Origin of the sequence: Chryseobacterium sp. sg2396, from assembly GCF_042610505.1 — a bacterium.
GTDB lineage: Bacteria > Bacteroidota > Bacteroidia > Flavobacteriales > Weeksellaceae > Chryseobacterium.
The window spans coordinates 1-57,671 of sequence record NZ_JBHGAQ010000016.1 but is presented as its reverse complement, the minus strand read 5'-3'; the positions used below and the strand labels follow the sequence as shown (position 1 = coordinate 57,671).

At 41.0% G+C, this 57,671-nt stretch carries 55 protein-coding genes; 26 read left to right on the top strand and 29 right to left on the bottom strand.

What is annotated here, in order from left to right:
• Nucleotides 1–212: 212 nt before the first annotated feature.
• The 4 genes from ACED20_RS16225 to ruvX form a co-directional block, all read right to left on the bottom strand.
• Nucleotides 213–698, bottom strand: coding sequence for a recombinase family protein (locus ACED20_RS16225; protein ID WP_345767214.1), 486 nt, complete (start codon nt 696–698; stop codon nt 213–215).
• 307 nt (nt 699–1,005) lie between these two features.
• The gene (locus ACED20_RS16220; protein WP_294201033.1) at nt 1,006–1,569 is read right to left on the bottom strand and encodes a DUF5606 domain-containing protein; all 564 of its coding nucleotides are present in this window, start codon (nt 1,567–1,569) and stop codon (nt 1,006–1,008) included.
• 95 nt (nt 1,570–1,664) lie between these two features.
• Nucleotides 1,665–2,237, bottom strand: coding sequence for a peptide deformylase (def, locus tag ACED20_RS16215; RefSeq protein WP_294201035.1), 573 nt, complete (start codon nt 2,235–2,237; stop codon nt 1,665–1,667).
• Nucleotides 2,234–2,650, bottom strand: a complete 417-nt coding sequence (gene ruvX, locus ACED20_RS16210) for a Holliday junction resolvase RuvX (RefSeq protein WP_345767213.1) — start codon at nt 2,648–2,650, stop codon at nt 2,234–2,236. The genes def and ruvX overlap by 4 nt, the downstream gene beginning before the upstream one ends.
• 229 nt (nt 2,651–2,879) lie before the next feature.
• On the opposite strand from ruvX, the gene ACED20_RS16205 reads away from it, so the two are divergent.
• Nucleotides 2,880–3,356 (top strand): histidine phosphatase family protein, encoded by a 477-nt coding sequence (locus ACED20_RS16205; RefSeq protein WP_294201037.1) that lies wholly within the window; start codon nt 2,880–2,882, stop codon nt 3,354–3,356.
• A 191-nt stretch (nt 3,357–3,547) separates the two neighbouring features.
• Here ACED20_RS16205 and ACED20_RS16200 read toward each other — a convergent pair whose 3' ends face one another.
• On the bottom strand, nt 3,548–5,092 hold the full coding sequence (locus ACED20_RS16200) for a serine hydrolase (protein WP_345767212.1): 1,545 nt from the start codon (nt 5,090–5,092) through the stop codon (nt 3,548–3,550).
• Between the two features lie 80 nt (nt 5,093–5,172).
• On the opposite strand from ACED20_RS16200, the gene ACED20_RS16195 reads away from it, so the two are divergent.
• The 5 genes from ACED20_RS16195 (at nt 5,173) to ACED20_RS16175 (ending at nt 8,118) form a co-directional block, all read left to right on the top strand.
• Nucleotides 5,173–5,628, top strand: a complete 456-nt coding sequence (locus ACED20_RS16195; protein WP_345767211.1) for a hypothetical protein — start codon at nt 5,173–5,175, stop codon at nt 5,626–5,628.
• 60 nt (nt 5,629–5,688) lie between these two features.
• Nucleotides 5,689–6,186: a metallophosphoesterase gene (locus tag ACED20_RS16190; protein ID WP_294201041.1), complete on the top strand. Its 498-nt coding sequence runs from the start codon at nt 5,689–5,691 to the stop codon at nt 6,184–6,186.
• A 53-nt stretch (nt 6,187–6,239) separates the two neighbouring features.
• Complete coding sequence (locus ACED20_RS16185) at nt 6,240–6,734, top strand: Smr/MutS family protein (RefSeq protein WP_345767210.1); 495 nt, start codon at nt 6,240–6,242, stop codon at nt 6,732–6,734.
• A gap of 18 nt (nt 6,735–6,752) precedes the next feature.
• Nucleotides 6,753–7,469: a DUF3822 family protein gene (locus ACED20_RS16180; protein ID WP_294222346.1), complete on the top strand. Its 717-nt coding sequence runs from the start codon at nt 6,753–6,755 to the stop codon at nt 7,467–7,469.
• A gap of 64 nt (nt 7,470–7,533) precedes the next feature.
• Nucleotides 7,534–8,118 (top strand): RsmD family RNA methyltransferase, encoded by a 585-nt coding sequence (locus ACED20_RS16175; protein ID WP_294222343.1) that lies wholly within the window; start codon nt 7,534–7,536, stop codon nt 8,116–8,118.
• Here the strand turns inward: ACED20_RS16175 and ACED20_RS16170 are convergent, their stop codons facing one another.
• Nucleotides 8,119–8,472, bottom strand: coding sequence for a helix-turn-helix domain-containing protein (locus ACED20_RS16170; protein WP_294222341.1), 354 nt, complete (start codon nt 8,470–8,472; stop codon nt 8,119–8,121).
• A gap of 85 nt (nt 8,473–8,557) precedes the next feature.
• On the opposite strand from ACED20_RS16170, the gene ACED20_RS16165 reads away from it, so the two are divergent.
• The 4 genes from ACED20_RS16165 to ACED20_RS16150 all read left to right on the top strand — a co-directional run bounded on the left by ACED20_RS16165 (nt 8,558) and on the right by ACED20_RS16150 (nt 12,404).
• Nucleotides 8,558–9,160: a nitroreductase family protein gene (locus tag ACED20_RS16165; protein WP_378105733.1), complete on the top strand. Its 603-nt coding sequence runs from the start codon at nt 8,558–8,560 to the stop codon at nt 9,158–9,160.
• Between the two features lie 209 nt (nt 9,161–9,369).
• The gene (locus ACED20_RS16160; RefSeq protein WP_378105730.1) at nt 9,370–11,766 is read left to right on the top strand and encodes a zincin-like metallopeptidase toxin domain-containing protein; all 2,397 of its coding nucleotides are present in this window, start codon (nt 9,370–9,372) and stop codon (nt 11,764–11,766) included.
• Nucleotides 11,763–12,068 (top strand): hypothetical protein, encoded by a 306-nt coding sequence (locus tag ACED20_RS16155; protein ID WP_294222330.1) that lies wholly within the window; start codon nt 11,763–11,765, stop codon nt 12,066–12,068. Before ACED20_RS16160 ends, ACED20_RS16155 begins: the two co-directional genes overlap by 4 nt.
• A gap of 105 nt (nt 12,069–12,173) precedes the next feature.
• On the top strand, nt 12,174–12,404 hold the full coding sequence (locus ACED20_RS16150; RefSeq protein ID WP_294222328.1) for a hypothetical protein: 231 nt from the start codon (nt 12,174–12,176) through the stop codon (nt 12,402–12,404).
• Nucleotides 12,405–12,463: 59 nt separating this feature from the next.
• On the opposite strand, the gene murI is transcribed toward ACED20_RS16150, so the two are convergent.
• From murI to ACED20_RS16120, 6 genes are all read right to left on the bottom strand, one after another.
• On the bottom strand, nt 12,464–13,294 hold the full coding sequence (gene murI, locus ACED20_RS16145; protein ID WP_294323119.1) for a glutamate racemase: 831 nt from the start codon (nt 13,292–13,294) through the stop codon (nt 12,464–12,466).
• Nucleotides 13,295–13,357: 63 nt separating this feature from the next.
• The gene (locus ACED20_RS16140; RefSeq protein WP_294239261.1) at nt 13,358–15,022 is read right to left on the bottom strand and encodes a S8 family serine peptidase; all 1,665 of its coding nucleotides are present in this window, start codon (nt 15,020–15,022) and stop codon (nt 13,358–13,360) included.
• A 153-nt stretch (nt 15,023–15,175) separates the two neighbouring features.
• On the bottom strand, nt 15,176–16,285 hold the full coding sequence (gene hemW / locus ACED20_RS16135) for a radical SAM family heme chaperone HemW (RefSeq protein ID WP_294318434.1): 1,110 nt from the start codon (nt 16,283–16,285) through the stop codon (nt 15,176–15,178).
• Between the two features lie 65 nt (nt 16,286–16,350).
• On the bottom strand, nt 16,351–17,301 hold the full coding sequence (locus ACED20_RS16130) for a type IX secretion system membrane protein PorP/SprF (protein ID WP_146942975.1): 951 nt from the start codon (nt 17,299–17,301) through the stop codon (nt 16,351–16,353).
• Nucleotides 17,302–17,352: 51 nt separating this feature from the next.
• On the bottom strand, nt 17,353–18,426 hold the full coding sequence (locus ACED20_RS16125) for an RluA family pseudouridine synthase (RefSeq protein ID WP_294220020.1): 1,074 nt from the start codon (nt 18,424–18,426) through the stop codon (nt 17,353–17,355).
• 73 nt (nt 18,427–18,499) lie between these two features.
• Complete coding sequence (locus ACED20_RS16120; RefSeq protein WP_294199713.1) at nt 18,500–19,582, bottom strand: PASTA domain-containing protein; 1,083 nt, start codon at nt 19,580–19,582, stop codon at nt 18,500–18,502.
• A 154-nt stretch (nt 19,583–19,736) separates the two neighbouring features.
• Here ACED20_RS16120 and ACED20_RS16115 point away from each other — a divergent pair, with 154 nt between their 5' ends.
• From ACED20_RS16115 to ACED20_RS16100, 4 genes are read left to right on the top strand one after another with little or no spacing between them, the layout of a single operon-like run.
• Nucleotides 19,737–20,723, top strand: coding sequence for a D-alanine--D-alanine ligase (locus ACED20_RS16115; protein ID WP_294199711.1), 987 nt, complete (start codon nt 19,737–19,739; stop codon nt 20,721–20,723).
• A 5-nt stretch (nt 20,724–20,728) separates the two neighbouring features.
• Entirely contained in the window at nt 20,729–21,193 is a 465-nt protein-coding gene (coaD, locus tag ACED20_RS16110; RefSeq protein ID WP_294199703.1) for a pantetheine-phosphate adenylyltransferase, read from the top strand.
• A gap of 60 nt (nt 21,194–21,253) precedes the next feature.
• Nucleotides 21,254–21,595: a four helix bundle protein gene (locus tag ACED20_RS16105; protein WP_294199702.1), complete on the top strand. Its 342-nt coding sequence runs from the start codon at nt 21,254–21,256 to the stop codon at nt 21,593–21,595.
• Between the two features lie 46 nt (nt 21,596–21,641).
• Nucleotides 21,642–22,274: a trimeric intracellular cation channel family protein gene (locus tag ACED20_RS16100; RefSeq protein ID WP_294199701.1), complete on the top strand. Its 633-nt coding sequence runs from the start codon at nt 21,642–21,644 to the stop codon at nt 22,272–22,274.
• A 468-nt stretch (nt 22,275–22,742) separates the two neighbouring features.
• Here ACED20_RS16100 and ACED20_RS16095 read toward each other — a convergent pair whose 3' ends face one another.
• Nucleotides 22,743–23,312 carry a DUF2892 domain-containing protein gene (locus ACED20_RS16095; protein WP_294199699.1) on the bottom strand — a complete coding sequence of 190 codons (570 nt, stop codon included), beginning with the start codon at nt 23,310–23,312 and terminating at the stop codon, nt 22,743–22,745.
• Nucleotides 23,313–23,413: 101 nt separating this feature from the next.
• Complete coding sequence (locus ACED20_RS16090) at nt 23,414–23,899, bottom strand: dihydrofolate reductase (protein ID WP_294199697.1); 486 nt, start codon at nt 23,897–23,899, stop codon at nt 23,414–23,416.
• Nucleotides 23,900–23,976: 77 nt separating this feature from the next.
• Here ACED20_RS16090 and ACED20_RS16085 point away from each other — a divergent pair, with 77 nt between their 5' ends.
• From ACED20_RS16085 to ACED20_RS16065, 5 genes are all read left to right on the top strand, one after another.
• The gene (locus ACED20_RS16085) at nt 23,977–24,585 is read left to right on the top strand and encodes a LemA family protein (RefSeq protein ID WP_294199695.1); all 609 of its coding nucleotides are present in this window, start codon (nt 23,977–23,979) and stop codon (nt 24,583–24,585) included.
• Nucleotides 24,585–25,016 (top strand): TPM domain-containing protein, encoded by a 432-nt coding sequence (locus tag ACED20_RS16080; protein ID WP_378105719.1) that lies wholly within the window; start codon nt 24,585–24,587, stop codon nt 25,014–25,016. The genes ACED20_RS16085 and ACED20_RS16080 overlap by 1 nt, the downstream gene beginning before the upstream one ends.
• Nucleotides 24,997–25,806, top strand: coding sequence for a TPM domain-containing protein (locus ACED20_RS16075; RefSeq protein WP_378105717.1), 810 nt, complete (start codon nt 24,997–24,999; stop codon nt 25,804–25,806). The genes ACED20_RS16080 and ACED20_RS16075 overlap by 20 nt, the downstream gene beginning before the upstream one ends.
• A 366-nt stretch (nt 25,807–26,172) precedes the next feature.
• Nucleotides 26,173–26,694 carry an NAD(P)H-dependent oxidoreductase gene (locus ACED20_RS16070; protein ID WP_294199690.1) on the top strand — a complete coding sequence of 174 codons (522 nt, stop codon included), beginning with the start codon at nt 26,173–26,175 and terminating at the stop codon, nt 26,692–26,694.
• Between the two features lie 4 nt (nt 26,695–26,698).
• Complete coding sequence (locus tag ACED20_RS16065; RefSeq protein WP_345767202.1) at nt 26,699–28,576, top strand: monovalent cation:proton antiporter-2 (CPA2) family protein; 1,878 nt, start codon at nt 26,699–26,701, stop codon at nt 28,574–28,576.
• On the opposite strand, the gene ACED20_RS16060 is transcribed toward ACED20_RS16065, so the two are convergent.
• On the bottom strand, nt 28,577–29,395 hold the full coding sequence (locus ACED20_RS16060; RefSeq protein WP_294229955.1) for a GIN domain-containing protein: 819 nt from the start codon (nt 29,393–29,395) through the stop codon (nt 28,577–28,579).
• Between the two features lie 513 nt (nt 29,396–29,908).
• Between ACED20_RS16060 and ACED20_RS16055 the strand changes: the two genes are divergently transcribed.
• Nucleotides 29,909–32,050 (top strand): M3 family metallopeptidase, encoded by a 2,142-nt coding sequence (locus tag ACED20_RS16055; RefSeq protein ID WP_294239274.1) that lies wholly within the window; start codon nt 29,909–29,911, stop codon nt 32,048–32,050.
• Nucleotides 32,051–32,217: 167 nt separating this feature from the next.
• Nucleotides 32,218–32,595: a YchJ family protein gene (locus tag ACED20_RS16050; protein WP_294239277.1), complete on the top strand. Its 378-nt coding sequence runs from the start codon at nt 32,218–32,220 to the stop codon at nt 32,593–32,595.
• 448 nt (nt 32,596–33,043) lie between these two features.
• Here ACED20_RS16050 and ACED20_RS16045 read toward each other — a convergent pair whose 3' ends face one another.
• From ACED20_RS16045 to ACED20_RS16030, 4 genes are all read right to left on the bottom strand, one after another.
• Nucleotides 33,044–33,544, bottom strand: coding sequence for a peptidylprolyl isomerase (locus tag ACED20_RS16045; protein ID WP_294199686.1), 501 nt, complete (start codon nt 33,542–33,544; stop codon nt 33,044–33,046).
• Between the two features lie 111 nt (nt 33,545–33,655).
• Complete coding sequence (locus ACED20_RS16040) at nt 33,656–33,907, bottom strand: VF530 family protein (protein ID WP_294199685.1); 252 nt, start codon at nt 33,905–33,907, stop codon at nt 33,656–33,658.
• A gap of 103 nt (nt 33,908–34,010) precedes the next feature.
• Nucleotides 34,011–35,036: an LLM class flavin-dependent oxidoreductase gene (locus tag ACED20_RS16035; protein ID WP_294229944.1), complete on the bottom strand. Its 1,026-nt coding sequence runs from the start codon at nt 35,034–35,036 to the stop codon at nt 34,011–34,013.
• Between the two features lie 419 nt (nt 35,037–35,455).
• Nucleotides 35,456–37,597 (bottom strand): DPP IV N-terminal domain-containing protein, encoded by a 2,142-nt coding sequence (locus ACED20_RS16030; RefSeq protein WP_378105708.1) that lies wholly within the window; start codon nt 37,595–37,597, stop codon nt 35,456–35,458.
• A gap of 395 nt (nt 37,598–37,992) precedes the next feature.
• Between ACED20_RS16030 and ACED20_RS16025 the strand changes: the two genes are divergently transcribed.
• Nucleotides 37,993–38,505, top strand: coding sequence for a YceI family protein (locus ACED20_RS16025; protein WP_294239284.1), 513 nt, complete (start codon nt 37,993–37,995; stop codon nt 38,503–38,505).
• Between the two features lie 173 nt (nt 38,506–38,678).
• Nucleotides 38,679–39,506, top strand: a complete 828-nt coding sequence (gene ygiD / locus ACED20_RS16020; RefSeq protein WP_294225037.1) for a 4,5-DOPA dioxygenase extradiol — start codon at nt 38,679–38,681, stop codon at nt 39,504–39,506.
• 60 nt (nt 39,507–39,566) lie between these two features.
• Here the strand turns inward: ygiD and ACED20_RS16015 are convergent, their stop codons facing one another.
• The 4 genes from ACED20_RS16015 to hutH all read right to left on the bottom strand — a co-directional run bounded on the left by ACED20_RS16015 (nt 39,567) and on the right by hutH (nt 43,796).
• Nucleotides 39,567–39,839, bottom strand: a complete 273-nt coding sequence (locus tag ACED20_RS16015; protein WP_294229935.1) for a hypothetical protein — start codon at nt 39,837–39,839, stop codon at nt 39,567–39,569.
• Between the two features lie 291 nt (nt 39,840–40,130).
• Complete coding sequence (locus ACED20_RS16010) at nt 40,131–41,627, bottom strand: S8 family serine peptidase (RefSeq protein WP_378105705.1); 1,497 nt, start codon at nt 41,625–41,627, stop codon at nt 40,131–40,133.
• A gap of 205 nt (nt 41,628–41,832) precedes the next feature.
• Nucleotides 41,833–42,300 carry a DUF2059 domain-containing protein gene (locus tag ACED20_RS16005; protein WP_294225041.1) on the bottom strand — a complete coding sequence of 156 codons (468 nt, stop codon included), beginning with the start codon at nt 42,298–42,300 and terminating at the stop codon, nt 41,833–41,835.
• An 8-nt stretch (nt 42,301–42,308) separates the two neighbouring features.
• Nucleotides 42,309–43,796 carry a histidine ammonia-lyase gene (gene hutH / locus ACED20_RS16000; RefSeq protein ID WP_378105702.1) on the bottom strand — a complete coding sequence of 496 codons (1,488 nt, stop codon included), beginning with the start codon at nt 43,794–43,796 and terminating at the stop codon, nt 42,309–42,311.
• 132 nt (nt 43,797–43,928) lie between these two features.
• On the opposite strand from hutH, the gene ACED20_RS15995 reads away from it, so the two are divergent.
• Both ACED20_RS15995 and uvrC read left to right on the top strand, forming a co-directional pair.
• Nucleotides 43,929–44,690, top strand: a complete 762-nt coding sequence (locus ACED20_RS15995; RefSeq protein WP_294229925.1) for a hypothetical protein — start codon at nt 43,929–43,931, stop codon at nt 44,688–44,690.
• A gap of 81 nt (nt 44,691–44,771) precedes the next feature.
• Nucleotides 44,772–46,565 carry an excinuclease ABC subunit UvrC gene (uvrC, locus tag ACED20_RS15990; protein ID WP_294225050.1) on the top strand — a complete coding sequence of 598 codons (1,794 nt, stop codon included), beginning with the start codon at nt 44,772–44,774 and terminating at the stop codon, nt 46,563–46,565.
• 175 nt (nt 46,566–46,740) lie between these two features.
• Here the strand turns inward: uvrC and ACED20_RS15985 are convergent, their stop codons facing one another.
• The 4 genes from ACED20_RS15985 to ACED20_RS15970 form a co-directional block, all read right to left on the bottom strand.
• Nucleotides 46,741–49,620, bottom strand: a complete 2,880-nt coding sequence (locus ACED20_RS15985) for a T9SS type A sorting domain-containing protein (protein ID WP_378105697.1) — start codon at nt 49,618–49,620, stop codon at nt 46,741–46,743.
• Between the two features lie 80 nt (nt 49,621–49,700).
• The gene (locus ACED20_RS15980; protein WP_294199537.1) at nt 49,701–50,441 is read right to left on the bottom strand and encodes a hypothetical protein; all 741 of its coding nucleotides are present in this window, start codon (nt 50,439–50,441) and stop codon (nt 49,701–49,703) included.
• Nucleotides 50,442–50,449: 8 nt separating this feature from the next.
• Nucleotides 50,450–51,532: a PorV/PorQ family protein gene (locus ACED20_RS15975; RefSeq protein WP_294199536.1), complete on the bottom strand. Its 1,083-nt coding sequence runs from the start codon at nt 51,530–51,532 to the stop codon at nt 50,450–50,452.
• Between the two features lie 12 nt (nt 51,533–51,544).
• Nucleotides 51,545–52,423: a DMT family transporter gene (locus tag ACED20_RS15970; protein ID WP_294199535.1), complete on the bottom strand. Its 879-nt coding sequence runs from the start codon at nt 52,421–52,423 to the stop codon at nt 51,545–51,547.
• 623 nt (nt 52,424–53,046) lie between these two features.
• Between ACED20_RS15970 and ACED20_RS15965 the strand changes: the two genes are divergently transcribed.
• Complete coding sequence (locus ACED20_RS15965) at nt 53,047–54,675, top strand: acyl-CoA carboxylase subunit beta (RefSeq protein WP_294199534.1); 1,629 nt, start codon at nt 53,047–53,049, stop codon at nt 54,673–54,675.
• A gap of 263 nt (nt 54,676–54,938) precedes the next feature.
• Here the strand turns inward: ACED20_RS15965 and ACED20_RS15960 are convergent, their stop codons facing one another.
• On the bottom strand, nt 54,939–56,378 hold the full coding sequence (locus ACED20_RS15960) for an AAA family ATPase (protein WP_294239305.1): 1,440 nt from the start codon (nt 56,376–56,378) through the stop codon (nt 54,939–54,941).
• 60 nt (nt 56,379–56,438) lie between these two features.
• A complete protein-coding gene (locus ACED20_RS15955; RefSeq protein ID WP_345767189.1) occupies nt 56,439–57,560 on the bottom strand; it encodes a VWA domain-containing protein in 1,122 nt (373 codons plus the stop codon).
• Nucleotides 57,561–57,671 lie beyond the last annotated feature (111 nt).

Below are 57,671 nucleotides of genomic sequence, written 5' to 3'. Positions count from 1 at the left end.
TACCGCTAATTCAAAAATTTTAATTTTCTGGCATAAAATTTTTAGAGTTGTAAAGCTAATGCAATAATTCAGTGTAAGTTAAAAATTAAAATTATTTTTATTTGACATTTTTTTTATTTCTTCATCCGTATGATGATCCAGAATTTTAGCATATCTATAAAATGTTGCCCTACTTAATCCAGGTGATTTATAAATTTCTTCCGGACGTTTTGTTATATCCTTATATATATATTACGTAAAAGTAAAAGTTTAGAAATAGTTTCTTTAGTATAACCTTTCGGCCTGCCTCCTAACCTTCCTCTTGCCCTGGCAGATTGTAAACCTGTATTGGTTCTCTCCCGGATCAGCTCTCGTTCGTATTCAGCAGGCGATGCTATCAGATTTAAGAAGAACCGGCCATTTGCAGTAGCAGTATCTACTCCATCGGTAAAACCTTTTATTATAATCCCTTTATCACTTAAACTTAAAACAAGATCAATAATATTTTTTACGCTTCTTCCTAATCGGTCCAATCGCCAAACATAAAGTTCATAACCTTTCTGAAACTGTTCGATCATCTTATCGAGCTCCGGAAGATTTTTTGTCGTACCTGAAATTTTCTCCTTGTAAATTTTTTCGCAGCCTGCTTTTTCAAGAGCTTCAATCTGTAAATCTAAGTTTTGGTCTCTGGTTGAAACACGGACATATCCTATTTTCATATTTCTTACATTAAACTCACACTTTGTAAATTAATTAAACTTTGTTTACTGATACAATGTTTTGAAAAGTTATATTTAAAAATAAAGTGATTAGATCCAACCACGTTAAAAATTTCATAAAACCGTCGTATTATGCTTAGAGCAAATAAAAACAGACTTTTAATGAAGACTGTTTACATTTGATTTACTAAGAATAAGTAAGTTTGTCTAAAGAAGATCATAGAACCGCAATATCACGAACGTTCCCAAAAGCAAAAAACCCCATCAAATCTGATGAGGTTCCATATCTTAAATTAAAATCAAGGAATTATCCCTGTTTTCTGTGCGTGCTTTTCGGAGCGGCTTTGGCTGCGGAAGTGGCTTTTACTTTCGGAGCGGCAGGCTTTTCAGCTTTTGGGGCTTTCTTAGGCGCTTCCTTTTCTACATTCAGGTCTTCCGTCTGAGCCGGTTCACCGTCTAGGGTTTCAGGTTCTGCCTTTACGAAGCTTTCCGGCGTGATGTATCCTGCTTTCTGAAGAATGTTGTACCACTGCGCCAGTTTTTTGATATCGGAAGCATATACCCTTCCCGTATCATAATCCGGAAGAGAAGCGATCATAAATTCTTTAAGCTCAGCCTCATTTGCTTTATGGTGAATCGCCTCTTTGTAATCGTAGTTTTTAGCAATATTTTCAAAAACTTCAAACAATGGAACTTCCTTATCGAATGTAAACATGGCGATGTTATCCAATAAGCTCACCTGGCTTGAATTGCCAATGCTTACTTTTTTCTTGGTCGTAACATCTTCAATAATAAATCCGTTTTTTAATTGGGAAACTAATTTGAAAAGTCCCGGTTTTCCGGAAATTGAAATTATTTTTTCTAACAGCATAATTTTATTTTTTTTAATTCTGCGATCGGCTCCTGCACTTCGCCGGGCTTGGTGGAAGAACGTTCTGCGTTTTTATTTTAATTTTATTATTCTACTTATTTCGGAAATCTCATTTTGTAACCGATGCTTACGTCACCCTGGGTAATTTTGGTCAGCTTTCCTTTAACGAGCTTCTTTTTCAAAGCGCTTAAATGGTCGGTGAACAGGATCCCTTCAATGTGGTCGTACTCATGCTGGATTACGCGGGCCCTAATATCGGAAAAAGTTTCTGTATGTTTTACAAAATTTTCGTCATAATATTCAATAACGATCGTCTCCTTTCTTTTTACGTCCTCGCGTACATCCGGAATCGAAAGGCATCCTTCATTGAATTTCCATTCTTCGCCGGATTCTTCAAGGATTTTTGCATTGATGAATACTTTTTTGAATTCGGCAAGCTCATCCTGAATATCCTCATAATCTTCGTCCTCCGCCAGCGGGCTTACGTCGATTACGAAAAGGCGGATGTCCAGACCGATCTGCGGTGCCGCCAGACCGATTCCGTTGGCGCTGTACATCGTCTCAAACATATTCCCTATCAACTCCTGCAGCCCGGGATAATCTTTGTCTATATCCTTTGCCACTTTTCTTAAAACCGGGTCCCCAAAAGCTCTTATCGGTAAAATCATCTTGTTCTTTGTTCTAAAAAATTCTGCAATATGATGGTTGCACTCACTTTATCTATTAATCCCTTTTCCTGTCTCTGTTTTTTGCTTTTCCCGCTCTGGGAAATAAAAAACGAAGCCATTTTGGACGTAAACCTTTCATCGAAACGGTGAACTTCCACCTCCGGAAATTCTTTCCTGAAAATCCCGATGAACTTCAGGATATCCGTTTCCACTTCGGAAACATTTCCCTTCAGGTCTACAGGAAGCCCTACAACTACTCCATCCACACGGTTTTCGCTGAAATATTTCTTCAGGAAGGCGATGAGGGATGAGGTCTGTACCGTCTCCAGACCGCTTGCAATAATCTGCATATCATCCGTTGCCGCAATGCCGCAGCGGGCTTTTCCGTAGTCTATCGCCAAGATCTGTCCCATAGGTTTGCAAATTTAGTAAATTTTAATGATTTTATTCCAAAAGCTGTTTTTTATTCCCTTATCTGGTTTCGGGACGCCTTTTCTAGCCTTCCTGACCATTCATTACTACAGCAAACAGTTGACTGAATTGCAATTAGCAATAGAAATTCCATACAAATCGGATGCTTTTTTTACAAATTATGTTCTGATACGCTAATTTTTTTATAAATTTAATCTTCAAAACGAAATTATGAAGCAACTCATTCTCGTAAGACATGCGAAAAGCGACTGGCCGGAAGAAACGGACGATTTTAACAGACCCCTGGCAGACAAGGGGTTGGAGGAAGCCATACAGATGTCCCGCTTTATGAAGACCCATAACGTAGCGATCGATTATTTCGTATCGAGCCCCGCTGTCCGTGCCCTGAATACGTGCAAAATCTTCAAACAATCTTATGATATCGACATGGGTACGGATGAGAAACTTTACAATCCGCTGGAAAGCAATTTTGAATCGGTAATTTACAACCTGGACGACAGCCACAAGTCGGTAGCCTTTTTCTCGCACAACAACGGGATCTCCAACTTTGCGAATTCCATTTCCCAAAATATCTTTCACTTCCCGACCTGCGGCGTAGCTGGCTTTGAAATCGACTGCAATTCGTGGTCTGAATTCGACGGTGCGAAAAAGAAACTGCTGTTCTTTTACGAGCCGGGGAAAATTTAGTACCTATTTATGCTGAGGCCGGGAGCCGGGTGATGGATGCTGGAAGTTTTCTCTGTCAACATTAATAACAGAAGTCTTTAATATTAAAATGATAGTATAACACTGTTTCAAGCTTCTGATTACTTTTACTCTGGTAAACTGCTGAAAACAAAAAAACGGACCGAAGCCCGTTTCTATTGAATATTTTGAAATTATTTTCTTCTCAGATCCAGATCATCGAAATCAAAGCTGAAATCGGTAACATCGGAAACAGGTTTTAATCTGGCAGATTGCGCTTTTCCGGTTTCGTCATAATCAAAGATCAAGTAAGCATCCGCATCATAGCTGCGATCATCCCATTTAATGATAAATGAATTGTTGGAATACGGCAGCAGCTCCCCTTTTAATCTCGGAGAATTTTTGCATGCGATTCTGCAGGTATTTCCCTGCTGTACAATTTCTACATCCCCAAACCATTTGTCGGTATACGTTCCGGCGAATTGCTCCGCTTTCGGCTGAATGTTTTTATCTTTCCTGAAGGCTTCGGATTTTGCATAAGCTTCTTTCTTCTGCCTGTCGAAAATCTCTTCTGTTTTTTTTACCCGGTCACCGTATGTTTTCAGCCAGTTGCGGTCTGCTATGCCTAGATAAGAATCTTTTACGGTATTGGTGATGGTATTGAAAGCCGCTCCGGACTGCTGGTTGGTTAAAACGACAATCCCCAGTTTCATATCAGGAATCAGCGTAAACTGCGTTACGGTTCCGATCAGCCCACCCGTGTGCTGGATCTGTTTGTGGCCTTTGACATCACTTAAGAACCATCCCATTCCGTAGCCGTAGAAATTCGTATCATACGGATTTTTAGCTGCCACTGCACTTGGGATCTGCAGGCTCCAAAGCTGCTGTGCATTTTTATCCGAAACTAATTTTTTCCCATCTTTGGTGGTAAAATTATTCAGCAGGAATTCGGCCCAGGTGGTCATGTCCTTGATATTGCTCATGATTCCGCCTGCAGCATTGCCCGTTTCATTCCAGTCGTGGGGCACGGCGATGGCTTTTCCATCCACCGGAGCATGGGCATCGATCTTATTGGCTACGGCTTTAGCCCGGTTATAACTTCCATAGCTGGACGTCATCCCGACTGGCTTCATGATCCTCTGTTCGATAAACTCTGCCCAGCTTAACCCGGAAATCCGGTGGATCACTTCACCCGCTACGATAAACATGATATTGTTGTAGTCCAAAGTTGTTCTGAAAGGATTTTCAGGCTTTAAATATCTTACATTGTGAACGATATCATTAACGGTTAAGCTTCCGCCTTCCGGGAAAAACATCAGGTCGCCCTGTCCGAGTCCCAAACCTGCACGGTGGGTAACCAGGTCTTTAATCGTTACATTCTGGGAAACGTACGAATCATACATCTGGAATTCAGGGATGTATTGGGAAACCTTGTCGTCCCAGCTCAGCTTTCCTTCGTCTGCCAGGATAGCCAGCGCAGTACAGGTAAATCCTTTGGAGTTTGATGCGATTCCGACCAGTGTATTGTCATCCATCGGCTGTCCGGTGGTTAAAGAACGTACCCCGAATCCTTTTGAGTAAATTACTTTACCATCTTTGATAATTCCGACTGACATTCCCGGCACATCGAACGTTTTCAGGGTATTTTGTACAAGTTCATCAAGTTTTTTCTCTTCCACCTGTGCATTCGCAATACCGACAGCAAGTAAAAGAAGGAAAAAAGAAAGTTTCTGCTTCATTATAGTAAGATTTATACAAAAGTATAGAAATTCTGTAAACTAATAAATGTAGTATATTTGAAAAATTTTCAAATATAGTTATGAATTTAAATGAATTTTTCCAAGACAAATCCATAAAGAATAAAGAAAAAATTGAAATACTTTCTAATACTGTCCTTAATGGAGAAATTTCTTTAAGAGAGCTTCTTGATTTCGCATCATTGTCAAAAGATCCTGTAAAAGCAAGTTGCATTGAAGCACTGGAGTTTTCTACTCAGGTGAAACATGATCTCCTTGATCAGGAAACTTTTGATTTTATTACAGAAAATCTATCTGCAGATGCTCCAAGAATAAAGTGGGAAAGTGCTAAAGTTATAGGAAATACAGCGAAGAATTTTCCGGAAAACCTTAACGATCCTATAACAAAACTTATTGAAAATACTACTTATGAAGGGACTGTTGTACGATGGAGTGCCGCTTTTGCATTATCTAAGATTTTAAATATCAATGATAACCTAAAAAAACAAGCTGCTTTTACAAATAAAAGATATCTGTGATAAAGAGGAAAAGAACAGTATCAAAAAGATTTATCAAAAAGCAATAAAAACTGCAGAAAAATGACCAAAATACTTCTCCTTTCCGATTCCCATTCCTATATCGACGACCGTATTTTAGAATACGCCGGCCAGGCTGATGAGATTTGGCACGGCGGTGATTTCGGAAGTATGGAGGTGATTGAGCAGCTGGAAAAAATCAAACCGCTGAAAGGCGTGTACGGAAATATCGACAATGCGAAGATCCGTTCGGAATTTCCGGAAGTAAACCGTTTTACCTGTGAAGACGTTGAAATCCTAATGATCCACATCGGCGGCTATCCCGGGAAATATACGCAACTGGCCAGACAGGAAATTACGAAAAAGGCACCGAAATTGTTCATTTCAGGGCATTCCCATATTCTGAAGGTGATGTTTGACCAGAAAAACAATTTGCTGCATCTGAATCCCGGGGCCTGTGGCAAACAGGGATGGCACAAGATGCGGACGATGATGCGGTTTGTTATTGATGGTACGGAAATAAAAGACCTGGAAGTGATTGAGCTGGGTCCGAAATTTTGAGATTCAAGGTTTAAGGTTTAAGGTTTAAAATTAGTTGTCTGAAGATTAAAATTATGAAAATCGGTGATCATGTTTCTGTGGTAGACGAAGATTTGAGCGGGGTGATTACTTCGGTGAAAGGAGACATCGTGGTCTTTAAAGACGAATACGGATTTACCTACCAATATCCGAAGGAGAAGCTGGTCCCAAAGATTTCAGACTTTTATGAAAATATTAAAGTCGTCCGAAAAGCAGAGCCAAAGAAAGTTACGTCAAAAGGCCATCAGAAAACCCCGATGATCCTGGACCTTCATTTTCATAATCTGGTAAAAAACCCGAATGATTATGATAGTTTTGAAAGGCTGTTTATCCAGAAGGAAAAACTGGTGGAAACCCTTAATTTCTGCCGGAGGCACCACCTGAAAAGGCTCGAAATCGTACACGGAATCGGCGACGGGGTTTTGCAGAGGATCGTGCATGATATCCTGGAAAGCCAGACCGGACTCGATTTTTACAACAAGGAAATACTTCATCATCAATCGGGTGCGGTAATGGTAGAATTTCACTAAATTTGCAGGAATCAAATTATGAATATACTTAATTTACTTTTTATCAAAGACGGACTCATCTACCAGATTGCCAGGAATAAAAGCATTGTGGAAGAGAAGTCTTATTTTACGGATGAGGATTCCCCGGAGCATTTTATTCGGGACACCCTGGATCAGGTCCTGTTGAAACAGCGGTTTGACGAAATCCATGTGATTTCCGCCCTGAACCACTTCACCCTGATGCCGGAAGGTTTCTCGGAGCATGAAGCGGGATTCGACCTGATCGCCTTCAATGCGCCAACAGATAAGGAAAAGGAAGAGCTGATGCTTTCCATCAATGAAAAATTCAGAATCCAGTTCTATTATACTTTTCCGAAGGAATTCTATAAAAAGATCAAAGAGCTGGCGGTACCGGTACAGTTCAATTTCTCCGGTGAAAAGTTTTTAAACAGTATTCATTATAAAAACAACAAGGAAATCCACATTAACCTGTATCATAATCAATGTGAGTTTTTCGCCATCGACAACAAAAAAATTATCTTATACAACAACCTGGATGTAAATTCGGAAGTCGATTTTCTTTATTTCGTGATGTTCACCTTGAGCAAAATCGGTTTCGGGATCAATGAAACCCACTTTTTTGCCTACGGGGAAACCACGGAAAACGAAACCTTCATTTCGGAACTTCAGAAATTCGTTAAGCACCTGAAAATCGTATTTGATAATATCCCTACCAGAAATTTTATATTAAATTAGGTTCTGATGACCTGATGGCAGAAAGTATCTGCTGGCTCCTTCAACACCCTATAATCCAACCACTATGTACAGAATCATTTCAGGCAAATGGAAAGCCAAAAAAATAGCCGCCCCGAAAAACTTTGATGTAAGGCCAACCACGGATTTTGCCAAGGAAGCGCTGTTCAGCATCCTGGAAAACACGTACGATATGCAGTCGGTTTCCGTACTGGACCTGTTTGCGGGAATCGGTTCCATCAGTTTTGAATTTGCCTCAAGGGGCTGCGGGGATGTTACTTCCGTAGAAATGAACCCGAAACACACTTCTTTCCTTAATACGACCGCTTCAGAACTGGGATTCAGCCTTCAGGTGAATGTTCAGCGGGGTGATGTATTCGACTGGCTGAAGAAATTCAGGAACAAAAAATCTTTTGAGATTGTATTTTCCGATGCTCCATTTGAAATGGAAGAGAAGAAATACCAGGAAATTATTTCTTTGGTGTTAAACAATAAATACCTCAAAGAAAACGGCGTTCTGATCGTTGAGCACCAGAGCCGGATGAAGTTTGATCATCCCAACCTTATGGATACCCGGAAATACGGAAACGTAAGCTTCAGTTTTTTCAGACCGAATAAGGAAGAAGATATAACTATTACAACCGAAGAATAATCAGGACGTTTTCCTGATTATTTTTTTTGAGGTCTGTGCCGCTTCAATTCCCCATTTGGTAATCTCCCGGATCACCGGAGCAAGAGTTTTCCCGAAATCGGTGAGGGTGTATTCCACCATCAGCGGCGGTTTTTCCGTATACACTTTCCGGTTAATTACGTGGTCTTCTTCCAGCTGTTTCAGCTGCAGGCTCAGCGTCCGTTCCGTAATGGTAGGAATCAGCTTTCTGAGCTCGTTGTACCGTTTTGCCCCGTCCATAAGGTGAACAAGAATCACCGCCTTCCACTTTCCTCCGATGAATTTCATGGTGACACTTGTACAGCAGGGATATGTTTTATCGTCTATCGTATACATTTTTATACTATCATTTTTTACCGTTATTGCAAATGTATAAAACTTACAATAGTTTTGCAACTATAAAAAATATAGTTAAATAATTATGAGCTTTTTAGAAAAAATGAAATCGAGATATACGGTCAAAAAGTATAATCCGAAAGGAACCCTCAGCGAAGAAACCGTTCAGCAGCTGAAAGATATTTTACAGCTGAGCCCATCCTCCATCAACAGCCAGCCGTGGAATTTTGTCTTTGTGAAGGAATCTTCGGAAAACCGGGAAAAGCTGGCCGATGCTTCCTACTGGAACAAAGAAAAAATCGACAACAGTAACCTGCTGATCGTCTTCCAGGTGCTGAAAAAACCGGAAGATTTTGAAAAACAAATCGAAGGGTATCTGCCGGAAGGTTCCGTCAATTATTATAAAAACTTTGTAAAATCCAGAGGAGAAGCCTTTATAAAATCCTGGATGGCCCATCAGGTCTACCTGTCTCTGGGCGTACTGCTTTCCGCGTGTGCCGAAATGGGACTGGATTCCACCCCGATGGAAGGTATCGAAAACGACAAATACGATGAGATCATCAGCAATGATAAATACCAAACCCTTTTTGCCGTCACCATCGGAACAAGATCAGAAGAAGACTCCAACCAGCCTGCGGTTACACCGAAGAAAAGACTGGAACGGGGAGAGGTGATTCTCGAAATGTAACTTTTATTTATCTTAAAGTATAGGGCTGTTTCAAAAATGAGACAGCTCTTATTTTTTTGTAATAAAAAAATAATACGACGAGTTTTGTCGTTACCCGCATTTACATTTGCTTCAGAAAAGTATAAAAACTAAATGAAAACAATAAAATGGAAAAATTTGAAGACGAATTCGGGAATTTATCAGGATTTAAAATCCTATCCTTCGAAGAGGTGAATAAAGGATTTAAAGGTAATCAAAATCCGTTACAAGGAATTTCAGGATTACAGGCTTCGGAAAAAATCGAAATTAAAAATGATGAATATATTAACCTTACCCAATTACTAGGAGATCTAAGGTTAAGCTATAATGGAGGTAAAGGAAAATATATGTCTTATGTATTCAAGGAATATTTTAAGGATGTAGCACAAACCTATATTATGGACGGTGAGAAGCATATTAATCTTTCAGCAAAGCTTTATCTTAAAAACGGGAAGATAAAAGTTTCCCAACATTTAGGGTCAGATAGACCGCGTATGGAAGTTTTTTTTGATGAAAATGACAAGCTTACCTATTCTCTTACGTTTCGATTTGAAGACACTGGGCAGGATGCCATAGAACTGAGAACATCTTCTTTTATAGAATATAAAAATCTTTTACTTTATCTGGGATATGGAAATGTAGAAACAGATTATGATGCCTCACTGTTTTTTATCAGAGAATTCACACACTTCTTAGAAAGTTCTGCAAGAGCAGATGACTTATATAAAGTATATGGAGATTTGCCGATCGGTTTTATGATGAAGGTCCATCTTTCTACCGATGTCGTTATAAATCATTTGAAAATATTAACACAAGAAGACGATACCGGATGGTTTAGCTGGACAAAAGACACAACTTCACTTTTAATAAAAGTAATGGGAATGTTTAGAAAATTTCAGGAAGCAGCCGATTATTTCTGGAAAAACCCAAAATTGCTTGCTGAAATTTATAATAATCTGGATGGGTATTCGGAAGTATTGGGACAGCCTAAATCCAACCGTATCCTTTTTGCTTCCGTCCTCAATGTATTCGCGCAAAGAGATAGCAGTTCCAAAATGAAAACAACTGGAAATGCACTTCTCAACGGGAATGGCTATTTTATAGAAAGTAATATCCTGGAATTGAATGATACCCTTAATACGATTAAAGGAATTGTAAGTTTCGACTGGGATTTCGATTATAAGGATGCTATTTTTCTTCAACAGAAAAAAACAGTTACCAAAACCATCGAACAAAGAGAAACGGACGAATTCGGTAAAGGAGGAAGTACAGTTGAACAGACGCAGACATCATCTGAAAATGTGGACCCGGGTTATTTTTATCACCCCATGAATTTAGTTCATTTTACAGATAAAGAACAAGAAAAAGCAAGCCTGGTAACCGCTTTGTTTATAAAGGCGATCGCCGATGAGGAGGAATGGGCGGAAGTGATGGAGAATATCCGTATTGGCGGAGATATTTTTGCCATTATCGCCGGATTTGTGACGATGGGACTTACAGGTAATCTCTCTGTACTGGCAATTGCAGATCTCGGTTTGGCAAGCATTGATCTGGCGCTAATGAACGAAGATGTAAAAAATTGGGTTTCTGATTTGCCGGGCGGAAAATGGTTCGTGGAAAACTGGGATACGATATATGCTTTAATAGGAGCAGGAATTTTAAGTGTTGTGATGATTGAAGGAATTCTCACCCATGGTCCGGCTCTTTTGGAAACAATCAAGAATTTAAAGAATGTAAAAGGAAATTATCTTATTTTTACGAAGCAACTGGAGAAACTGGTAGAAGAACTTCAAGCGTACAGACTTAGAAATCCGAGCAACGTCATTGAAGAAGTGGTTCTGGCTGGTGAGAAAAACGGGCTATTAAAAAAGTTACTGAAGCCTCTCTTAGGTGCAGATGCTAATGTAGAATACATCCTGGAACAACTCGCCAAAAGAAAAATCTCAGTAAAAAAAGCTGGCGATAATCTGTATGAGATTTATTATAATGGTAAATTGGTTACGCTGGCAGATGCCAGTGAAGCAGGAGCTTTTTTGAAAGATAATTTTTGGAAGACGGAAAGGCAATTAGAAAAGGTTAGTAAAGAAAAACAGTTCAATTGGGTACAACTTTTTGATGATTTAGGAGGTAAAATACTTTATAAAGTAGAAATAGAGAAAATAAGAAAGCTACTTACGAAAAAAGGAATACATTTAATGTTAGAAACAGATTCTATTGAAATAAAATCTTTTTTTAAACCGGCGGATGGCTTTAATACGGCAGATGAACTTTTTAATTTTTTGAGTGAAAATAATATTATTGCGGGTGCTTTTAATCCTGAAACCATGCAGATAATTTTTACGAAAAACCCATCTGAGCTTACTTTTTTTCATGAAATGATGCATATACAGCATTGTGATGAAATTGGAATAGAAGCCTATCTTTTAAAGGATACATTAGAAAAAGAAACATATGTTTGGGAAAAAATTTATGAATCTAAAGAAAGATGGACTACAAAAGAATTGCAAGCTAGTTTAGATTATCTAAATGATATAAGAAAAGATGAATATGGTTTACCACCTTTACAAATTAAAATAATAAACAAATGATACAAACTAAAGAAAAAATTCTTGAAAAAACCCATATGATTATGAAGGATCTTCAAGGTAAACGGTATAAAGAAACCTGTGTTCGCAAAATTAATTTTCATAAGAAAAATGACACATTACATTCACAAGAATTAACAAGTGATGTATGGGTTATTTCATTAAATTCAATTTTTGATAAAATTGATTTTCTAACAGTCTCTGATGAAACAGGTGAACCTGTTTTTATTCGTCGCTTTAGCTATCAGGTTCAGGAAATTAAAAAAGATAGTAATGGAAAATATTATTTAGTAAAAGAAGATTAACATAATAATATATTTTAGCTTGTCATGAAGATGATAAAATGTTAAAATGCTGTAACAATTGAACATTCTAAATAAAAGACTAAAATAATTTTGCTTGATCCAATTATGATATTAAAAACACTGGAATTAATAAATAAAGCAAGTGGAAAAATTGCATTAAACAATTTAGAAATTTTATCAAACAAAGGACAAAATGAGCCTTTGTTTGGAGGGTACTTTATTCAACTGTTAAGACAAATGAAACAGGAAAGATTGATTGATTCGGATAAAAATGAATGGTATTTCTCCATTACGCAAAAGGGCTTGGATTATCTGAAAGAGCATGCAAAAGAATAGAGATTTACATAAATTTAATTAAAAAATAAAAGCTGTCTCTTCACGGGACAGCTTTGCTTTTATAGAACTTTCAATTCGAGATCGATGGTTTTTCCGAAAAATTTCTTCGAGATCTTTTCAAAGTTTTTCGTCAGATCCGAAAGGTAGAAATGGTAATTGGGATGGGGATTCTGATCGTTGAGAAGGTTGTACTTATCCAGGATAATTTTCAGATGATTGGCGACAATATTGGGCGAATCGATCACGCGGACCCGGTTGCCGTAATATTGCTTGATTTCATCAATTAATAAAGGATAATGGGTACAGCCCAGGATCAGCGTTTCAATATTTTTCAGCTTGCTGTTGCTGAGGTAATTGTAGATGATGGCATGGGTAATCGGATGGTTTTTGAAACCTTCTTCGATGGCCGGAACCAGCAAAGGGGTGGCCAGCTCATCTACTTTGATCCATTTATTATGCTTTCGTATGCTTTTCTTATACAAACCGGAATTTACCGTGGCTTTCGTGGCGATCACGCCCACATTGTTGTGAATCTCGTAAGACACCTTTTCAGCCACAGGATTGATCACGTCAATAACCGGTACTTTCCCCTCCACCGAATGCATCACTTCGTTCAAAGCATTGGCCGTTGCCGTATTGCAGGCAATAACGATGGCCTTACAGTTCTGCTGCAACAGGAAGTTGGTGATCTTGGTGGAATATTCGATGATGGCTTCCCTCGATTTTTCACCGTACGGAAGGTGCTTGGTATCCCCGAAATAAATAAGGTCTTCATGAGGTAGCAAACGCTTGATTTCTTTGGCAACCGTTAATCCGCCCACGCCGCTATCGAAAATCCCGATAGGCTGTTTGGGTGATAGGTGTGAATAATCCTGTTTTTTAGTTTTCAAAATCCTGATTTAATGACTACAAAATTAATTTAAATTTCATTATCTAAATTATCTGCCTCCCTACTATTTCACAAGTATTTTGAATATCTTGCTAAATTCTTTATTTTCAACGGTAAGCATATAACCTCCGGCAGGAATATCGTGAAGAGGAATAAGATTTTTCCCCTCAACGATATTCAGATTTTGATTATAAATCATCCTGCCTTCAAAACCGGATATGGTGATATTGGTACTCCCTTTCAGCTTTTTACGGTTAATAATTTCCAGATAACCATTTACAACAGGATTGATAATTCTCAGCTGATCTTCTTTCTCAATGTCCGAAGTATTGAGTACCACCGAATTCAGTGCCGCATAAGCATTGATCCTTCCCCAGCCGTGATATTTATCAAAGCCGGCCGTATCTTCAGCGGGAACGCCTTTCATATCTTCGGCAGTCAACTGGAGAATGTTTCTCACCTGTGCAGGCGTCAGTGTCGGTTTTTTCGATAAGATCAGCGAAGCAACTCCTGCAACCAGAGGCGTAGCTTGGGAAGTTCCGCCCCAGTAGGAGTTATAAGAAGTATTGGAATCGATGCCTAAGCCGTAAATATAATTCCCGGGAGCCACCACATTGATGTGATTCCCATAGCTGCTGCCGGAAGTTGAGCTCCAGAAAAACGGCTGTGTTCTTTTGTCATTGGCATCGGTAGATCCTACGGCAATCACGTTATCATACGCTGTGGAATAGGCTGCAGGATAATTAGCCACTTCATTATTGTTGTTCATCATACAGGCGACCAGCAGCACATTATTGGTTTTCATGTAGCTGATGGCATTCGCTATCAGGGAAGAAGTGGAGGATCCTCCGATGGACATCGATACTACTTTGGCTCCGTTGTCAACTGCATAGTACAGGCTGTTCGCCATGGCGGCGTAGGTAGCACTGTTGGAACTGTTCAGTACTTTCAGCGGCATGATCTTGCTATTCCAGTTAACACCGGCATATCCTTTTCCATTGTTGGCTATACTTCCGATGATCCCGGAACAGTTAGTTCCATGACCGTGGTCATCGGTCGGGTTGTTGTCATTACTTACCCAGTCCCAGCCACGGTAATCATCGATCAGTCCGTTTCCGTCATTGTCGATACCGTCGATGATCTCAACAGGTTTGGTCCAGACTCTGGCGGCAATATCTTCATGGGACATATTCAGCCCGGAATCCGAAACGGCGATAATCATATTGGGATTACCGGTTTCAACATCCCACGCCAGTTCCATATCCACATCGGCATCGGTGGCGGTGGTCATACCGGACGCAGAAAATGTTCCGTTATTATAGAGACCCCATTGCCTGGACAGGAAATAAGAGTCATTGGGGAAAGTGGAAAAAGTATCTGCTCCCTTCACTCCTGCGCCGTGGGCTATGTAATTCGGCTCCGCAAAATCGATGGCAGGGTTTTCTGCATAGATTTTCAGCACTGAAACAACATCTGTATCGCTGTTAAATTCCAGCAGCAAAGAAGTAGTGTCTTCAATCCTTCCAATCGGAACCATCTTTCGGATCACATTATTTTGATTCAGCTGATCTAAGCTTTGTATACCGGTGATATTTTTTGCCGCATCGAATTTCTGTTTGCTGAAGAATCCTTTTTTGATTTTGATAACAAGCTGATTCTTTTCAAATTCCTGAGCGTGGGATAGAGATAAAAGCAAAACGGAAAATACCGTTAGAATATTTTTTTTCATGGTTTCTAATGTTTAATTAGGTTTTCAGATTATGGGATAAAAGTAAACAAATACAGATCCCCCTGCAAACTTTACTATTAAACTTTTTATTAACAAGAAACCGATGGTCAAAAAATCTGTCTTTAAATGAATCTAAAAATTCAATTAAAAAATTTAAACCATAAACAGATCCGAGGCAATACCGTCTGCCATAAACCATTGCTTTTCAGGAATTTTCAGATGGTTGTTTTCAATGATGAGGATTTCTTCCTCAAGCTTCTGTTTGATTTCCCGCTGGAAATGTTCGAGGATCCTGTCGTTGAATTTTCCTTTTAAGTTTTCAAGGTCCACTCCCCAGATGGTACGAAGGCCAATCATGATCATTTCATTAAACTGGTCTTCAGCTGAAAGAATTTCCTCTTCTTTTGCCGGAAGATGAGCATTCAGTTTTTTAATATACTGCTGATTGTTGGCTATATTCCAGCTTCTGACATCGGATCCGTTGTAAGAATGTGCAGAAGGGCCTATTCCCAGGTATTCTTTATACTTCCAATACGAAGAATTGTGTCTTGAATAAAAGCCCGGCTTCGCAAAGTTGGAAACCTCGTAATGCTCAAAGCCATGATCTTTCAGGAAATCCGACAGGTAATAAAATTCTCTGTTCTGCTCTTCCTCTTTCGGACTGATCACCTTCCCTTTCGAAATCCAGTTTTCCAGAGCGGTTTTAGGTTCTACCGTCAAGGCATACGAAGAAATATGCGGAACTTCAAGGGCAATGGTTTTGTTCAGGTTCTCTTTCCAGATTTCCAGATTGGAGGTGGGCGAACCGTAAATGAGATCGATGCTTAAATTTTCAAATCCGAAATCCTGGGCCCTTTTAATGGAATCTTCCGCTTCATTGGCCGTGTGCGCCCGGTTCATCAGTTTCAAATCGGCTTCAAAGAAACTCTGGGTTCCGATGGAAAGGCGATTCACCGGGGAATCTGATAATCCTTTTAAAAATTCTTTATTCAGATCATCGGGATTGGCTTCTAAGGTTATTTCAATGTCCTTTTCGAAGCTGAAATGTTTCAATACCTCATCAATCAGGGATTTTATTTCGTCCGCAGAAAGGATGGATGGTGTTCCACCGCCGAAATACAAGGAAGATAAACTTTTGTTCTGCAGTTCATTTTTTCTGAGAACGATTTCCTTTTTCATCGCAGCCACCATGTCATCTTTAAAATTCAAAGATGTTGAAAAATGAAAGTTGCAATAGCTGCATTTCTGCTTGCAAAAGGGAATGTGAATGTAAATCATAAAAAAAGCCCTGAAAAATTCAGAGCTCAAATGTATTTAAATTAAATCAATTAATATCTATAACCTCTGTGGTTAATGAAGTTGTCGAAGTTGTATCCTAACCCGATCATGAAGCTGTTTCCTCCGTATTGCTGAATATCAGACAATCCTAAGTTATACGTTGCTCCGATCATGAATTTGTTGAATCTTACTTTTACAACCGGTGCGATTTGCAGCTGCTGGCTGTCGAATCTGTTCTGAACGGAACGGTAGCTTACCCCGAACGAGAAGGCATTGATATCGTTGAAGAACGTTGCCATTAAGTTGTAATCGATCGTTCTGGTTGAGTTCGTATTAAGGTTGATTAATGCAGACGGTGTGAAATAGATGTTATCCCCAATGTGCCAGTCGTATCCTAAGTTTAAGAAAAACTTGATCGGAGAAGGCTCACGTCCGTTTACGATCGCTTCGTCATTGGTAAGCGCGATATCGTTTACGGAAACTCCTGCGAAGATGTTTCTGTAAGTAGCCTGCGCCCCGAAGTTCGCATACGCCATGAAGATGTTGCTTTCGCTTCCCTGTAATAAAGGGTCAGAAGCATCCTGGGTATTAATCTTTGAATAATCAAAATTCATGTTATAGAAACTCACGCTGGTACCGAATGAGAACTGGTCTTTTCGGTCTCCTTCGCTGCTAAGAGGAATAAAATATGAAGCACCCGCCGTAATACCTCCGGCAGAAATAGGCCCGTTGCTGTCTCTGAATACAGATAAACCTGCCCCTACCCTATCGAAGATGTTCGCGTTGATCCCTACCGATTGTACGTTGGGAGACTCACTGAACTTCGAAAATTGCTGCTGATAGTTAAGATTAAGCTGCACATAATCGGTCTTTCCGTATTGTGCCGGGTTGAACAAAAACTCACCATCTAAAAGATATTGTTGATAGTACGGTAAAGTTTCTTGTGCTTTGTATGCATTTGACAAAAGAGCTAAACATACGATAGCATATAGTTTTCTCATAACAAATCTTGATTTCAATTCAACAAATATAAAAAAATTCTCAATATATTTTTAGTTTTCTAAATAATTTCTCCATTTTTTTACAGCATCCGCCATATCTTTCGGCATCGGGCTTTCAAAATATAATTCTTTCCTGGTGGTGGGATGTACAAATCCTAAAGTATGGGCATGAAGCGCATGTCTCGGAAGAATTTCAAATACGTTTTTGATAAACTGCTTATACTTAGGAAGATTCACTCCGCGGAGAGGCGTATGGCCTTCATACCTTTCATCATTGAACAGCGTATGGCCGATGTGTTTGAAGTGCGCCCTGATCTGGTGGGTCCTTCCGGTTTCCAGTTTACATTCTACCCAGGTCATGTATCTGAATCTTTCCAGCACTTTATAATGCGTTACGGCATGCTTTCCCTGGCTTCCGTCCTCATAGGTATGCATCTGCATTCTGTTTTTGGGATGGCGACCGATGTGGCCACGGATCGTTCCTTCATCATCCTGCACATTTCCCCAAACGAAGGCCCAGTACAGCCTTTTGGTTTTCCGGTCGAAGAACTGTTTGGCCAGAAAGCTTAAAGCAAATTCGGTTTTTGCGATCACCAATAGTCCGGAGGTATCTTTATCGATCCGGTGAACCAGTCCTACCCGGTCCAGATCCGACTTCTGTCCGTTCTGTTCGAAATGATAGGCCAGAGCATTTACCAGTGTTCCGTCCCAGTTTCCGAATCCCGGATGGACCACCATTCCGGGTTCTTTATCGACAACGATCAAATCATCATCTTCGTATACGATATTGATGGGAATGTTCTGAGGGATAATTACATTTTCTCTCGGAGGATGAGCCAGCAGTACGGAGACCTGGTCTCCCGGTTTTACGCGGTAGTTCTGTTTTACAGCCGTTCCGTTCACCACTACATTCCCCGCCCGGCAGGTCTGGGAAATTTTATTCCTTGAAGAATTCTGGCGGAAAATCAGTAAAAATTTATCGATTCTTAAAGGTTCCTGGTTTTTATCCACCGTGATATTAAGGTGCTCGTACAACCCTTTATTTTCCTCATCAATATCAATATTCCCGATACTGTTCTGATCTAATAGTTCTTCATCGAAAAAATCTTCGTTATCTTCTGCCATTTATTTGATCTTTTATACAAAAAGCTTCAACATAATGAAAGTTGAAGCCTGTATTCTTATAATAATTTAGAGATTATTCTATTACTAATTTTTTAGCCTTTGGCTTTTCAGCAGGTTTTGCCGTTGCCGTTGCAGGCTTGCTGCTGTTCGTTCCGGAAGCAGCACCGGATCCGCTTCCTGAGGAAGTGGTTTTGGGCCTGTTAGTTTCTGTTGTTGAAACAGCCGGTTTAGTATTGGTTCTTGACGTTTCCGTCTTCGGAGTTTCCTTTCTCGGAGCAGGCGGCACCGGTATGTCGGAACTCTGTTCTTCCCGTACGGGCATTTCCTGATACTGGATTGGCGGTAATGCCGTATCTACTTTCATTCGGTAGGTAGAATTCAGCTGTTCGATCTTCGCACTTAATTCTGCCAGGGTCTTTTTACTTGCCCAGAGGTCAATCTGCATGCCTTGGTCACGGACATCCCCTGCAGCCGGATCCTGATAATAAATCACATCGGATTCATCTTTGCTGCCGTCTTCATGATCCACGATTCCTACTTCAAACATGCTTCGCGCAATCACCTGTCTTGCTTCCTTCACTGTTAATCCCACCACATTCGGGATGGCTATATTTCTCATAGGCCCGGAACCGATTACCACGTCGACCGTGGAGAATCTCGCCAGCTTGGTCTTAGGTTTCACTTCGTTTCCGTTATAGAGGATCCGGATCACCGCATCTTTCTGAATACTCGGTTCGTAAATAGTATCTCCCACTTTTAATCCGACCTGCTCCAGTCGCTGGAAGGCAAGACCTGAATATTTATTGATTACATCCGGAACTTCTACTTTCGCCCATGTCCTCGGGTTCACCCTCAGCACAATGGCTCTGCCGTCCTTCACACGAGAACCCGGAACCGGATAGACCTGCAGCACCTGGAAAGGTCTGTATTTAGGATTATATTCAGCACTATCAACTTCATATTCCAATCCTGTATCATCCAATACTTTGATGGCATCCTGTACAGATTTATTGACAACATTCGGAACGGGAATTTCCTGACCGTGATGGGTATGATACTCAAGCCAACGGAACGTAAGCCAGACCAACCCCACAAAAACACCGATGGCTACGATCAAGTTCAGTAAAACTTTCCAATTGAAAAGTGATTTAAGCATACTTAAAATGACTATTATTAGACAGCAAATATAATTAATAATTTTAGAATGTCCTTTTTATTTAACACATTTCACTTTTGACCCGAATTTTTCCGGATTTGCATTTATCCGTTCTATAAAATGATTAAATTTGCCTTAACTGATACTAGACAAAATGAGCAAAAAACAAGTTGCCGTAGTAATGGGAGGCTATTCTGACGAATATGTCGTATCCTTAAAAAGCGGACAATTAATCTATGATTCTTTAGACAGAAATCTGTACGATGTATACAAAGTGGTCATCCTGAAAGATGAATGGTATTTTTTAGATGAAAACGATAAAAAACACGCCATTAATAAAGGGAATTTTTCTGTAAACCCCGATAATAATTCGACTTTAACATTTGATGTCTGCTTCAACATCATCCATGGAACTCCGGGTGAAAACGGGATCCTTCAGGCATATTGGGATGCGATCGGACAGAAATATACGGGCTGCGATTTTTACCAGAGTGCCCTGACTTTTAATAAAAAAGATACTTTAGCCGTCCTTTCAAAATACGGAATACCTTCTGCAAAAAGCGTTTACCTGAGAAAAGGAGAAGAAATTAATGTTGATGAAATCATTGGCAATTTGGGGTTACCCATCTTTGTAAAACCGAACCAATCCGGATCTTCCCTGGGGATTTCAAAAGTCAAGGAAAAGTCTGAATTACTGGCAGCAACGGAAATTGCCTTTAAAGAAGACGATGAAATATTGATCGAAAGCTTCCTGGACGGAATGGAAGTTTCCGTAGGCGTGATTGATTATAAAGGAGAAACCATCGTTCTGGGAATCACGGAAATTGTTCCCCAAAATGAATTTTTCGATTACGAAGCCAAATACGAAGGGGCTTCAGAGGAAATTACCCCTGCCAGAATCGACAATGCTACGAAGATCCGTGTTGAAGAAATTGCAAAAAGAGCATACAATTCTTTAGGGATGAGCGGCTTTTCCAGAAGTGAGTTTATTCTGATGGACGGCGTACCATACATGCTTGAAATGAATACCAATCCGGGATTTTCGCCGGCGAGTATCCTTCCGCAACAGGCAAAGATCTACGGAATTTCCATTACGGACCTTTGTGGAAACGAAGTTGAAAAAGCTTTATCTAAAAATTAAAACGTATGAAAATTGCTGTTTTCCCGGGTTCATTCGATCCGATTACTTTAGGACATTACGATATTATTGAACGGGCGGCCCCGCTTTTTGACAAGCTGATTATTGCCATCGGGCAGAATTCCCAGAAAAAATATATGTTTCCGCTCGAAAAAAGAATCGAATTCATCCAGAATTCCGTTGCCGAATTCCCAAATGTGGAAGTGGATTCCTTTGAAGGCCTAACCGTCGATTACTGTTTTGAGAAAAACGCGCAGTACATTATCAGAGGCCTTAGAAACCCTGCCGATTTCGAGTTTGAAAAAGCCATCGCCCACACCAACAGAACCCTTGCCCATAAAAAACTGGAAACGGTATTTTTACTGACTTCTTCCGGAAAATCCTTCATCAGCAGCAGCATTGTGAGGGAAATCATCAACCACGGCGGGGAATACGGACTTTTAGTACCGGACTCGGTAAGGGTGGAGAAATAAATATGAGTAATGGGCAATGAGTGATATTTTAATTAACGGATAATAGATAATCTTTAATGTATGGATTTTAATCAATTATTTAGATACAGGACAAAACAGTTTTCTATTGCCGTAATCAAATCTTTATCCCCTTTGCCTTATTCGGATGACCTTTCGATTATCAGATCTTCAACGTCCGTTGCTGCCAATTACAGAGTGGTTTCCAGAGCAAGGTCTGAGAAAGAAAAATTGGCCAAAATATGTATTGTTGTTGAAGAAACTGATGAAACCCAATTCTGGTTGGAGCTTATCGAAGAACTCGAATATCTGAGCCCTGAAAAAATCTTCCCGTTAAAACAGGAATGTGATGAATTGGTAAAAGTAATGACATCGTATAAATTTAAATTATCTCAAAATATATAAAGAATAGTTTTATTATTCATTACCCATTATTCATTACCTATAAAAAATGCACGAACAGTTCAATTTTGCCATAGAAGTCCTTGGAACGATCTCCTTCTCGATGTCGGGGAGTTTTGCAGCGATGCAGAAACGCCTGGATCCGTTTGGGGTACTGATCATCGCCTTCGTTACTTCGGTAGGTGGCGGAACCGTGCGGGATCTCTTGTTGGATATTCCGGTATTCTGGATGCATGACCTGCTGACCTGTGCCCTAATTATCCTTACCAGTATTTTCACCATGATCTTTAAATCGTTTGAAAAAAATTTCAGGGTAACTTTATTTATTTTCGACAGTTTCGGGCTTGGGCTGTTTACGATTATCGGGGTCCAGAAAGGGCTCAATGCCGATATCCACCCCCTGATCTGTATCGGCCTGGGAACGATTACCGGCTGTTTCGGAGGAATTATCCGGGACATCCTGCTCAACAGAATCCCATTGATCTTCAGGAAAGAAATTTATGCAACAGCCTGTATTGTGGGCGGTTCCATTTTTTTATTACTGACCCAGTTTACGACACTGACGTATACGGTAATCCAGGTATTTACCATCCTGCTGATCGTTTCAATCCGGACCTTAGCGGTAAAATACCACTGGCAGATCCCGAAATTCTACGGGTATGAGAATAATGCGGAGATGTAGTTTTCGTGAATTTGAAATCAGTCCCCGGATTAATTAGCTGGAAGAGGGATGCCGGGTGCCGGAAGTTTCTCTTGTCAAAAATACGGTCAGAGGTATTGTTAATCAGACGAAACATTCTGTCATGCTATCAAAGAGAATTCTATTAAAAAATCGGACTGAATTAACCTTAATTTTATGCAAATTTGAAATAGACCTGAGCTGATGGGTTGGAAGATGTATTTGGTTAAACCTCATAGGTTTTTAAAGCCTATGAGGTTTATAGCCCCGATAGCAGCGGCATCCTTTTTCTGTACCGGATCCGGCGCCGGCAGAAAAAGATACAGCGGACAGCGGGAATAAGCTCCTGAAAATCAATTCCGTGTAAAAATTAAAGCTCTGTTGATCAGATCTACCTGGACTGAGGCCCGACAAAATAAAAAGCATCTGAAATCATTCAGATGCTTTTTATTTTTTTATTTATTCCTTTTATTAAGAGAATTTCCCCCGGTTTCTCATATTGGGATTGTGCATGTGTTTCTGCATGGTCGGCATTTTCAGCTGGTCTTTCATCATTTTGATCTGGTCGGTCATCATTCCGGCACTGTCCAGTCTTTTGGCTTCATCCAATAACTTCTGCCCTTCCTGTCTTCTGCCTTTGGAGATCGCTGCAGCCGCCAGATTCAGGGTAGCCATTGCTCTGTCGTGTTTCATGTTCAGGCCGTATTCCAAAGCTTTTTTCATGAAAGGCTCCACTTTCGTCGGATGATCCTGTGCATTGGTTAATCCCATCAGATAATGGTAATACCCGTACTGGGTTTTATGAAGCTGTGCTTTGTAATCCGTAATATTTTTAAGCCATTCTCCGGCCTTTTCCATGTTCTGTTTCCTCAGCTGCCAGAAGGCTAAAAGGATGTATTCGTTTTTAAAGAAAATAAGGATAGGCAACGCTGCTAATAGAAAAACAACAATTCCCCAGCCCAGACTTCTTGTAAAGATCATCAGGTAAAGTCCTGAAAGGATAAGAACTGCCGCAACGGCAATTTTTATATATTTATTCATTATTAAAATTTAGAAGTGCAAAGATAATAAATTTCAGGTTCAATGTTTAAGGTTCAGGATCTAAAGTTTTTCGTTAAACTCTTAACGGATTACTTCAAACATTAAATCCTTTCATAAGTCTGAAAGCAGAAATCGTGCTCATGCTTTTCATCTTTTTCATGACAAACTTCGTCGGTCTTTTTCCAGACTTTAGGATCGATCTTTGGAAAATAAGTATCCGCTTCAAGTTCTGCTTTCACGACGGTTACCTCAAGCCGGTCTGTGATATCCATCATTTGTTCATAGATCTTCCCGCCACCGATGATAAAAATTTCCTCATCTATTTTTTTGGCGAACTTTACGGCTTCCTTGATGCTTCCTACGATAAGAATTCCCTCCTCAAACCAGTCGGTTTTCCGGGACACGACAATATTGGTACGGTTGGGAAGCGGTTTTCCGATGCTTTCGTATGTTTTTCGTCCCATGATCACGGGATGTCCCGAAGTGATCTCTTTAAAGTGTTTCAAGTCTCTCGGAAGATGCCAGAGCAAACGGTTTTCGAAACCGATTTCATTCTTCTCTCCCATGGCCACCACAATTGTTGTCATTAAAATAAATTTTTACAAAATTAGCACATAATTTGTATATTTGGTTAGCACGAAAAATATTAAAAAAATTTCAAACTATGAAAAATAAAGGTTGTCTGAGCGCAGGAACGATCGGTATCGCCCTCCTTATCATTGTCGCTGTCCTTTTCTTCTGGGGCAAAAGCGGATACAATAATTTCGTAACGAAAGAACAGAACGTTAATACCAAATGGTCCAACGTAGAAACCGTATACCAAAAAAGAGCAAACCTGATCCCGAATCTGGAAAGAACGGTAAAATCCTATGCTAAATTTGAACAGGAAACCCTAACGAAAGTAGTAGAAGCCCGTTCCAAAGCAACCTCCATCAACGTTGATCCTACGAATATGACGGAGCAGGATCTTGCTAAATTCCAGGCAGCACAGGGTGAGCTTTCCGGAGCTTTAAGCAGATTAATGGCCGTCGTAGAATCTTATCCGAACCTTAAAGCAGACCAGCAATACATCAATTTCCAGAGAGAATATACGGCAATTGAAAACAGCATCAGAACGGAAACCGTTTATTACAATGCCGCGGCTCAGGATTACAATACTTCCATCAAAACATTCCCGAATAATATCCTGGCAAACTTCACCAACTTTAAAGAAAAACCTTATTTCAAAGCGGAAGCCGGGGCCGAAAAAGCACCTGAAGTATTCTCAGAATAATGGCAACTCCTTTCCTGACAGATCAGCAAATCGCTTCCCTCGTGGAAGCCATCCAGTCGGCGGAAGAACATTCTACCGGAGAAATCAGGGTGCATATTGATACGAATACGGATGAAGATAATGCCAAAATTGCATTTAAGGTTTTTGAAGAACTGTGCCTGAATAAAACGGCAGAAAGAAACGCCGTACTTTTTCACATTAATTTTGAGCGGAAATACCTGACAATCATAGGAGATTCCGGCATTCATGAAAAGGTCAACCAATCTTTCTGGGATCACCTGCACGACTACATTACTTCTGAATTTGCAAAAGGAAATTATTACAAAGCTTTAAAAAGCGGGATTCTTGAAACCGGCCTGGAACTAAAAAAATATTTTCCCGTAACAGGGGAAAACCATAACGAGCTGCCTAATGAAATTACGTTCTCTTAACATAGTTTTTTCATTCTTATTCATTTTCTTCTACAGTTTTGTAGCGGCCCAATACACGGTGCCCCAAAAACCGGCTGTTCTTTATCCTGTTTTCGACGAAGCCAACCTACTGAAACCACAGGAAAAAGAGGCGCTGAATAAAAAGCTGATTGCCTTTGCCGATTCTACTTCAACCGAGATTGAAGTGATCATCATTCCCTCCACCAAAGGGGAAGACGTGAATTTCCTGGCGACGATGTTCGGGGAAAAATGGGGCATCGGTAAAAAAAATGTAGACAACGGAATTGTTTTCCTTATAGCAACTGAAGATCATACCATGTCGATCCAGCAGGGAAGAGCGGTTGAGCAATATCTCACGGCCTCCGTTGCAGGACAGATCATTGATTACATCGTCACTCCTCATTTTAAACAGGGAGAATGGTATGAAGGCATCAATCGTGGAACCTCAGCGATTATGGAAGCCGTTCAGGGGAAATTCAAGCCTCTGAACAATCAGGAAAACAGCGGAGACGGCAGCCTGACGAAAATTATCATCATCGCTTTTATTATTTTCATCCTTCTGACCATTCTTTTCGGAAACAAGGGAGGCGGAAAAGGCGGCGGCGGTGATGACGACGATGTCATTATTTCCAGAAGAGGCCGCAGGAATTACCCCGGCGGATTCTTCCCTTTCCCGGGCAGCTTCGGCGGTGGATTTGGTGGAGGAAGTTCGGGTAGCGGAGGCGGAGGTTTCGGAGGTTTTGGCGGAGGCGGAAGTTTCGGAGGCGGTGGCGCTTCGGGAGGATGGTAGATAGATTAATATTCACCTCTTATTCCCAATGCTTTTCATTCTTAAACAATCTAAATACGAATTTCCATGCTATGTTTTAAGAACGCTATCGGGTTACAAAAAATTGTTTTGAATTTAATCTAATGTTTTGCTTCATCTTTGTCTTGTTATAAGAAATCTAAACACGAATCTTTATAAGCTGCTTTCTAACATCTTCCTTTTTCATTGATCTCAGGATTATCCAATATGATAAAAAAGCAAATTTCCAATCATTAATCCTAATTTATATTAATACAAATCCCCGATTTCAATATTAAAAATTAATAAACATGCCCGAATCCTGTTTTTAATTCAAAACTTTTTCATTATATTTACTAAAAACAGGTTATGAAGAAGACATTGGTAGTTTTTGCACACCCCTATCTGGAGCATTCCAATTCGAATGCAGAGCTTATCAATTTTTACGTCCGACATCAGCATTTTACCCTTCGGGATCTCTATGAAGAATATCCTAATTTTCACATTGCCGCTTTTCGGGAAAGGAAGAGGATCAGGAATTACGAACGTTTCATTTTCCAGTTTCCGCTGATCTGGTTCGGAACGCCACCCCTTTTAAAATTATGGATCGATGAAGTCTTCGACCGGGACTGGCTGAAAGAAGGGGAATATAATCCGCTGGAAGGCAAAGAAGTCTATATCCTGGTAACCACCGGCGGAAAAGAAAGATCTTTCAGCAAAGAAGGCACTTATAAATTTACCGTTGAAGAGCTGATCAGCGGGCTGATCGTTTCCCTGAATGTCTTTAAAGTAAATATAAAAAATATAAAAATCGTTTACGAAGCGAATAAGCTTTCAAAAAAAGAAATCATTGCACACAAGAAGCAGTTTGTAGAACTTCTCAATCAATAAAAATATGGAAACAAGCTTAGCAATGAATACCCTTATTTTCTTAGGCGTTGCCATCATTATGGTTCCGCTGGCAAGAAAATTCGGGTTGAGTTCCGTCATCGGATATATTGCGGGCGGAATCATTATCGGGCCGTACGTCCTTAAACTGACGGGGAGGAATGTAGATGATATTATGCATGCCAGTGAGTTCGGTGTGATTATGCTGCTTTTCCTTGTAGGACTTGAACTGGAGCCCCGGAAATTCTGGGAAATGCGGAAAAAGATCGTCGGTCTTGGTATGACGCAGATGCTCCTTACCATTTCCCTGCTCTTCGTTGTTTTCCTATGGGCAGGATGGAAAGTGGATAAGGCTGTGGCCGTTGCCATGTGTTTTGCCCTGTCTTCCACCGCCATCGTTCTGCAGACCCTGCAGGAAAAGAACAACCTGAATACGCTGGCCGGTGAAGCTTCCTTTTCTACGTTGCTGTTTCAGGATATTGCCGTGATTCCCATCCTCGCCATTCTGCCGCTGATGGCTCATCATAAGGTCAGCAGCAACGACAATGAAATCCATGTCATTATCCAGAATCTTCCGCAATGGATGCAGTTTGCGACGGTAATACTCGGCGTTGCTTTTCTGATTTTACTGGGAAGATATGTTTTCGTCCCATTTCTGAGATATGTATCAAAATCAGGAATGACCGAACTTCTTACCGCTTCTTCCCTGTTCCTGGTGATTGGCGTTTCTGAACTGATGATTGCCATCGGCCTTTCTCCCGCACTGGGAGCCTTTCTTGCGGGGGTTATGCTTGCCAACAGCGAATTCCGCCATGAACTTGAAGCACAGATCGATCCGTTCAAAGGATTACTGCTGGCCGTATTCTTTGTCAGCGTTGGTTCCACTCTGAACTTTAATATTATTGCAGAAGATCCTCTTTTTATTTTCAGCACCGTTTTCGCTGTGCTGGCCGTAAAGTTCTTTGTACTCTATATGATCGGAAAGTTCTTTAAGATTGATACGCCACAAAGCCTATTTTATGCTTTTGCACTTTCGCAGGTAGGAGAATTTGCTTTTGTCTTAATCAATTACGCGTCCAATCTTTATCTGCTGAGTTCGGAATTAAACGCCCAGATGATGGCGGTTACTGCGATTACCATGTGCATCACTCCTTTTTTGCTTATTATTAATGATGAATTCATCACCCCGAAATTCATTAAAGAAATACCTGATGCCGATAACGATTTCAATATTATGGATGGCAGTATCCGACAGAAAAAAATTATTATCGTCGGTTTCGGGCATTTCGGAAGCACGGTGGGCCGGCTATTAAAGGCCAACAAAATTCCGGCAACGGTTCTGGACCGGGATTCGGACCGGGTGAAGCTGCTGAGAAGCTATGGCTTTAAAGTATATTACGGTGATGCCACGAAAATTCCGACCCTTCGCGCTGCGGGAATTGAAGAGGCGGAAATCCTGATCCTGTGCCTGGACGATCCTGAAGACAATAAGTTTATTGCGGATGTGGTGCGGGAAAATTACCCCAACGTAAAAATCTTCGTCAGGGCCAAAAACAGAATTGATGCTTATGAATATTTGAACAACGGCATCAATAATATCTATCGTGAAACCCTGGGAACAGCTGTGGATATGGCTGTGGATGTGCTCCATGAAACCGGTATGCGGAAATATGCCGCGCGCCGTCTGGGACAGAGGTTCATGACCATTGATAAGGCTTCCATCCGAAAATTGGCAAAATCTGAGGACGATGACGAAATCCATCTGTTTACCACCAAAGAAATTCTCCAGAGAGAAGAAGAATTACTGGCTTACGACAATCTGAATTTCAACAATAAGCAATGGGAAGACTCATCAATGGACGATGAAGAGGATAATGAAAGCTGATTACCGGATATTTACGCTTCCGCCGCTGCTTTCTTCTTTGATGATATTGGTTACATTTCCTTTTTTATAAACGCTGAGACTTCCCCCGGAAGATGCTTCTGCCTGGATTGAAGAAGACGCGCTGATATCTATGCTCGCTCCGCTGGAAGATTCCGCTTTCAGATTTTGTGCAATTACATTTTTTGCTGAAATACTGCTTCCTGAAGAGGCACTCACTTCCACATTTTTAGCTTTTCCGGAAAGTTCGATGCTTGCAGCGGATGAAGCTTCCACATCCAAATCTACTGCCCATATTTTACCGTCGAAACTTCCGCTGCTGTCGATGGAAATATCAAAATCATTGGCTTCCAGATCACCGGAAACCGATGCCGAACTCGAAACTTCCACTTTCATTTTATCCTGTACGAATTTATCTTTAATGGTAATACCGGCCGCAGAATTGGCATTCAGCTTTGAAAAGTCTCTGGTATAAATTTTTGCGGAAACTTTATGGGTATTCATCACCCTGATTCCCGGCTTGTAATGGATGTGCAGTTCGCCGCCGCTGTTATCCACCAGAATCTCATCAATAATATTCTGGGGAGCAGAGATAACTACTTTTTCGACATCTGATTTGATAACTTCTGCAGATATAGACTGGGAAACTTCTATCTCGTCGAAATTACCCGTCACTGTTTTTTCTCTCATCGGGCCATTGTCTTTGCTGACCACTTTTTCCACCCAATTGTTTTTTTCCTGTCCGCGGTTGTTTCGGTCGTGTTTTTCACAAGATGCCAGCATCAAAAAGGCCGAAAGAATAAAAATAGTTTGCGGTTTCATGTTTATCGATTTATTTGATTAATGTGTTATTATTTAGTAACAACTAAGGTATAAAAAATATTACATCTGCCTGAATAATTATATAACCGAAGTCATAACAATGATTTTTCAGATCAAGTTTTTCTATAAAACAAAAAAGCATTAAAAACCGACCACTTATATTACAAACCGGTTTCAGCGATCGGATTTATCTTCATCACGTTATTCTGGGAGCCTTCGAACTGGTTGCCGTCTTAATGTCCCGGAAATCAACACCTGTACTCCATATATCAAAGCAGGTCTGATTACCTTCAGCGCTGAATAAACCTCACAGGTTTTGAAAACCTGTGAGGTTTGATGTAACTGCCGAAAATATCTTTCATTTTGATATTCAATAGATTACAGATTACTTTTATTCCACTATAATCTGCAACTTTAATTTCTTTCAGGAAACTTAATTTCTCCAATTCCGTCTTCCTGCTGTTATGATAACCTAAGTTTTTAATATCTTTATACTTTATTAATAAATAATTTATGAAGAAGATTTCATCAGTATTATTAATTTCTGCATTAGCATTTAATCAATCCTGTACAACAATGAAAACCACCGATAACACCCAGGAAGTTCCGGTACCGGACGCTTCGCTTTCCTCCAATCCCCTGATGAGGAAAAGCAGCCTTCAGTACGAAGCTCCCGAATTTGACAAAATTAAAAACGAACATTTCAAGCCTGCTTTTGATTTTGGACTAAAACAGCATGACGCCGAAATTCTACAGATAGCGAACAATCCGCAGGCTCCTACATTTGAAAATACCATTGTCGCCCTGGAAAAAAGCGGCGAGGTTCTGAAAAGAGCGATGATCGTATTCTCCAACCTTACGAGTGCCAATACCAATCCTACCCTACAGGCACTGGACGAGGAATACGCTCCGGTTTTTGCCGCCCATTCCGATAAAATGTATCTGAATGAAAACCTGTATAAAAGAATCAAGGCCATTTCTGAAAACGGGCTGGATTCTGAAAGCAAAAGACTGCTGCAATATTACAAACAAAACTTCGAAATTGCCGGAGCCAATCTTTCTTCAGCAGACAAGGAAAAATTAAAGCAGATCAATCAGGAGCTGGCTTCCCTGTCTACCCAGTATTCCAATAAATTGCTAGAAGCCAGAAAGCAGGGCGGTGTATTTTTTAACGATGCCAAAGAACTGGACGGACTTTCTCCAGATGAAATCGCAGCAGCAGCAAGTGATGCAAAGAACGCCGGAAAACCGGGACAATACCTTTTGGCTTTACAGAATACTACCCAACAGCCACTTCTGCAAAGCCTGAAAAACCGGGCTACACGAGAAAAACTCTTCAAAGCATCCTGGATGAGGGCTGAAAAAGGTGATGCGAATGATACCAGAGAAACCATTGGAAAGCTGGCAAATTTAAGGCTGAAAAAAGCCCAGGTTTTAGGGAAGACAAGTTTCGCAGCGTGGAAACTGCAGGACCAGATGGCCAAAACACCGGAAGCAGCAACTAAACTCATGAACCAGATTGCGACGCCAGCTGTGGAAACAGCAAGACGCGAAGCAAAAGATATCCAGGATCTGATCGACCAACAGAAAGGAGGCTTCAAAGTAGAGCCCTGGGACTGGAATTTCTATTCCGAGCAGGTAAGAAAAGCCAAATTCGATCTGGATGAAAGCCAGATTAAACCGTATTTTGAAATTACCACCGTACTGGAAAAAGGGGTTTTCTTTGCTGCCGAAAAATTCTATGGACTGACCTTCAAAAAAAGAACGGATCTTCCGGTTTACCATCCGGATGTCGTAACGTATGAAGTTTTCGACCACGACGGAAAATCTTTGGCCATTTACTATCTGGATTTCTACACGAGAGATTCCAAAAACGGCGGAGCCTGGATGAGCAACTTTGTGGAGCAATCGTATCTACTGGGAACAAAACCAGTGATCGTAAACTGCTACAATTACCAGAAGCCGGCTCCGGGAAAACCATCGCTGATTAGCTATGATGATGTTTCAACGATTTTCCATGAATTCGGGCACTCCATTCACGGGATGTTTGCGAGCCAGAAATACCCATCGCTTTCCGGAACCAACGTACCGAGAGACTTCGTGGAATTCCCTTCCCAAATCAATGAACACTGGGCTTTGGATCCGGTCGTATTGAAAAATTACGCGTTGCATTATGAAACCAAGCAGCCGATCCCGCAATCGCTGGTCGATAAAATCAAGAAAGCAGCAACCTTTAACCAAGGCTATATGACCACCGAATTGGTATCTGCTGCAGAGCTGGATATGGATTGGCATACGGTAACCGATGAAAAACAGCTGATTCCGGTACTGGATTTTGAAAAACAGTCATTGGCCAAGCATGGATTTACTTTAGCTACCGTTCCTCCGAGATACCATACGCCTTATTTTGCCCATATCTGGGGCGGAGGATATTCGGCAGGATATTACGCATACCTCTGGTCTGAGACCCTGGACAACGATGCCTGGGAATGGATTAGCAAGAATGGCGGCCTTACCAGAGAAAACGGCGACCGTTTCAGAAAATACATCCTCTCCGTAGGAAATTCCGTAGACCTTAACCAGGCATTCCGGGATTTTACGGGACATGATCCGGACATCAAGCCTTTATTGAGAAACAGAGGTTTTATTAAATAAATTTTGAAAAGCATTCATTTTTTGGATGCTTTTTTTTATTGAACATACATATTAAGTTTTAGCTAAAGCCGATGAAATCTTTTATCTGTGAAAACGGACTTAAGTAAGTTCCTATTGATAGTATATAGAAAAATATTCGTGTACATTTGTGTTAAAAAAAGAAAACAATGAATTGTCCCTGCTGTTCCGGAAAAACTTACGAAGACTGCTGCAAGCCTTACCACACCGGAGAGAAGAATGCGCCAACTGCCGAAGCCCTGATGCGTTCAAGGTTTTCTGCCTTTGCCATTCCGAATGGCGATTATCTGATGGAAACCACCTTTCCCGGTAAAAGAAAATACCACAACCGGAAAGATTTACAGGAATGGGGAGAAATCAATACCTGGACAAAACTGGAAATTGTCAATAAGCCTAATACCAATAAGGTTGAGTTCAAAGCGTATTACAAGGATGAAGATGGGGTACTGCAAATCCACCATGAACTTTCTACTTTCAAAATGATTCAGAACCGCTGGTTCTATGTGAGCGGCGTATTTTTAGATTAGATTTCTACGGATGGTGTAATTGCTCCCCCAGATGGCACGGATTTTCACGGATGATTGAGATTAATAATAACACATAAGTCACAGAGAGTATTTGATAGCTTGAAAATATTTCAGAGCACATGAGATAAAAATCAAAAATTTTTAAAAACTTTTGTGCGCTTTCTACAGCATGTATATCTTTTGTAACTTTTGTGGTAAAATTCTCCCGCAGATGGTAAGGATTTTCACGGATGATAACGTAGCTTTGAGTGCCTCAGCCACCGGATAGTATTACCGTAATACCAAAAAATCTTTGATTTTTTTTGTGTTCTGAAATATTCGCCAAAAAGGAAACTAAATTCTTCTGTGACTTATGTGTTAGAACTTTGTGGTAAACTTCCACGGTTAGATTGAAACCACAGGTTTACACAAAACAAAAATGTCCGGCAGAACCGGACATTGTATTTGATTAGTGAGCTTCGTTTCCGTCGATCCCATGCGCGTGACCGTGTGACAACTCTTCTTCCGTTGCAGGACGCGTATTTAAAATTTCCACCTGGAAATCCAATACTTTTCCTGCCATCGGGTGATTAAGATCTGCAATCACCGCTTCCGGCGTAACCTCTACCACAAATGCCTGGAAATTGTTCCCCTGGTTATCGGATAAAGGTAAGATCGCCCCAACAGGCGGAATTCCGGATTCGTTGAACATGTCGATCGGCAGCTGTGCAATAGCATCCGGCTGTTTTTCACCGTAAGCCTCCTCAGGCTGAATGGTGAAAGCGGTTTTATCACCTGCTTTCATCCCATGGATATTCTGCTCAAACTTTGGAATCATCATTCCCACACCGTACAGAAATGTAAGTGGATTTTCTGCTGTTGTTTCTTCTACAAGAATCTTACTTCCATCTTCTTCGATCGTGTGAAGTATGTAACTTACAGCTACAACATGATTGTTTTCGATTGTCATATTTTTTCTTTTTGTCGTGAATTTCCTCACGATTAACAGCACAAAGATACTGTTTTTGAAATCATTGACCGAAGAAATATGAGGTTAAAAGCAGTCTCTGCAGTAATGTTTTCACTTTTGTTTCCGGGCTTCATTCCGCTTCTTTTCGCGAAGCATAAAAAGGTACAGGCTCTCGACCTTCGCTCTCGCCCAATCGGTTTTTCTCAGAAATTTTAGAGAGGAGTTGATGCTCGGATTATCAGTAAAGCACCGGATGTTGATCTGTTCGCCCAACTTTTCAAATCCCTGGTAATAAGCTACCAATTCTTCAAGAATGGCATCCAGTCTTTTTCCGTGAAGCGGGTCTTTCGATTGTTGTTCCATAATGCTGCAAAGGTAATTATTTGTCTTCTAATCTGCTGTGGCAAACTTTTATTTTTAGCAGAAAACAAAATCCTCCACTGAAATTCAGCGGAGGGTTTATGTTTTACAGATGTGCGACCAACGGTTTTACTTCTTTTCCGAACAGCCCGATGGATTTCATCATGATGTCATGTGCCGGATCGCCGACGTCCATGTGCCCGATAAATCGGGTAATCCCGAAAATCTCTTTCATATAAGCGATTTTATCAGCCACTTCTTTCGGGCTTCCGATGAAGAGTGCCCCGTCTTTGCTTCTTCCGCCTTCATACTGCATTTTGGTGAAAGGAGCCCAGCCTCTGGACGAACCAATTCTGTCCATCTGTGCTTTATAGGTGTGGAAATAGCCATCAATCGCGGCAGGATCATCGCTGACAAACGTATGCGAGTGGATCGCGATCTGCATCTGCGATACATCATGGCCTGCTTTCTTGTATTCCTGCTTGTAAAATTCGATCAGGTTTCTGAACTGTACCGGCATTCCTCCGATAATAGCAACGATTAAAGGCATTCCCAGCTCGGCAGCCTGAAGTACCGACTGCGGTGTTCCGCCCACAGCTCTCCAGATCGGCAGCTTCCCGTTATTTTTTGCTCTCGGATAAACAGTCTGGTTCTGCATCGGTGCGCGGAGTTTTCCCTTCCAGGTTACATTTTCCTCTGCATTTATTTTCATCAATAAATCTAATTTTTCATTGAAAAGCTCCTCATAATCATTCAGCGAGTATCCATACAGCGGGAAAGACTCGATAAAGCTGCCGCGGCCTACGTAAATTTCGGCACGTCCGTTGGAGATCAGATCCAGCGTTGCGAAATCTTCATAGACTTTTACCGGCTCGGAAGAACTCAATACGGTAACGCCACTGGCTAATTTGATGTTTTTAGTGATGCTGGCCGCTGCAGCCAGAACGATTTCCGGGGATGATACGGCATAATCGGGACGGTGATGCTCGCCCATAGCAAAAACATCAATTCCCACTTCATCCATGAGTTTTACCTGCTCCAGGATCTCCCGGATTTTGATACCTGAATCTCTATATTTTCCGGTGGCCCGGTCGAATGACACATCGCCGAACATTCCTATTCCTAATTCCATATTGTTGATTTTTTATAGTGCAAAGGTACGGCAAGGAAACATCAGAAGCATTGATGTTTGTTAAGAACGGAAATATTTAGAAAGCTGGAAGCGGGATGCCGGAAATTTCTTAAGTTAACAAATTACCAATAATCTTAAATATCAAATGATCCTTTTCACATTCTGTTAAGAGCGATCACCGTAATCGGAGATACATTCAGAAACTGATGGGTTAACATTCTCCTGCAATTTTCCCGGAAGGTAAACGTAACTGCTCAACAGAAACACCAATCCCTACTACCTGAGAAAACAATATAGTTAACTATCCTGGGGAACCGGGGAATGGTGAAGGAAAACCAATAAAAAAGACAGAAACCTCAACGAATCAAACGTTGTAAGTGTTTCTGTCTGCTTTTATAAATTTTATTATAGCTCCGGACTTATTTTTTCAGGTACTGATCAAAATAATCCGTTACTTTCTGCATCAGGTGCACGCGGTCTTTTCCGATCACGTTGTGCGGATGGCCGGGATACACGAAATAATCCAGCTGGATGCCGTTATCTACCGCGGACTTGATGAACTTAACGGAGTGCTGCCACACCACCACATCGTCCTGTGCGCCGTGGATCATCAGCAATTTCCCTTTCAGGTTCTGCACTTTATCCAGCAGGTTGGCCGTGGCGTAACCCTGTGGATTCTCCTGTGGTGTATCCATATATCTTTCGCCGTACATAATTTCGTACATGCTCCAGTCGATTACAGGACCTCCGGCAACGCCTACTTTGAAGACATCAGGCTTGCGAAGCATAAAGCTGGTGGTCATAAAGCCTCCGAAACTCCACCCGTGAATTCCCATTCTGTCCGCATCTACGTAAGGTAAAGATTTCAGGTATTCCACCCCTTTCATCTGGTCGTTCATTTCGTTGGTTCCAAGGTTTCTGAACACCGACTGTTCGAATTTCAGTCCGCGGTTGGCAGAACCTCTTCCATCCATAGTGAAAATGATGTATCCGTTCTGGGCCATGTATTCGTACCAAAGGTTCCCGGATGCAGGGAATGTATTGGTAATCAGCTGCAGGTGTGGTCCATTGTACAGATATACGATCACCGGGTATTTTTTATTCGGGTCAAAATTGGTCGGAAGAATGATTTTTCCGTATAACAGTGTTCCGTCGTCCGCTTTGAGGTTTACGTTTTTAATTTCCGGACGCTGGTAATTTTTCAGCGGGTTTTCCGAAGTCAGGAGGTTGCTCGTCTTTAAAGTATTTGTGTTGATGATATTAGCCACTCTCGGTGTATCCGCGTTGCTGTACACATCATACAGGTAATTCCCGTCGCTGCTCAACATACCGGAATGGACACCTTCCGCACTATCCAGCCGCTGCATCTTAAAATTGGTCCAGTTGATTCTGTACAGGTGTTTTTCCAAAGGAGTTTCTTTGGTAGACGTAAAGTAGATTTCCTTTTTCTTTTCGTTAAAGCCTAAAATCTCGTTCACCAGCCAGTCGCCTTTGGTGATCTGGGCCACCAGGCCTTTTTCCAGACTGTAATGGAACAGATGGTTGTATCCCGTGCGCTGACTCTGCCAGATGAAATCCGTATTGGAATTCGGGAAGAAGGTAAGCGGATGCTGGGGTTCCACGTATTTATCGCTGGTCTCTTCAAAAAGGGTTTTTACTAAATTTCCCGTTGCCGCATCGTACTGGTTCATTTTCAGATGATTCTGGCCCCGGTTCAGGACACCCACAAAGATGTATTTTGAATCCGGGCTCCACGTGACGGCCGTTAAATACTGGTCTTTTTCGCCTTCGATGTTCAGGAAGGTTGTTTTCTGGCTTTTGATGTTGAAAACACCCAGGGTTACCTGGTGCGAGGTTTTCCCCGCCATCGGATATTTGATGTTGTGGTTCACGGCCGGCGTTACGGACCAGTCGATGATCGGGTAATCCGCCACCATGGTCTGATCCATTCTGTAAAAGGCTACACTTTCGGAGTTTGGAGCCGGGAAAATTCCGGTATCGATCCCGAATTCATTCCTGTGAACATTGGAAGAACCGTTCAGTATATTTTCGTTGGCCTCGTTGGTTACCGCGATTATTTTTCCGTTCCTGCTTACCAATAGATTATTCTTTACGGTAAAGGCAAACGTCTGGTTGTCTGCGAAAACCTTTACGTTCTCTGCATTTTCAGCCATTGGCACGGTATTTTTCATTTTCCAGTCGCTGCCGGATTTTTCCATCCATACCATTTTGCCGTTCGCGTTGAAATAGCCCTGCGAGCTGCCGGTAAATCTAATCGGCGGAACCGCTTTAAATTTATTGTCCGTCAGGTTACGGTTCAGCTGTGTAAGCGATACCAGGGTATCCTGTTTTTTTGTTTTGATATCGGTGATGAGATATCCTCCTTTTACTGCCTGGATATAAGATTTTCCGTCTGCAGACCATGAAAACTGGGAAATGTTTTTAACGGCCAGGTTTGTCCTCATCCCGTTTACCGCCTCCGCCATCGTAAATTTTTGGGTCTGAGCCAGTGCGCTGCTTCCCAAAACCAGCATGCATAAAGATAATGTATAGAGTTTCATTGTATAAAATTGAATCCTCCAAAAATAAGAAATAAATACCAATCGTTAAGAAATGTTAAATTAAAACATTCGTAAAATGAACGTGTGGCAGGGCTGGGAAATATTGCGTAAATTCATGAATAATAATTGATGATTGACCGGTTTTGATTTTATTCATCTTATGAACAAAATGCTAATTACGGGGCCTTACAGCCCTAGCCCCGATAGAAACGTCATCCTTTTTTGTTGCGAGCGGAGCAAAGCGGAGGCCGTGACAAAAAAGATACAGTGGATAGCGGGAAACAGCTCCTAAAAGATAAAAAGGAGAAAGAACCATTTCTTATCCTACGTCAATGACTCGTACCCGTCATCCGCTATACATTTGCATTATAATCAACAACAAAAATAGTAATACAATGGCTACAAAATGGAACTTAGATCCAGCACACAGTGAAATTACCTTTAAAGTAAAACACATGATGATTTCCAGCATCAAAGGAAACTTCACCAACTTTACTGCAGAAATCGAAACGGAAGACGATACTTTTGCCAATGCAAAAACAACGGCTACCATCCAGACGGATTCTATTTCTACGAATAATACAGACCGTGACAACCACTTAAAATCTGAAGAGTTTTTCAATGCCGAGGCTAATCCTACGATTACTTTTGAATCTTCTGCCCTGAACAATGAAGTTACCGGCAATCTTACCCTGAACGGAGTGACAAAGCCTGTAGTTCTGGATGTTGATTTCGGAGGGATTAATGTAGACCCGTGGGGAAATACGAAAGCGGGATTTTCTTTTGAAGGGAAGATCAACAGAACCGATTTCGGACTGAACTGGAATGCAGCGCTTGAAGCAGGCGGCGTACTGGTAAGCGACGAAGTGAAAATCGCCGGAGAATTGCAGTTTGTAAAGCAGGCCTAATTTTCTGTCTTCTTAACATTAAGCATCATGATGTCATTCAATAGTGGCTTATATTCTTAATGTCCGGAAATAATCAAAACTTATTTCCATTAAGAGCATTATATAAATAATCTTCAAAAGGTTCAGGGATTTCTAAAGCCTTGAACCTTTTGTTTTTTCTAAAAGTGAATCTTATGAACCTCAACGATCTCCAAAATATCAGTGACCATTTTACCCTGACCCCGAAAATGCCCGTTCTTTTCCTTGGGCATGGTTCGCCCATGAACGCGATTGAAGAGAACCGTTTTGTACAGGGATTCAGGAAGATGGCGACGGAAATCCCGAAACCTAATGCGATCCTTTGTATTTCCGCACACTGGTTTACACGCGGCACCAAAGTAACGGCAATGGATATGCCCAGGACGATTCATGATTTCGGGGGCTTTCCGCAAGCTTTGTTCGATGTGGAATATCCTGCACCCGGAGATCCCGCACTGGCAAAAGAAACCGCCGGTTTACTGGCTCCCGTTCCGGTGGAGGAAGATCACAGCTGGGGACTGGATCATGGGGCATGGTCTGTGATCAAGCATCTTTATCCGGAAGCGGATATTCCTGTTATCCAGATGAGTATAGATTATACAAAACCTCCGCAGTATCATTTTGATCTGGCTAAAAAGCTGAATAAGCTCCGTGAAAAAGGTATCTTAATTATAGGAAGTGGAAACATTATCCATAATCTGCGTCTGATCGACTGGAGGAATATCAACACACCCGGCGCCGGCTGGGACTGGGCCATCGAAGCGCGTGAAAAAACGAACCATTGGATTTTGGATGGAAATTTTAAGAATATTATTGAATATCAAAACCAAGGAATTTCTCTGCAGTATGCCATTCCGACTCCCGATCATTATCTTCCCTTAGTTTATACATTGGGACTGAAAACTTCTTCAGATGAGCTGTCACTGTTCAATGATGAATTGATCGGCGGCTCGCTGAGTATGACAAGTGTTAGGATAGGCTGATGATTAAACAAAAAAAACGAGGGATAAAAATCCCCCGATCTTAGAATATGCATAAAGCTTTTAGATTCTTGTGATACCAACAACGTGTGGCTGGCCGTTAATCGGCTGATAGATTTCCACAATGGCCTGCCAAATGACTTCTGCAGGCGGCATTGAAGCGTCGCACCTGAAACGGTAATTGGTGCCATTTACCACTTGTGTTGATACTTCGTAAGGTTTGTATTGCACTCCTACAAATCCTTTCATGGCTTCGTCAAATACTTTTTGATCTTCCGGAGTAAGAGGGTGAAATGCTGTCCAGCCTCCTACTAATGTTTCTTGTTGTTCTGTCATGATTAATATTTTTGTTTCCCTACTCTTATGGCCTTTCGGATACGCCCCGTTTGAATGGTTTCTGGCTCCATCGTTTTAGTTTTTAGATTTGCCTAATACATCAATAATTATAAAATCATCAATGGTAAAAGTCAAACTGTTTTGTTGTGATCACATGACAAAGCTACTTCAGAAAACGGATAAATCACAGAGTAGATATACTCAAATTTAAATTACGTAGAAATACCATTTATCCATTAAAAAAGACAGCAATAATTATCGCTGCCTGTATATTAATTTATCTATGATGAATTACTGAACTGCCTGCAGTACATTAATGTTTCCGTACCCGTAATCTGAATTCGGGGTCGGGTAATATGTTGCAGACTGCCGCATTTTATTCAGTACCTGATCTCTCGTCCAGGAAGGATTTTTAGCCCAGACCAAGGCTGCAATCCCTGCTGTGGAAGCGGTGGCTACGGAGGAACCGCCAACATAATCGTTCTGGGTGTTGTAATAACTCAATACCGGGATATTGCTCCCTGAAGCTCTTTCCATCTGATAGGTAAAATCAATTTCCGATCCGGAATGGCAGACATCGCACTTCTGGTTGGAAGTATTTTCTTTAACGCCTGTGATGGCTTGTGTTTCAGGCATCCATGCCGGGAAGATCACGCCTACAAAGTTCGTAAAGCTGGTAGAAGTTCCGCCTGCGCAGAAGATCAGTTTTCCTTTTGAATAGGCATATTTTACGCCGTCTTCAATTTTTCCTACAGAGAAAATGTGCCCCATCGACATGGAAATAATTTTTACACTACTGTTATTTCCCAGTTCCGTAAATGCGATCTTCACTCCGTTCTGCTCATGATATCCATCCAGCACTACGTTGGAAGCGGCGCGATAGGTAACCAGGTTTGCATTATAAGCAACACCAACCGGCTGGCCCAGGTTGTTCCGGGGTGCCGCCGCAGCAGAAGCCATGCTGGTTCCGTGGCCACATTTGTCCGCAGAGCCGTCATATCCGGTACTCCACGGCCATGCAGAATCCACATACACCCCATTTTTGCTGATCGTTCTCCCGGTGGAAAGCCCATTATTGAAGCTGCCTCCGAGTAATGTCTGCTCAGGCGAAACCCCGCTGTCGATTACTCCGATGGTAACTCCTTTTCCGCTGCTGTAGCTCCAGGCATTGATGATGTTGTGCTTTGTGAAGGACCACGGTGCTTTTGCATTGGGCAAAACCGTGGTATAATCGGAAGTATTGAGGGTTGCAGATTCAAAACCGCAGCCTGATGAGCTGCCGCTGGATTTGGCCGTTGCCCCAAACTGTCTTTCATTTTCAAAATAGCGGTAATCGGCAGGCTCCAGATAGCGGATATTTTTCATTTTCCTAAGCGCGATCACCGTTTCCTGCTTTTCGATGGCCACATCGATCTGATTTAAATAAGGATCGGAAGACAGTACCATACGGTCTGAGCTACCTTCATATTTTTTGATCAGTTCCAGAATTTCGTTTTCAATTACTTTGCTGTCGGCATCCAGGCTTCTGTCGAAAGAAGAGCCGAAACCGATGGAAGCAATTTTATTTCCCTGAAAAATGGCACTCCACACAAAATGATCAGAAGATTCATTCCACGAAAACCGCCCTTTGGTTTTGATGGTTTCATTGATTTTTTCATTGATCTGCCTGGCGGTTAGAGGATCTTTCTGTGTAATTTCAGTTTCGACAACATTACCTTGAAGATCGTCCCTGTTGCATCCTGTAAATACGGACAGGGATAAGAATAAATAAAAGACACTTTTTTTCATATTCAATATATTTTGATTCGTAAAACCAATATATCACTTTAGACTGAATTACAGACTGTTGAAATTTAAATAATGCTTAATTCTGTTATGCTTTGAATAATAACGGATCATAATTAAAGGCTGGAAGAGGGATGCGGGATGCCTGAAGTGAAATCTTTGGTTATTTATTGAATCAAAAAGGCTTCCATTAACTGGAAGCCTGATATTACTGACCTTTGGAAGGCATGGGCGGCGGAGGCGATTGATAGCCTTTTGCCTCACTTAGTTTTTCAACTAGTTTTTTTCCTATTTTCTGCCCAAAATCTCTTCCTACTTCCACACTTTCCTTCATTATTAAAGGAGTATTGGTAATTATTTTCTGCCCGAGCGGAGTTTTATAGAATCTGATCAGCTCATCCAAATCAGATTCACTATAGTATTTTGCGTAAATCGGAATGTACAGTTTAGAAAATTCTTCGGAAGAAACTTCTTTTAAAAACTCATTCCAGAATTCATCCGGTATCATTTTATAATTTTCCTTATAGGCATCAACGAATTGTTTAGCTCCTAACGAGGCCATTTTACTTACACCTATAACTTCAATAAGCTCTTTTACTTTCGCTTCTTTGGCAGATTGGGCAAAAACGAAAGTGCCTGCGAAAATAAAAAATGCTGCTGTAACTTTTTTTATCATTTCCATTATTAATTTACCACAAATTTCCGCTCATTAATCAGTTCCGCTATGGCCAGCATATCATTCCCGATCAGGCGGTCGTCTTCCAGTTTGGCTACTCTGGAACGGAGGATGGCAAAGTTTTCCTCGATGATTTTTGAACATTTTGCCGGTCTTCTGAATTCCAGCCCCTGTGCCGCGAACATCAGCTCTACAGACAGAATGTTTACCAGATTCCCAAGCACCTGATTAAATTTTCTTCCGGAAATACTTCCCATGGAAACATGGTCCTCCTGCCCTAAACTCGTCGGAATTGAATCTGCGGAAGCCGGGAAACATAAGGTTTTATTTTCCGTTACCAAAGCCGCAGAAGTATACTGCGGGATCATGAAACCTGAATTCAATCCGGAGCTTTCAGTCAATAACCTTGGCAGTCCGTATTTTCCTTCCAGTAATAAGTAGCTTCTCCGGTCTGAAATATTTCCCAATTCGGCAGCGGCCAGGGTGGCATAATCTAAAGGCAGGGCCATCAGCTGACCGTGGAAATTCCCTCCCGAAATGGATTCTTCGGCGCTCAGAACGATCGGGTTATCCGTTACGGAATTCAGCTCTGTCTCCGCCATCATTTTAAGGTGCTCGAAAGCATTCCGGCTGGCTCCATGAACCTGCGGCACACATCGCATGGAATAAGGATCCTGCACCCTGTCGCAGTATTCATGGGATTTAAGGTTATCGGAACCTTTCAGGAATTTCAGCATTCTCGCCGCTACTTTTTTACTTCCTTCAAACGGTCTGATCTCATGAAGCTCTTTTTTGAAAGGGCTTGCAGAACCTCTGTAGGCTTCAAGGCTCATGGCAGCGGTCATATCTGCAAGATCCAGCAGATATTCAAATTTTTCCAGTCCTTTTATGGCATGCGCGAGGATAAACTGGGTTCCATTGATCAGTCCCAATCCTTCTTTCGGACCTAAAACCAATGGCTCTAGATTATTTTTTGCCAAAACCTCAGCCGTTTCAAAGATTTCGTTTCCTACCCATACCTGCCCCAGTCCTAAAAGCGGCAATACCAGGTGTGCCAGCGGCGCAAGATCACCGGAAGCCCCTACAGAACCCTGCTCCGGAACCACCGGGACGATGTCTTTCTGAAGCATCAGGATCATCCGCTCAATCACTTCAAGAGAAACTCCCGAAAACCCTTTCGACAAGGCGTGAACTTTTGCAATCATCATGATTTTGGAAAGTTCCTTTTCAATCGGTTTTCCTACTCCTACGGCGTGGGAAATAATCAGGTTATATTGTAAAAGCGCCGTTTCGTCGGCAGAAATTTTCGTATCGCAAAGCGGTCCGAATCCCGTATTGATTCCATATACGCATCGATCCGACTCTACAATCTGCTGTACGTTTTGCTGGGATCTCAGAATCTGCTCTTTGGCTTTCTTGTTTAATTTGGCTTTATCTGGAGTTTTACAGATTTCCAGAACGTCATGGAAACCGAAAACATCTACACCGTATATCATTTTTAAAATTTTGTCCTAAAATTAAGCATTTAGACAGTATTGGGAAAGCTAAATTTCCTTACCGTATATTTTTCTGAAAAGCAACCGATTAATTTGCTATTTTTACCACCGAAATTAAAAATTAATATCCTTATGAAACTTAAATTTTTGTTGCTTTCCCTATCCCTTGTAAGCACTGTTTCTTTCGCCCAGAAAGTAAAATACTCCAGAGAAGAGGTGAAAAAAATGGAGCAATATCTTTTCAATGAAGGCTTTAATGCACCTTCCACAAGAAAAACATCGACCGTTATTTTAAAAGACGGATCTTCTCATAAAGGTTTCTGCAGTAAAACGGATACCAAAAAAGGACAGATTTTCGAGGTTACCCTTAAAGACAGCATCAGCAAGAAGCCTGAAGTATTCCTGGCTGACAACATCAGTGAAATGTACCTCTATCCCAACGAAGCAGAGAAATTTGTGAAAGTGGCCAAGTACATGGGCAACATCAGAAATTATCAGACTAAAAAACTGAAAAACTCCACCACAAAAGACCGTATTCATTTTGTGAACCAGACGGTTTCCCTGAAAAATAAAAAAGAGGACAAGGAGTTTTTAATGCAGGTAATCAATCCTGAATTTGACGACATCATTTCCGTATACCATGATCCCAGAGCAAAGGAAACTGCCGGATTTTCCGTAATGGGCTCTCCGCAGCTGGGTGGTGGCGTTATTAAATCCTATTATGTAAAAAAGGGCGACAAAGTGATGTGGCTTCATAAAGATGATTTTGAGGACAACTACGATTTCCTGTTCGGAGATAACGCTGAATTCATGAAAAAGTATCCTAAGAATTCTGTGGAATGGGATTATTTCAGTTTCCTGGTCCACGAATATACGAACATGAGCAATGGATAACAATCAATTTTAACATAATATTGTGCAGCCATAGGTTTTCTATGGCTTTTTTCTTGCTTTTAATTTCCGTAATTTTGTTATATGAATCCTTCTTTAGAATTACAGCTCAAAACTTTACCATCCGAACCCGGCGTTTATCGTTATTATGATAAAAATGATCAGCTTTTGTATGTGGGGAAAGCCAAGAATTTAAAGAAAAGGGTTCTCTCCTATTTCAACAAAACCCTTATGGGATACCGGATCAGGATCATGGTCGGGAAAATCCAGCGGTTGGAAACGACTATCGTGAATAGCGAGTACGATGCGCTTCTTCTGGAAAACAATCTGATCAAGGAGCATCAGCCGTTTTACAACGTGATGCTGAAAGACGATAAAACGTATCCGTGGATCTGCATAAAAAATGAAGATTTTCCCAGAATCTTTCTCACCCGTACCAAAATTAAAGACGGCTCCGAATATTACGGACCTTATGCGAAAGTGCGTCCGGCAAAGATTTTACTGGATACCATCAAACATATCTACAAGCTCAGAACCTGTAACCTCAACCTGGCTCCTGCTAAGATTGAAGAAGGAAAGTATAAAGTATGCCTGGAATATCACATTAAAAACTGCGAAGGCCCTTGTGAGGGGCTCGAAAGCAAGGAAGATTATGACGAAAAAATAGATGCCATCCGCGGGATCATTAAAGGAGATTTCCGGAAAGCAAAGGAATATCTGATGAACCAGATGATGAAGTATGCCACGAACCTCCAGTTTGAAAATGCCCAGATTATCAAAGAAAGACTCGATGCTTTGGAAGATTACCAGTCGAAAAACACCGTGGTAAATCCAAGCATTGACGATGTGGATGTTTTTGGAATGACAAGTGATGAAACGGCAGCCTATGTAAATTTCTTTAAGATCCGGAACGGAAATATCATCCAGAGTTTTACCACTGAAATTAAAAAGATTCTTGAGGAAAGCGACGAAGAGATCCTGGAAGAAGCGCTGATCGAAATCCGACAGAAATTCGATTCGAATTCAAAAGAAATCCTTCTTCCGTTCCATTTATCTGTTGAGATCCCGAATGTAAAGCTGATTGTTCCTAAAGTAGGTGACAAAAAAAGAATCGTTGAACTTTCCGAAAAAAATGCAAAAGAATACCGTCTGGAAAAACTGAAGCAAGTCCAGATCGTTGATCCGGAACGGCATACGAACCGGATCATGGCAGAAATGCAGAAGCTGTTGAGGATGCCGGTAGAACCTCGCCATATCGAAGGTTTCGATAACTCGAATATCCAGGGAACAAATCCGGTTTCGGCCTGTGTCGTTTTCAAGGATGGCAAGCCCAGCAAAGCAGATTACCGGATTTTCCACCCGAAGACCGTAGAAGGAGCAAATGACTTCGCCACCATGGAGGAAGTAATCTACCGCCGCTACAAACGATTGCTGGATGAAGGCGAAAGCTTACCGCAGCTGATCCTGATTGACGGAGGAAAGGGGCAATTATCGTCGGCAGTGAAGAGTTTAAGACTGTTAGGACTATACGGAAAAATTACCATTGTTGGGATTGCGAAAAGGCTGGAGGAAATATTCTTTCCGGAAGATCCCATCCCTTTATATTTAGATAAAAAGTCGGAAACGCTGAAAATTCTGCAGCGTGTACGGGATGAGGCCCACCGTTTCGGGGTAAAACATCACCGGACCAGAAGAAAAAATTCGACGATAAAATCTGAACTGGAGGAAATTCCCGGAGTCGGAGAAAAAACAATCGAACTGCTTTTATCGAAGCTGAAATCCGTTAAGCGGATCAGGGAATCCAATCTTGAAATCTTAGAAGAAATCCTGGGAAAAAGCAAGGCCAAGGTTATTTACGATTTTTTTAACCAAGCGTAAAAAAATTAACAACAATTACCAAATAATAAATAATTTAATAAAAATAAATATCATAATATTTGTTAATTTAAATATTTTTTATAAATTAGACATAGTTAAACACTGCTTAACGACTTCTAACATTTAAATTTACAAAAATTAAGAGACCGCCTTTTTCAGACAGTCTCTTTTTTTATTATTTTTTGAGAATTTTACTCAGGAATTCTCCTTTGCTTGTTTTTATCTTTAAGAAATATATTCCTGAACTCAACCCGGAAATATTTACTTTCCCGTTGAAATCCGGAATATTTTTCATCAGTTTACCTGATGTATCAAATAATTTGAGGCTTTCAATAGTAACGTCGTTCCGAATCTTTAATGAAAACTCTCCGGAAACAGGGTTCGGATATATCTGTATCTGCGGATCGACGGTCTTCGTATGGGCATCGGCATCATTCACTGCCAGATAAACAGGAAGCGGATCGATAACGGTATACAATTCATTTCCGTGCTGCTTGGTGTAGATGGTTAAAAACAGTTTTTCGTTATCGGTAGCCATTTTTAAAATATTTTCGTTGGCCAACAACTGGTTATCATCATTGGTAACAAAAATATCCAGAGAAGCCGTGCCTGCCGGAGTTCCATTGCTTCTCCACACCTTTTGGGAATCTCCATTCAGGAAATACAGGTAATTGTTGGTACAAGCCATGTCTTTTATTGCAGAAAAATTGGCTCCGAGACTTACTGTTCCTGCTGTAGTACCGTCAGTTTTTAATAATTGTGTTGCATTGTTGTTGGTAAAAAACAATTGATTTCCGCATTTCTTAAATTTAACATCCCCGAAAAAATTAACCGGTGAAACCTGCGTGGTTCCGGCAACCGTTCCATCGGTAGAATATAGTCCGCCGGGATATCCTTTCACGACATAAAATAATTTATTATTAAGGATTTCCGTATCGCTGTCGATGCTGGACGAGCTGTATAGTTCGCTGTGGGATTTCAGCAGAACAGCGGAAGCCAGATCGCCGTTGGAGGCAAAAAGTTCCGTATTGGAGGTATTTGTAGAGCCTTCTTTTCTTGTTGAATATAATAATTTGTTATTTAAATTTCCGACCACCTTGATATTTCCGTCGGATCCGTCCTGGAAATTGATCTGGATAGTTTTTATGGTATTCGCTTCGGTTCCGTCGGATTTCCAGACGCCCAATTTTCCGTTCTGTTTGGCTACAAAATAAGCAAAGCCGTTAAGTACTGTTGTTTTTGGATCTGTATTGTACATGCTGCCCATGCTTTCGGTTGAAATATCTTTTACCAGCACTACCGTGTTGGAATTGTTGTCAATCTTCCAAAGCTCCGTTCCCAACACGTTGTTATATCCGGAAAACAATAAGGTATTGTCATTAAGATTAACATAGAAAGAGTTATCATAGACAACGGTATTTCCAGTAGAAATAACCACTGAATTTGCAGAGGCTCCGTCTGTTCTGTAAAATCCGCTGACCGGATTAGGCGTGTTGTTTTTCGTATAGAGAAAGTTTCCGACTTTAAAAAGGGTATCGTTAAAATTTGTATACATTCCCGGACCAAAAGATCCATAGGTAAAATTGGTAAATCTTGTAATCTGTTGGGTGGTTTTATTTCTCTTGTAAAACTGGCTGTTGAATTCGCGGTCTGTTGCAATAAAAACGAGATCATCATTCAGCAATTCGTAAGAATGAGGCGAACTACTTTCATACCTGCTGATATCCGATGCCAGGACAGCTGACTGCGCAGACGGATCCAGGGAATATAATTCCATCCCATTCTTAGGGCTGCTTCCTGCCAGATACAGTTTTGAATTAAAATCCACAACCCCATTCGCAGCCGTCATCCCCAATGCTGACATTTCGAAGGTCTGGGCAGCATTTCCATTGGTAATCCAGAAGCGGTTTCCTTCGTTGGGTTTTGTAAGAATTAAGTACTGCCCTTCTGAGCTTTTTCCGTACAGCATATTATTGGCAGGCGTATTGAATAAAACGGTTCCGTTTTCCGTTCCGTCCGTTTCCCAGATATAATTGCCGTAGCCCGGATTTATTCCGTTTGCGTTGCTGTCAAAGTAAATTTTATTGCCTACTTTCAGAAACTTCTGATTGATACTCATGGAGCTGGTCGTTCCGGGATAAATATCCTTTAAAATTTTTGTCCCCGCAACCGTTCCGTCTGAGATCCATGGTTCAAAACCTCCGTTTGTGGCACTGAATCCTGTAAATACAAAATAGTCTCCTCCTGAAGCACCTTCCAACTGAGGGGAATTCTGCATAGGCAGCAGAGGATTTGTACCTGCGGTCGTTCCGTCACTTTCATAAAGCACATATCCGGTTGCCGTATTCGCCATGAAGTAGAATTTCCCGTTGTTCAGCGTGAGCATTTTGAAATCGTTTGAAATACTGCTTCCGCTGTTTGGGGCAATATCTTTTACCAGAGAAGTCCCGGCAACGGTACCGTCAGATTTCCATATTTCTTTACCCGAAATTCCGTCATTGGCCGCAAAGATCAATTGGTTATTATAGGAATATAATTTTACATTTCCGGAGTATTCAAAGGTTTTTAATAAAGAAAGGTTATTCGAGCCCGTATCAAATACCCAGAGCTCTTTGTTCTGATAGTAGAAAATTTTATTTCCTACGACGGCGAACTCATCAATGGAATAATTAGAATTGATGTCCTGTCTTTTTACAGTTCCGGCAGGCGTTCCGTCCGTTTCCCAGATCTGGTAGCCAGAATAATTCTGCTGTGCTAAAAAATAAACTTTGTTATTCAGTTTTACAAATATAGAGTTGGAAGGAATCCCGCTATTCTGTCCTGCAAAAATATCTTTCAGTAATGTCGGCTTCTGTGTTGCCGTATTGTAAACCCAAGGTTCCAATCCTTCATCCGTATTTCGGGACGCCGCAAAAATAATAAGATCGTTGAGTCTTATCAAATTGTAGGGAGAACTTCCTGCCCCATAATGGATCTCATTCAGTTGAGTATTCAGCGTCTGGGCATATGAATACATTGAAAATGCCATCAATAAGGTTGTGCAAATTTTTTTCATGGTTGTTTGTTTTAAAAAGTTAATCCTTAACTCATTTTCGTTGAATTAAGGATCAGGTCTTCTTCTATCTATTTTGTAATTTATTTTTTCGAAAATATCTCTTTCGTATAATTTCCGTTAGCCTGCGGCATTTCAATAACAATATTCCCATTCTCATAATACCCCAGTGTAGATTCTCCGTTCTGAAGTTTCACTCTGAAAACGTCGTTTTTAGTGGTTGCTTTAAAAGTCGCAAAAGGAGAAGAACTGTTGTTTCCGACCAGAATAAACTGTAAGGCATCGATCTGGATTTTCTGAAGCTCCGTTTTACCGTTGCTGAATTTTACAGCAGACTGATCTGCCGTGTCAACCAGCTGAGCGGTAACCGCTACATCCTGAACACCGGAATGAGGTTCAGCAATCCTGTTTATTGGGTTGGCTGGGGAAATAGATACGAAAGTCTGCTTCAGGGCATCCTGATATCCTTCTTTATATTCTTTGATATTTGAAGTACCTTTTGCAGAAGAAATTACTTTATCATGACAGTCTTTAAACTGAAGCAATACTTTATTCCGCAGGAAACCGCTGTCGTTAATAATATCCGCCGCTAAAACGTTACACGGATTGCTCTGTGCTTCAGCAGGCCACTGCAGTTTATCTTCAGGAATTACCGTATAATTCTTGTTTCTTAAAGTTTTGATCAGCATTTCTCCCAACCCGTAATCTTCTTTTTTGAAAGTTGCAAATTTTGAAGGAACCGAAATATATTTATAATCCGGAACCTTTTGTCCGAAAGCAAACACGGAACAGGCTGTTACTATAACAAGTGAAATTTTTTTCATAATCAAATTTAATCATTTCTGAATTGTCCGATATCCAGTTTCAGGGAAAAAAAGTTGGAATAGAAATTCGACCCTCCGATTCCTGAGTTGGTGATCGCATAATCTAGGGTAAGCCCTCTGTAACGGATTCCGATCCCGGCACTCGGCTGAAAGGATACTTTTCTCCTGAGGTCTTCAATATCGGTAATGGATTGGAACCTGTTTACTCCTAATCTTACGAAAATCATCTTCTGATAGCCCAGTTCCGCTCCGGCATAAGGCGTTAAACTGGCAAAATCCGTCGAAACCAAAGCCGCCGTTTTTGCAAAATCCACATTGATCCCCGCTTCCGGCAGTACGTAAACACTGCTGTTGATTTCAAACATTTTACTGGCACCCACATTCAGCTTAGGCATGGTAAGTTCCATTTTATCTTTCGGTGCAGGGTTGAATTCTTCACCGTTTACTACGGTAGAAAGTTCCTTCTGGTTTACGCTCCAGAAGTTTACCGTAGTGGTTGCATCCCTTAACATCCCTCCAAGTTTCCAGCCGTTGTCCAGTTTATAAATCGCTCCAACATCAAAACCAAAGCCATAGCCGTTAGCAAATTTTCCTACATTACGGTAAACGATTTTGGCATTGATCCCGACATCCAGCCTGGTATTTCCTGCGGGATTAAAAGCATACGAAAGGATCGCCGCGTAATCGGACTGTGAGAATTTCGTGATTTTATCATAGTCGATATTTCCCTCGGTATCAATTAATTGAGTTGTATTCAAGATATTATCTACCCCTAATCTTACGACAGAAACTCCGAAAACCCCGGTTTCCAGTACTTTGGCGTAGGCCAGATAATCGTATTTGGCAATAGACTCAAAGTATTCGGCGTGCATGGCAGCACCCTGCCAGTCTCTCTCAACGCCCATCAGCCCGGCCGGGTTCCACATCGGCGAATACACATCATCCTGATTGGAGATTACCGCTCCTCCCATGGCCAGCCCTCGTGCTCCCGCTCCGATATTTAGGAATTCGTTGGAATATTTCCTGATAATCTGGGATTGCGACATCCCGAAAATCAGGGCGAACACAAATAAAAGATATTTTTTCATCATATCAATTGATGCTTAATTTAAAGTTTTTTGTTTCTTAGCTTTTATTAATCCGTTGACAATGATTGCCAGTATCATAACTCCTGAAGCGATATAAAAAACCGGACTCATATGTTCTGATTCTCCAAAGATAAAAAAAGCTAGTATAATTCCGTAAACCGGTTCTAAATTAACTGTTAAAATTAACGTGAACGGCGAAATATATTTCATCAGATTCACCGATTCGAGCATTGGGAAAGCCGTAAAAACACTTGCCAATAAGCCTATTAACGCAAGGTCACGGTAACTTATTTCATTAATTTCGAAAATTTGTCCGCTGAACAGGTAAAAGAGCATCAAAACAAACCATCCTGAGAATATTTCATAAAAAATAATGTTTCCGGAACTGGTCTTTCCGAACATTTTTCCGTTAAAAACTGAAAATATCGTCCCGAAAACCGCACACATCACTCCGTAGAAAATGCCTTCCTTGTACTGGAATTCCGTTTTAAAGATCAGTAAAATACAGGCTACGATCACCAGGCCCATGATCACTTCCGAAATATCAATTTTCCTTTTAAAAATGACAGGTTCCATAATGGATGCAAATAAGGTTGATAATGAAAGGCAGCTCAGAGCAATTGAAACATTGGAGATTTTAATCGAATGAAAGAAACAGTACCAATGCAGAGCCATGGATAACCCGATAGCCGCCAGCTGGAAGAATACTTTCTTTGAAACCTTAATGCTGTCTTTCCTAAAAACACGGATATATACAAACAGGCAAATCGCCGCAAACAGCATTCTGTAAAAAACAAGGATCTCCGCGTTCGCATGAATCAGCTTTCCCAAAATTGCCGTAAATCCCCATAAAAACACAATTAAATGCAACCTGAAAAGAGCCAATTTATGCATATCCTACCTTCTTATATTATTTTTGCAAATTTACAAATCGGTTTTACAAAACCTGTAATAAATTTATAATAAAATGATGGTTTTTTTGAGCAATTTTGACAGGTATTATTAGCAAAGGTTTAGAATATAACAACAAAAGTTTTTAACGCTAACTACGCTAAGAATAGGTTAGGTTAAATTCTATCCGCATATTTTCCGGGCGCTAAGGCATTTCATTCAGCAAATGATAGCAATAGATATTATTTAAAAGTGTTTCTTAATGATTACCGAAAAAATTTTGAAATCCGTTAGGTTTATGTAGTCCTCCAGTACATGGATTCTGATATTTCCAAGAGCATTCTGGAAAGCATTTATATGGACATATAAAAAAACCCTGAAAATTTATTCAACTTTCAGGGCCTTCAAATAATAAACTATTAAAAAAATAAACTAGGAACTAGAGAAGTATAAGATATCACTCTTACTTTCTCTATTGTAAAGTTAGCAAATTACGAACCATAAAAAATATTTTTTTTGTTAAATATTTCATAAATTTCTGAAAACCAATTTATTAAACAATTGTTTACATCAACTTTTATTCCATTGAAAAAATAGTATCTTTAAAGGGAAAAAATTGAAACTTTATGGACATTGAATTCAACAAAAGAGAAGATCAGAACAGATTAAAATTATCCGAAATCAATCGTCTGCTTTCAGAAATAAAAAAAGGAGGCGGAGAAAAGAGGCTTCAAAAGCTTCGTGATGAAGGTAAAATGACAGCCAGAGAGAGAGTAGAATATCTTCTCGACAAGGATTCAGATTCTATAGAAATAGGTGCTTTTGCCGGCTATGAAATGTACGAGGAACACGGCGGATGCCCAAGTGGCGGCGTAGTCGTAGTGATGGGCTATGTTTCCGGAAGACAATGTATTATTGTGGCCAATGACGCTTCAGTGAAAGCCGGTGCCTGGTTCCCGATTACCGGAAAGAAAAACCTGAGAGCCCAGGAAATAGCCATGGAAAACAGGCTTCCTGTTATTTATCTGGTAGACTCCGCAGGAGTTTATCTGCCAATGCAGGATGAGATTTTTCCGGATAAGGAAATGTTCGGAAGAATTTTCAGGAACAATGCAAAAATGAGTGCGGCAGGAATTGTCCAGATTTCCGCAGTAATGGGCAGCTGTGTGGCCGGAGGGGCTTATCTTCCGATTATGAGCGATGAAGCAATGATCGTCGAAGGAACAGGTTCTATTTTCCTGGCAGGAAGTTATCTGGTAAAAGCAGCCATCGGAGAAAGCATTGACAATGAAACGCTGGGCGGAGCCACTACCCACTGCTCGATTTCCGGGGTTACCGATTATAAAGCAAAAGACGATAAGGATGCCTTAAACCGGATCAAGAATATTATGAAGTCTCTCGGAAGTACTGAAAAAGCAGGCTTTGACAGAATTGAAAGTGCTCAGCCGAAAGAAAAACCGGAAAATATTTTCGGAATCATTCCGGTTTCCAGAGCCGAACAATATGATACGTATGAAATCATCAAATGCCTGGTCGACAACTCGGAGTACGAAGAATACAAGCCCGATTACGGTAAAAGTATCGTCTGCGCTACGGCAAGGATCGATGGCTGGTCCGTCGGTATTGTAGCTAACCAGAGAAAGCTGGTAAAAAGCGGGAAAGGCGAAATGCAGTTCGGGGGGGTAATTTATTCCGATTCTGCGGATAAGGCGACCCGGTTTATTGCCAACTGCAATCAGAGAAAGATTCCTTTGGTTTTCCTTCAGGATGTCACCGGTTTCATGGTAGGTTCAAAATCCGAGCATGGCGGCATTATTAAAGACGGTGCGAAAATGGTCAATGCCGTTTCCAATTCCGTAGTTCCTAAATTTACGATCATTACCGGAAACTCATATGGAGCAGGAAACTATGCCATGTGTGGAAAAGCGTATGATCCAAGGCTGATTGTAGCGTGGCCATGGGCAGATCTTGCGGTAATGGGCGGCTCGCAGGCAGCAAAAGTGCTGGCCCAGATCCAGGAATCAACTCTGAAAAAACAGGGAAAAGAAATCACGGAAGAAGAGCATAACAAAATTTTAGAGACCATTTCCAAAAAATACCAGAAGCAGACCGAAGCTACGTATGCTGCAGCAAGACTCTGGACAGACGCCATCATCAATCCGGTAGATACCAGAAAATGGATCTCCATGGGAATCGAGGCAGCCAATCATTCGCCGATTACAGAGAAATTCAATCTGGGAGTTATTCAGGTTTGATAATTGATAATTGATAATTGATAATTGATAATTGATAATTGATAATTGATTACAAAATAAAAAGATGTGAAATCAATTTTTCACATCTTTTTTGTTGGTACCAGGGAACATATCTTTATTTACGTTCACTGCTATCCGCCACTACCATCTAAAAGTATGTTTTCCAATATAGCCCCGATTGCCGCGGCATCCTTTTTTTGAAGTAGGAAAGGCAAGGAAAAAAAGATATAGCAGAAAGCGGGAAACAGCTCCTAAAAATAGAATCAGGAAAAGAATATCCCAGTTCTGAATCTTTCTTTATTCAGTTTTTTATTGACGGCCAGGCCCCAAAGAATAAATTCTTTCAGGAAAAGCATATCTTCCGGTTTTGTATCAGGCTGATATTTTTCGATGATCTTATCCAGGGGACTGATCCTGTTAAGGTTTTTAGCATAGACTTCATCAGAAGATTCATCAGTGATTTCCAGGAAGCCGTCGTCTTCCATAAACCAGTCCGTAATCTGGCTGAACGGCCCATCCACATTCTTTTTCTCCAGCTTTTCGACTTTCGGGAAGTAGGTCATGAATAATGTTTTTACCGCATTGTCAAGCAACATTTGAGCTACTGCTTCCGCACCTTCCTGCTCACCTTCATACACCAGTTCCACTTTTCCGGTAATGGCAGGGATTACGCCTACGAAATCGCTTAGACGAACCGAGGTAGCTTCTTCTCCAGTCAGCAAAGCCCTGCGTTCTGCAGTACTCAACAGGTTTTCGAAAGCTGTGATGCTCATTCTTGCACTTACCCCGCTTTTGGCATCTACATATTCACTTTCACGTGCTTCAAAACCAATCTGTTCCAGCAGGTCTTTTGCCAGGCCAGGAACATATATCCCATCATTCTGACGGCTGTCAAGGCTTGATTCATAACTGGTAATTTCCTTGGCAATATGGATATTTTCAGGATAATGGGTCAAGATCTGCGATCCGATCCGGTCTTTCAGCGGAGTTACTATGCTTCCTCTGTTGGTATAATCCTCCGGGTTTGCAGTAAAGACAAACTGAATATCCAGCGGCATTCTTACTTTAAATCCACGGATCTGCACATCACCTTCCTGCAGGATATTAAACAACGAAACCTGGATTCTTGCCTGAAGATCGGGCAATTCGTTAATAACAAAGATGCACCGGTTTGCTCTGGGAATCATTCCGAAATGGATCACACGGTCATCGGCGTAGGAAAGTTTGAGATTCGCTGCTTTAATAGGATCGACATCCCCAATAAGATCGGCGACCGTTACATCCGGCGTGGCTAATTTTTCAAAAAAGCGTTCGTCACGGTGCAGCCATTCGATGGGTGTCTGGTCTTCTTCTGATCCGATCAGCTCTTTTGCATAGCGGGAAATCGGATTGAACGGATCATCATTGATCTCACTTCCCTGTACAAAGGGAATCCATTCATCCAGCAATGAAGTCATCATTCTTGCGAGCCGTGTTTTAGCCTGTCCTCTCAAACCTAATAAATTTATATTATGCCGGCTCAGGATTGCCTGTTCCAGCTGAGGAATTACCGTATCCTCATAACCGAAAATCCCTTCAAATACTGATTCTTTATTTTTTATTTTACTTCTTAAATTATCTCTGAGTTCGTCTTTAATGCTTTTGGTTTGGTATCCTGATGCTTTTAACGAACCTAAAGTCTTTATATCTGGCTTTGCAGTCATTGTATGTAATATGTGATTGATAATAGTTGATTGATATTGGTAAATTTCAACAATTAATAGTTAACGTATTCTTTTCTTGCGGTTGGCTTCATAATCTTCAAAAATCATTTGTCCCAGACCGTTAAGCCCTGTATAAAAAGCTTTCCCCTGATTGGCTTCTGTAAATTCGCTCACAAAATGCTGGAGGTAAGGATCCTGGGCAATCATAAACGTGGTAATGGGAATATGCAGCCTGCGGGCCTGTGCCGCCATATTGTAACACTTCTGCACAACATAATCATCCAAACCGTAAGAATTCATGTAATAGGTACCGTCGGGCTCGCGTACACAGCTTGGTTTTCCGTCGGTGATCATGAAGATCTGTTTATTGGTATTTCTTTTTCGTCTTAAAATGTCCATCGCCAATTGAAGTCCTGCGACGGTATTGGTATGATAGGGCCCCACCTGAAGATAAGGAAGCTCTTTGATCTTAACCGGCCAGGCATCATTCCCGAAGACAATAATATCCAGGGTATCCTTCGGATAACGGGTAGTAATAAGTTCTGCCAATGCCATCGCGACTTTTTTAGCAGGGGTAATACGGTCTTCCCCATACAGGATCATGCTGTGGCTGATGTCGATCATCAGAACCGTACTCATCTGCGACTGATGCATGCTATCCTCCACAATAAGGTCATCTTCCGTAAGATGAAAATCTCCGATTCCATTATTGATCTGTGCATTTTTGAGACTTTCCGTAATGGAAATTTTCTCAACCGGATCGCCGAAATTGTAGTTTCTGAATTCACCGGTCGTATCTTCACCGGCACCACTTTTCTTGGTCTTATGATTTCCGTTCCCGCTCTTCGCCAGATTCCCAAAAATCTGATTCAAGGCCTGTTTCCGGATGTTCTGCTCCATCTTTGAGCTTAGCTTTATCCCATTGCCACTGCCATTAGGATCAACTTCTTCACGAATGTAGCCTTTCTTTTTAAGATCTTCTATAAAATCATCAATGGTATATTCAGGAGTAGTCAGCTGGTACTCTTCATCCAGCATCCGGAGCCAGTCGATTGCTTCATCAAAATCTCCGGAAGTATGCGTTAACAGATCGGTAAAGATTTCCAGCAGCCGATCAAATATGGATAATTCCGGTGCCTTGTAGGTTTCAAACCTGAACCCTCTCACAATTTGCTCTTTCATATTCTAAAGTTACGACATAAATCTACGTTAGTCTGAAAGATTTCGTCTATTTTAGTTTTTATGATTAAGAATAATACAGAAGTAATATTCAGGAGCTTTATCCCGCTATCC

Coding starts and splice junctions, on each gene's coding strand:
- ACED20_RS16225 (WP_345767214.1), bottom strand. CDS start 698: ATGAAAATAGGATATGTCCGTGTTTCAACCAGAGACCAAAACTTAGAT.
- ACED20_RS16220 (WP_294201033.1), bottom strand. CDS start 1,569: ATGCTGTTAGAAAAAATAATTTCAATTTCCGGAAAACCGGGACTTTTC.
- def (WP_294201035.1), bottom strand. CDS start 2,237: ATGATTTTACCGATAAGAGCTTTTGGGGACCCGGTTTTAAGAAAAGTG.
- ruvX (WP_345767213.1), bottom strand. CDS start 2,650: ATGGGACAGATCTTGGCGATAGACTACGGAAAAGCCCGCTGCGGCATT.
- ACED20_RS16205 (WP_294201037.1), top strand. CDS start 2,880: ATGAAGCAACTCATTCTCGTAAGACATGCGAAAAGCGACTGGCCGGAA.
- ACED20_RS16200 (WP_345767212.1), bottom strand. CDS start 5,092: ATGAAGCAGAAACTTTCTTTTTTCCTTCTTTTACTTGCTGTCGGTATT.
- ACED20_RS16195 (WP_345767211.1), top strand. CDS start 5,173: ATGAATTTAAATGAATTTTTCCAAGACAAATCCATAAAGAATAAAGAA.
- ACED20_RS16190 (WP_294201041.1), top strand. CDS start 5,689: ATGACCAAAATACTTCTCCTTTCCGATTCCCATTCCTATATCGACGAC.
- ACED20_RS16185 (WP_345767210.1), top strand. CDS start 6,240: ATGAAAATCGGTGATCATGTTTCTGTGGTAGACGAAGATTTGAGCGGG.
- ACED20_RS16180 (WP_294222346.1), top strand. CDS start 6,753: ATGAATATACTTAATTTACTTTTTATCAAAGACGGACTCATCTACCAG.
- ACED20_RS16175 (WP_294222343.1), top strand. CDS start 7,534: ATGTACAGAATCATTTCAGGCAAATGGAAAGCCAAAAAAATAGCCGCC.
- ACED20_RS16170 (WP_294222341.1), bottom strand. CDS start 8,472: ATGTATACGATAGACGATAAAACATATCCCTGCTGTACAAGTGTCACC.
- ACED20_RS16165 (WP_378105733.1), top strand. CDS start 8,558: ATGAGCTTTTTAGAAAAAATGAAATCGAGATATACGGTCAAAAAGTAT.
- ACED20_RS16155 (WP_294222330.1), top strand. CDS start 11,763: ATGATACAAACTAAAGAAAAAATTCTTGAAAAAACCCATATGATTATG.
- ACED20_RS16150 (WP_294222328.1), top strand. CDS start 12,174: ATGATATTAAAAACACTGGAATTAATAAATAAAGCAAGTGGAAAAATT.
- ACED20_RS16140 (WP_294239261.1), bottom strand. CDS start 15,022: ATGAAAAAAAATATTCTAACGGTATTTTCCGTTTTGCTTTTATCTCTA.
- ACED20_RS16130 (WP_146942975.1), bottom strand. CDS start 17,301: ATGAGAAAACTATATGCTATCGTATGTTTAGCTCTTTTGTCAAATGCA.
- ACED20_RS16125 (WP_294220020.1), bottom strand. CDS start 18,426: ATGGCAGAAGATAACGAAGATTTTTTCGATGAAGAACTATTAGATCAG.
- ACED20_RS16120 (WP_294199713.1), bottom strand. CDS start 19,582: ATGCTTAAATCACTTTTCAATTGGAAAGTTTTACTGAACTTGATCGTA.
- ACED20_RS16115 (WP_294199711.1), top strand. CDS start 19,737: ATGAGCAAAAAACAAGTTGCCGTAGTAATGGGAGGCTATTCTGACGAA.
- coaD (WP_294199703.1), top strand. CDS start 20,729: ATGAAAATTGCTGTTTTCCCGGGTTCATTCGATCCGATTACTTTAGGA.
- ACED20_RS16105 (WP_294199702.1), top strand. CDS start 21,254: ATGGATTTTAATCAATTATTTAGATACAGGACAAAACAGTTTTCTATT.
- ACED20_RS16100 (WP_294199701.1), top strand. CDS start 21,642: ATGCACGAACAGTTCAATTTTGCCATAGAAGTCCTTGGAACGATCTCC.
- ACED20_RS16095 (WP_294199699.1), bottom strand. CDS start 23,312: ATGAATAAATATATAAAAATTGCCGTTGCGGCAGTTCTTATCCTTTCA.
- ACED20_RS16090 (WP_294199697.1), bottom strand. CDS start 23,899: ATGACAACAATTGTGGTGGCCATGGGAGAGAAGAATGAAATCGGTTTC.
- ACED20_RS16085 (WP_294199695.1), top strand. CDS start 23,977: ATGAAAAATAAAGGTTGTCTGAGCGCAGGAACGATCGGTATCGCCCTC.
- ACED20_RS16080 (WP_378105719.1), top strand. CDS start 24,585: ATGGCAACTCCTTTCCTGACAGATCAGCAAATCGCTTCCCTCGTGGAA.
- ACED20_RS16075 (WP_378105717.1), top strand. CDS start 24,997: ATGAAATTACGTTCTCTTAACATAGTTTTTTCATTCTTATTCATTTTC.
- ACED20_RS16070 (WP_294199690.1), top strand. CDS start 26,173: ATGAAGAAGACATTGGTAGTTTTTGCACACCCCTATCTGGAGCATTCC.
- ACED20_RS16065 (WP_345767202.1), top strand. CDS start 26,699: ATGGAAACAAGCTTAGCAATGAATACCCTTATTTTCTTAGGCGTTGCC.
- ACED20_RS16060 (WP_294229955.1), bottom strand. CDS start 29,395: ATGAAACCGCAAACTATTTTTATTCTTTCGGCCTTTTTGATGCTGGCA.
- ACED20_RS16055 (WP_294239274.1), top strand. CDS start 29,909: ATGAAGAAGATTTCATCAGTATTATTAATTTCTGCATTAGCATTTAAT.
- ACED20_RS16050 (WP_294239277.1), top strand. CDS start 32,218: ATGAATTGTCCCTGCTGTTCCGGAAAAACTTACGAAGACTGCTGCAAG.
- ACED20_RS16045 (WP_294199686.1), bottom strand. CDS start 33,544: ATGACAATCGAAAACAATCATGTTGTAGCTGTAAGTTACATACTTCAC.
- ACED20_RS16040 (WP_294199685.1), bottom strand. CDS start 33,907: ATGGAACAACAATCGAAAGACCCGCTTCACGGAAAAAGACTGGATGCC.
- ACED20_RS16035 (WP_294229944.1), bottom strand. CDS start 35,036: ATGGAATTAGGAATAGGAATGTTCGGCGATGTGTCATTCGACCGGGCC.
- ACED20_RS16030 (WP_378105708.1), bottom strand. CDS start 37,597: ATGAAACTCTATACATTATCTTTATGCATGCTGGTTTTGGGAAGCAGC.
- ACED20_RS16025 (WP_294239284.1), top strand. CDS start 37,993: ATGGCTACAAAATGGAACTTAGATCCAGCACACAGTGAAATTACCTTT.
- ygiD (WP_294225037.1), top strand. CDS start 38,679: ATGAACCTCAACGATCTCCAAAATATCAGTGACCATTTTACCCTGACC.
- ACED20_RS16015 (WP_294229935.1), bottom strand. CDS start 39,839: ATGACAGAACAACAAGAAACATTAGTAGGAGGCTGGACAGCATTTCAC.
- ACED20_RS16010 (WP_378105705.1), bottom strand. CDS start 41,627: ATGAAAAAAAGTGTCTTTTATTTATTCTTATCCCTGTCCGTATTTACA.
- ACED20_RS16005 (WP_294225041.1), bottom strand. CDS start 42,300: ATGATAAAAAAAGTTACAGCAGCATTTTTTATTTTCGCAGGCACTTTC.
- hutH (WP_378105702.1), bottom strand. CDS start 43,796: ATGATATACGGTGTAGATGTTTTCGGTTTCCATGACGTTCTGGAAATC.
- ACED20_RS15995 (WP_294229925.1), top strand. CDS start 43,929: ATGAAACTTAAATTTTTGTTGCTTTCCCTATCCCTTGTAAGCACTGTT.
- uvrC (WP_294225050.1), top strand. CDS start 44,772: ATGAATCCTTCTTTAGAATTACAGCTCAAAACTTTACCATCCGAACCC.
- ACED20_RS15985 (WP_378105697.1), bottom strand. CDS start 49,620: ATGAAAAAAATTTGCACAACCTTATTGATGGCATTTTCAATGTATTCA.
- ACED20_RS15980 (WP_294199537.1), bottom strand. CDS start 50,441: ATGAAAAAAATTTCACTTGTTATAGTAACAGCCTGTTCCGTGTTTGCT.
- ACED20_RS15975 (WP_294199536.1), bottom strand. CDS start 51,532: ATGATGAAAAAATATCTTTTATTTGTGTTCGCCCTGATTTTCGGGATG.
- ACED20_RS15970 (WP_294199535.1), bottom strand. CDS start 52,423: ATGCATAAATTGGCTCTTTTCAGGTTGCATTTAATTGTGTTTTTATGG.
- ACED20_RS15965 (WP_294199534.1), top strand. CDS start 53,047: ATGGACATTGAATTCAACAAAAGAGAAGATCAGAACAGATTAAAATTA.
- ACED20_RS15960 (WP_294239305.1), bottom strand. CDS start 56,378: ATGACTGCAAAGCCAGATATAAAGACTTTAGGTTCGTTAAAAGCATCA.
- ACED20_RS15955 (WP_345767189.1), bottom strand. CDS start 57,560: ATGAAAGAGCAAATTGTGAGAGGGTTCAGGTTTGAAACCTACAAGGCA.